Genomic DNA, 57671 nt, shown 5'->3' on the forward strand with positions numbered 1-57671 from the left:
TGGTCTTGCCCGAGCCGGTTTCCCCGGCGATGATCACCACCTGGTGTTCACTGATCGCCTTTGCGATCTCCGCCTGCTTCTGGCTGACCGGCAGGTTGTCCGGGTAAGTGACCCTGGGCACGCCCGCCAGACGGGATTGATAGCGCGATTCGGCCACCGCCAGATCGGCTGCTATGGTCTCCAGCATGGCGGTCTGTTTGCCTTCCGGCAGCTTCTTGACCCCGTGCAGACGGCTGGAGAGGCGACGGGCATCGAGATTCATGCAGGCAGAGAGACGGCGGCGCAGCGCCTCGATAGAGAGAGACAAGGTAGGAATTCCTTAAATAAGTGCCCAGAGGGGCCATATCGATAAGCTGGGAGCGATCCTAAAGAGCGAGCGGGGGCGGTGCAAGCCTTAAAGCGGCACCGGCAAGGTTCAATGGCCCGGCGGGCAATAAAAAGAGCAGGCCCCCGGCCTGCTCCCGATGATCCGGCAAAACCGGATCAGACCCTGGCCTGATGCACGAAGCAGGTACCAAGCTGGGCGTGAATGGCCTGCATCACGTTGTGGCGGCTGATCACCCCGAGCAGGCGACCCTCCTCCACCACGGGATAGATCTTCGGCTTTTGGCCCATCATCATCTCCGCCAGATCCAGGATGCTGGTGTCTGGCCCCACCGCCAGCACCTCCTTGCGCATCACATCCTTGACCTGGGCCACCTGCTCGCAGTGATAGGCCTCTTTCAACATGACGGCAATGCAATCCTGCTCGGACACCCAGCCAATCAGGTGCCCCAGGTTGTCCACCACGGGGCCGCCGAGCTGATGACTGTTGAGAAACTTGGTGACCGCATTTTGCACCATCATGTCCGCGCTGAACGTGATGGGCTTGGTCTGCATATAATCCCTTGCCTTGAGTGATTCCATGACGCTTCCCCCGACAGGCCTCCCGACGGGAGGCGCGAGCCAGGCACTATGCCCGGCTCACTCCAAGCATAGCTGGTGCCTATCAGGAGATGGATTGCAGCAGCAGCAGCAGCTCGTTCTGGCTGTGGCAGTCGGTCTTCTTGAACACCCCCTTGAGGGTGGAGCGCACTGTTTCCACTTTGACACCGCGCAGTTCGGCGATGTCGTTGCTGCTGTAGCCCTTGCTCATCAGCACCAGCAGCTCCTTCTCGCCAATGGTGAGGGGATAGAGGCTGGCCAGCGCCTCTATGTCCGGGTTGAAGGAGTGCTCGGGATCGCGCAATACCACTTCCACATAGCGCTCGAAGCGGCTGAGGCCGCTCATCAGGGTGCACTGGATCAGCAGGGGCCTGAGATTGGACTGACGGGGAATGGACATATAGGCGCTGGCGCCTGGCAGCAAATAGGCAAAGCCATTCAAGGTCTCCTTGAGCTGGCGTTGCTGCTCCTTATTTTGCAAAGAGAAAATACCATTGACCGCCCGCAGCTCGACGTTTTCATCGGCGATGCGGTTGAACGCCACATTGGAATAATGAATATGTCCCTTGTCATCTATGATGGCGCTGGGCTTATTATGGTTTTTCACCAGTTGCTGCAGCTGATAGTTCTGGGTTTCCAGGGCCAGCAGGTTCCAATAATGCTGGCTCCAGGCGGCCAGACCAGAATAGATCTCTGTCAAGGAGCTGAGATCCTGGCTGTTGAAGTCATCCTGAGCGGCGCCGCGATAACTGCACAGGGTGCTGAGACCTCGCCCCTTTACCCGACAGACACCGCCCGCCGCAAACTGGGCACCGAAGCTGGCCAGCAGGCCCACCGAGCTGGAGATGGTATTGGCGCTGACGATCCCCTGGCAGCCCTTGTCCAGATAATGGTTGAACCACACATCCTGGCGATGGTGTTGCACATAAAATTGCTGCTGGGCCTCGGTCAAGCCGCTGGAAAAGAGCTTTATTCCGTCGCTCTTGTCATCATCCCGCAATAAAAACAGGGATGAACTGCCGGACAGGTCGGCGCGAAATTGGTCCACCACCAACTTAATGTCAGAATCATTAATACCGCACTCGTATAACTGGCTGATATAGGGCGATATCCTTTCTTTCTCTAATGCCTTCACACCCGAACTCCTAATTCTTATTTTTATTGAAGGGGCATCTTACTCCGCAATGAGATACTCGAAAAGTAGTCAAATGAACAAAGGCTTTATGAGCATTTCATAAATAGTTATAAGAAAGCCTCCCTCGATGAGGGCAGTGAAAATGTTTAAATCCGGGCTCAGGTTTTCCGCTTTTTTGGTCGTTTTGGAAAAGCTTTATTTGCCCGGCTCCTGTCTGCCCTTCCTGCCTCCTTGCCTCTCTTGCCATGACGTCCCTTGCGCGGCCGCTCTGTCACGATCAGACGGCGGCCCACAGTGCCGCGATCGCACTCCTCCATAGAAAAGCGTCATACGGATTCCATTTTCATCGAATGTTGCTTTTTGGTGTATTTGTTGTTTCCATTTTGGGCTTGCGCCGATATTGTATATACAAATTAGGTCATCAAGGGAGTTGAACCATGTGGATCACAAGGAGAGGAAATGGAACCTGAACACGCACTTACCGCCCCTACCCGCTCAGGGGCTGGCATCAAACTGCTGCTGACCAGTGTGCTCGGCATCGCCATCTTTTTCGTGCCCTTCGAGCTCGCGGGCCGCAGCACCATACTGGTGGATCACCTGGCGGGCTTCCTGATGGCGCAGCGCCCGCTCGCCCTGGGGCTGATCCTGCTGCTGATCGCCTATGGTGCCATCAGCCCGCTGCTGGATGGTCGCTGGCGCGCCCGCCCCATCGACAGACTGCTGAGCCTGTTCAAGCTGCTCGGGCTGGGGCTGGCCATCATGTATGTGGCCGACTGGGGCCCCGCCTGGCTGATGACGCCGGATCGCCTGCCCTTCCTCTTTGACAAGCTGGCCATGTCGGTGGGCCTCATAGTGCCCATAGGCGCCATGGCCCTCACCTTCCTGCTCGGCTTCGGCCTGCTGGAGCTCATCGGCGTGCTGATGCAGCCGGTGATGCGCCCACTCTGGCGCACCCCTGGCCACTCTGCCATCGATGCGGTCGCCTCCTTCGTCGGCAGCTACTCGGTGGGCCTGCTCATCACCAACCGGGTCTTCCTCGCGGGCAAGTACACGGTACGGGAAGCCGTCATCATCGCCACCGGCTTCTCCACCGTCTCCGCCGCCTTCATGATCATAGTGGCCAAGACCCTCAATCTGATGGGGCACTGGAACTTCTACTTCTGGTCCACCCTGGTCATCACCTTCGTCATCACCGCCATCCTGGCGCGGGTTCCCCCCATCAGCACCATGGCGCACCAGGGCGAGACCGACGAGCCGCTGCCGGCCGGCATGAGTCGCTGGCAAGCGGCGCTGGCCTCCGGGCTCACCCAGTCCAGCCAGGCGGATCCCGTGCTGCGACAGTTGCAGGACAACCTCAAGGATGGCCTCTACATGGCCGCCGCCGTGGTCCCTACCATCTTGTCCGTCGGCCTGCTGGGGCTGCTGCTGGCCCAGCACACGCCGCTGTTTGATCTGCTGGGCTGGCTGCTGTGGCCCCTCACCTGGCTGCTGGATTTGGGAGAGCCGCTGGAGACCGCAAGAGCACTCTCGGCTGGCTTGGCGGAGATGTTCCTGCCCGCCATTCTGCTCAAGGATGCGGACCTGCTGGAGCGCTATGTGACCGCCGTGGTCTCGGTGAGTTCTGTGCTCTTCTTCTCCGCCTCCATCCCCTGCATCCTGGCCACCAAGATCCCGGTGAGCCTGGGGCAGCTGGTGGTGATCTGGCTGCTGCGCACCCTGCTTGGCATCCTGCTGGCGGCCCTGTGCGGCCGGTTGGCCATGGCGATGGGCTGGCTCAGCTAGGTTGACGTGATATCAAATAAACAAAGCGCCATCAGGCGCTTTGTTTATTTATGGGGCTGGCCGCCATTACCACCTCGGCGACCCGTTATTCGAGCCATTGACGCAGGGTCAGCGTGGCAAGATCCACGAAGGCGCGCAGCCTGGGGGCCATGAAGCGCTGCCTGGGATAGACGATATGAATGGGATCCGCCTTGCCATGCCATTCGGGCAGGACAGGCACCAGTCTCCCCTCTTCGCAGGCCTGGCGACACAGGTAGGAGGGCAACAGTGCCACCCCACCGCCCGCCTGCACCATGGCCATGATCAGGCCGACATCGTTGATCAGTGTCTGCCGGGCCAAAGAGACGGTCACACTGTTGGCGGCCCCGTCGTGGAGTACCCAGGCTTCCTTGCCCAGGGGCGTGAACTGCAGGCAGGCATGCTGCCGCAGCGCCTGAGGTGCATCTGGCACCCCGGCGCTGGCGAGGTAATCCGGGCTCGCAAACAGGGCCCAGCGCGCAATCCCCACCTGCTTGGCGATCAGCGTCGAATCCTTGAGAGGGCCGGTACGAATCGCGACATCGACCCCCTCGGCGACCAGATCCACGTAGCGGTTCATCAACACCAGCTCCACATCGACCTTGGGCCACTGGCTGCGCATCTGCCCCAGGATGGATGACAGGATCTGGTTGCCGATATCCACGGGAGCCGTGATGCGCAGCAGCCCGCAGGGCTCTTCCCGCGCCTCGGTCACAGCCGCCTCGGCGTCAAGCACATGCACCAGGCCGGCCGAGGCGTGGTCGTAATAGATCTGTCCGGCATCGGTCAGGTGCAACCTGCGGGTGGTCCGCTGCAATAGGGTGACGCCCAGACGCTTCTCCAGCATGGCCACCCGATGGCTGACGGTGGAGGTCGGCAAGCCCAGCAGACGCGCCGCCGCGCTGAAACTGCCCGCTTGCACGACCTTGACGAATACGACAACCTGATTGAAGTCCATCTTCCAACTCATTAGAAAGTGTTTTCTTATTTAACCATCTAGTCCGGTAAATGACTACTTTCTACACTGTCTCCATTGATTCAACGGAGGCATTGAGATGAAAGAACTGGCATTTATCAAGCGCAGCAACGAGAGGCATTGGGTCGGCGATGGCTTCCCTGTCAGGAGCATCTTCTCCTACAACGACATCGCCGAAGAGATGTCCCCCTTCCTGCTGATGGACCATGCAGGTCCGGCCAATTTCCCGGCCACCTCCCATCAACTCGGCGTCGGCCAGCACCCTCACCGCGGGTTCGAAACCGTGACTATCGTCTATGAGGGCGGCGTCTCCCACAGAGACTCCTCGGGGGGCGGCGGCACCATAGGCCCGGGTGACGTGCAGTGGATGACGGCCGCATCCGGCCTTATCCACGAGGAGTACCACAGCCCGGCATTTGCCAGGACGGGCGGCGCCTTCGAGATGGTGCAGCTGTGGGTAAACTTGCCCGCCAAAGAGAAGATGACGGCCCCTGGCTACCAGGGCATCACCGCCGACGAGATCCCTCGGGTGGCACTGCCAGAGGGCGCAGGGGAGGCTCGCATCATCGCCGGGCAGCTCGGCGATACCTGCGGCCCTGCCCGCACCTTCACCCCGATGAACGTCTGGGACATGCGTCTGAAGGCCCATCACCGGGTGACGCTCGAACTGCCAGAAGGACACACCACGGCGCTGTTTGTGCTCAAAGGCGCCATTCGCCTCGGCAACCGCCACCCTGTCCGCACCGCCGAGCTGGCAGTCATGGAGCGCCGTGGCAGCCAGCTGGTGATCGATGTCGAGGAAGAGACGACGCTGCTGCTGCTCAATGGCGCCCCCCTCGATGAACCCATAGTCGGTCACGGCCCCTTCGTGATGAACACCCAGGAAGAGATAGTGCAGGCTATCAATGACTACAACAGTGGCCGTTTTGGCCAGATAGGACGCTGACCTCGGGCCGGCAACAGGAACGCATGCTGCACAAGCAGACAATGCGCCCAGGTGCTGACCCGCTGAAAACCATAGACCGACAGCCGTTGATCGAGCGCTACGGCAAGGCACAAGCCGTGGCGAAAAACAACGAAGTGCTGGATTCCCAGCGCTGATACCCGCAACAACCAAGGAGAGTCATCATGGCTAAACCCTACGTCAAACTCGACAAGAACAACGCTGCCGTACTGCTGGTGGATCACCAGGCAGGGCTGTCCTCGCTGGTCCGTGACATAGAGCCGGACAAGTTTCGCAACAACGTGCTGGCGCTGGCCGCGCTGGCCAAGTACTTCGAGCTGCCGACCATACTGACCACCAGTTTCGAAAACGGGCCCAACGGCCCGCTGATGACAGAGCTCAAGGAGACCTTCCCGGATGCCCCTTACATTGCCCGCCCCGGGCAGATCAACGCCTGGGATAACGAGGAGTTCGTCAAGGCGGTCAAGGCCACCGGCAAGAAGCAGCTGATCATCGCCGGTATAGTCACCGAGGTGTGCGTGGCATTCCCGGCCCTGTCCGCCCTCGAGGAAGGGTACGAGGTGTTTGTCATCACAGATGCCTCCGGGACCTTCAATGAGATCACCCGTCACTCGGCCTGGGATCGGATGTCATCCGCCGGGGCGCAGCTGATGACCTGGTTTGGGGCCGCCTGTGAACTGCACCGCGACTGGCGCAATGACGTGGAGGGCCTGGGTACCCTGTTCGCCAACCACATCCCCGACTATCGCAATCTGATCAACAGCTACACCACAGTCCAGAGCAGCAAGTAATACACGTCTGCCCCGGGAAACCGGGGAACGGAAAAAACAAAACGCAGCTGACAGGGTGGGAACCCGGTCAGCTGCGTCATCGCCATGGATCATGGCTTTTAGATTTGAAAGGCGTTCAGCCCTTAGAAGGGCATCTTGAAGCCAGGGGGCAGTTGCATGCCACCGGTCAGTTCGCCCATCTTGCTCTTGTTCTGCTCTTCCACCCGGCGCACGGCGTCGTTGACGGCGGCGGCAACCAGATCTTCCAGCATCTCCTTGTCATCTTCCATCAGGCTGGGATCTATCTCGATACGGCGCACGCTGTGGCTGCCGGCCATGGTGACCTTGACCATGCCAGCGCCGGCTTCGCCGACGACTTCCATCTGAGCCAGCTGCTCTTGCATCTTCTGCATGCGCTCTTGCATCTGTTGGGCCTGTTTCATCAGGTTACCCATTCCACCTTTACCAAACATAGGTCGTCTCTCGTCTTGAAATCCGGCATCCAGCGCCGGGCTGTGGGCTTGTTCTACCCCGGATATGGGGGCAGCCAAAAGATTTTTCAACCGGAACTCGAGTCCCGGCATGGGATTTAACTCATAGCGCTCAGCGGCTCAGGGGCTCGATGCTCTCAGGATGGAGCACGGCGCCGAATCGCTGCTGCAGGAACTGAACATTGGGATCGTCCGCCAGATCCCGGCTCACCTGCTCACGCACTCCCAGATAGAGGCGATGCTCGATCTCGAGCGGCGTCTCCCGCGCCGGATCCGTGCCCAGGGTCACCTCGACACGCACCGGCTGTCCAAACTCCGGGCCTATGATCTCGGCCAGATCGGCAAGGGCTCTATCGCTGACCAGGTGGCGCTGCTCGGGCTTGAGCACCAGGGACACCAACTCCCCCTGCCGGGTCATCACAGAGTTGATGGCGAGCTGACGCAACCGGCCACCGACCCCGGTACGGGCGATGAGCTCGGCCCAGGGATCGCCGCAATTGACCAGCAGAGAAGAGGGGATCAGGCGGGTGACCTCCTCCCCCTCATCCGGCTGGGCGTCGCTCTCCAGCTCATCCCAGTCGATGGTCTCCATCACCTGGGCGGCCGTTGGCTGCACGTTTTCGGGCACGGCAAGGGGCGTCGTAACTGGGGTTGCGGCGACGGGGGCCTCGGCGGCCCTGGCGGGTGCGCCGTCCAGATCCCAGGGGGGCAAGTCGTCCGAGGCGGGACTGGCCTTTTGCGGAGCACTCGGCCTTGACGCTGGCGCCGCCGCTTGCGCTGCGGGAGCGCTGACCGGCCCGTCGCCGAAGCCCTGATTCAGATATTCCTCATAATCGCTACCGCTGTCGTCATAGGCCTCGAGGGGCGGCAGATCCTCATAGCCTGTCATGGGCCCGGAATAGGCGGGCGCCGCAGCGGCCTGCCTGGCAGGTACAGAGGGCGCTGGCGCCACAGGTTGCACGGCGGGAATGGCCAGGGGCGCAGCCGGTTTGCTCGGCGTCGCCCTGGGGGGCACAGAGCTGGTCGCCGCCCCGGCGTCGCCCCGCAGCCGGCTGCGCAGCAGATTGCGCTTGCCCAGCAGGCTCTGCATGCTGGAGGCCGCCGAGGGGGCTGCCTCGGGTTCAGGGGTTATGGCAGGAGCCGCCGTCGGCAGGACCTCCTCATGGAAGGATGCCGGCTGCTCGGATTCAAGGGGCTGTGCTTCCACTGCCTGGGGCGCGCCACCAGTCTGAGGCTCTGGCTGCATCGGCTGCGCCTCGTACCCCATCCGCTGCGCCTCTTCTAGCAGCTCATGCTGCTCGGCAAAGAGAGTCGCGTTCGATTCATCGTCGCCGGAAGCCGGCTCATCGGCCTGCACCACCAAGAGCGGCGCTGTCGGCGTCAGGGCTGCGGGCACGGCCGTGCTGGCCGCCGTCGCGGCCTGATGCGGGGCTGGCTCAGCCCCTGACGGCTTTCCCGGCAGGGTCGATACGGCCTCCCTCCCCGCCCCGGGCAGCGCGCCCATGGAGACGGGCAAGGCGCTCAGATTGGCGGGATGCACCGCCTCGCGGCGCGGCGAGAAGGCCAGCATCCGCAGGCAGGTCATCTCCAGCGCGGTGCGGCCATCGGGCGCCCAGGGCAAGTCTTTGCGCCCCCCCAGCACTATCTGGTAGCAGAGCTGCACCTCTTCCGGGCTCATGGCCCCCGCCAACTGCAGCAAGGCATCCGCATCCGCCCCCTGCTCCTGCACGCTGGCAGGGAGCAGCTGGGCCATGGCGACGCGATGGAGCAAGGCTTCCAGCTCGGCGTGGAGCTGATCGAAGTCCGGCCCCAGGGTGGCGATTTCGGTGATCTTGGCCATGGTGGACGGGGCATCCTGGCGCAGTATGGCTTCAAGCAACTGGTGCAGGTGGTGGTGGTCGAGGGTGCCCAGCATGGTCAGCACGCTCTCCAGACGCACGCTGCCGTTGCCGTGGGCCAGCGCCTGATCGGTGAGGCTCAGGGCATCGCGCATGCTGCCGTCGGCCGCCTTGGCCAGGGCCAGCAGGGCGCGGGGCTCGAACGGCTGACCTTCCTGATCCAGCACCCACTCCAGCTGCTTGGCGATCTGGCTCTGATCCAGGCTTTTGAGGTGGAACTGCAGGCAGCGGGACAAGATGGTGATGGGGAGCTTCTGCGGATCCGTGGTGGCCAGCAGGAACTTCACATAGGGAGGCGGCTCTTCCAGGGTTTTGAGCAGCGCATTGAAGCTGTGGCGCGACAGCATGTGCACCTCATCGATGAGGTAGACCTTGAAGCGGCCGCGGGCCGGGCGGTACTGCACGTTGTCGAGCAGCTCGCGGGTGTCTTCCACCTTGGTGCGCGAGGCCGCATCGATCTCCAGCAGATCGACGAAGTTGCCCTGATCGATCTCGCGGCAGGTATCGCATACGCCGCACGGGTGGCTGCTGATCCCCTGCTCGCAGTTGAGGCTCTTGGCCAGGATGCGGGCTATGGTGGTCTTGCCGACCCCGCGGGTGCCGCTCAGCAGGTAGGCGTGATGCAGCCGTCCCTGATCCAGGGCATTGGTCAAGGCGGTCAGCACATGTTGCTGGCCAACCACTTGTTCAAACGTATGGGGGCGCCATTTACGCGCCAGAACCTGATAGCTCATAGATCTCGATGCTGGAAAACGAGGCATTGAGGCAGGATGCTAACACAAATGGAGGGCGGGCTGTATGGGCTATCGGCCGCCGCGGGAGGGATCGCTTGATTTTCAAACCGGTGCCCATTCAGGCACCGGTTCGGGGCATTGGCGGGTTGACGAGGCCCGCCAGCCAAAGCGGTCTTACTCGCCCGCGAGTTCCACCAGCGAGACCACCTTGACGCCAGCGGCGGTCAGGCGGGCATCACCGCCCAGCGACGGCAGGGAGATGATGAAGGCCGCATCGGCCACTTCACCGCCGGCGCGGCGAATGAGCTTGACGGTGGCATCGACGGTGCCGCCGGTGGCCAGCAGATCGTCCACCACCAGCACCTTGTCACCGGGCACTATGGCGTCGGTGTGCAGTTGCAGGGTATCGGTGCCGTACTCGAGTGCATAGGACTCTTCGATGATGGCGCGGGGCAGCTTGCCCGGCTTGCGAACCGGCACGAAGCCCAGTCCCATGGCAAAGGCCACGGGGGCGCCGAAGATGAAACCGCGGGCCTCGGTGCCGACGATCTTGGTGATCCCTTGATCACGATAATGCTCGGCCAGCAGATCTATGGTGGCCTTGAAGGCCTCGGCATTCTCGATCAGGCTGGTGATGTCGCGAAACAGTATGCCCGGCTTCGGATAGTCGGGAATGGTCTTGATGCTCGCTTCGATAAACTTCAGGGTATCCGGATTCATTATTTGACCGCTTATTTTTGAGCCCAGGCGTGGCGTCTCTTGCGCTGCCCGCCAGCGGGCAATAAAAAGGCCCGTCATGCAAAAAATGACAGGCCGACTCCATAGCATTATTGCCGCAATAGCTTAGGGATTTCACTTCTCCATTGCAACTGGCTCCAGCACCGGCAGACGCATTAACCAGGTGAGCAGGATCACCATTATGACAACCAGCAGCAGCCTCACCCAGGGCAGCGGCACCACCAGCAGGGACACCGAGAAGGAGAGCAGGATGAAGACGATGGCACGGCGCCGGGCATGGCGCCGAATGCCGCGATATTGCTGCCAGTCATGGATGGGGGGCCCGAACCAGGGGTGTGCCAGCAGCCAACGGTGAAAACGGGGTGACGAGCGGGCAAAGAGGGCCGCCGCCAGCAACATGAAGGGGGTGGTCGGCAGCAGGGGCAGGACTATCCCGACTATCCCGGTGGCGAAGGCAAGCCAGCCCAGGGCCATCAGACACCAGCGTTTCATGGGTACTCCTCTGAATGCATCTCTGCCTTTAGCCTAACAGAGTTGGCCCGGAAGCTGACAGCCTGGCCCATGCGGCGGCAGTCGATTAGGCCCATCGAGTGGGCAGACGGCTGACAACGCCAGCCATTGCCACTACAATCTGCGCTCTTTTTTCTCCCCTTGTCTTCGGAAGCAGCTATGCGCGTTATTTTGGCCCCCATGCAGGGGGTGCTGGATCACCTGATGCGGGAGGTTCTCACCTCCGTCAACGATTACGACCTCTGTGTCAGCGAGTTCATCCGGGTCGTCGATCAGCTGCTGCCCGCCAAGGTGTTCTATCGCCTCTGCCCCGAACTCAAGCAGGATGGCAAGACCCGTGCCGGCACCCCGGTGCGGGTGCAACTGCTGGGCCAGCACCCCGAATGGCTTGCCGAAAACGCAGTGCGCGCCATCGAGCTCGGCTCCCCCGGGGTCGATCTCAACTTCGGCTGCCCCGCCCCCACGGTCAACAAGAGCAAGGGGGGCGCCGTGCTGCTCAAGGAGCCAGAGACCGTCTATCGCATCGTCAAGGCGGTGCGCGAAGCCGTCCCTGCCCACCTGCCGGTGAGCGCCAAGATCCGCCTGGGTTACGACGACAAGGAGCTCTATATGGACAACGCCCAGGCGGTCTTCCAGGGGGGCGCCAACGAGCTCGCTGTCCATGCCCGCACCAAGCGTGAAGGCTACAAGGCGCCGGCGCACTGGGAATACGTGGATCTCATCCGCCGCGCCCTGCCCATTCCGGTGACCGCCAATGGCGAGATCTGGGATCATAAAGATGCCCTCGCCTGCGCCAGCGTCTCCGGCTGCGACGCCCTCATGGTGGGCCGTGGCGCCATCTCCCTGCCCAATCTGGCCAACGTGATGAAAACCGGCTGTGCCCACATGAGCTGGGCCGAGGTGTTGCAACTGATGGTGAGCTACACAGAGCAGGATCTGGCGAGCGACAAGGCCGACTACTACCCCAGCCGCATCAAGCAGTGGTTCTCCTACATAGTGCGGGAATACCCCCAGGCCGATGAGCTGTTTCGCCGCATCCGCACCATCAAAACCGCAGACGAGATCCGTACAGCCCTCGAGCGCGAGTGCGCCGCACGGGCCTAGTCTTGGCCGCCGCAGCGCGGCGCCCTATGATGAAGGCTCAATGACAGGAGGTCAGGATGCAGGGAGTACCGGTCACATTTACCCATCAGCACGACAGGGCCGATTTTCGCGCCCTGCCGGGGCAGCCTGCGACCGAGCTCTATCGCGCCCACATCCAGCACCACATCTTCGATCCCCATAGCCACGAGGGGTTTGGCCTCGGTGTCATCGAGTGCGGTGCCGAGCGTTTCCGCTATCGTGGCAGCCAGCTCCTGGCAGGCCCCGGCAGCCTGGTGCTGATGAACCCCGATGAGCTGCACACGGGCGAGGCGGCCTGCGAGCAGGGGTGGCGCTATCGCATGCTCTACCTGCCCGCCGATCGGCTCGAGGCCATCAGCGGCGAGCGCGGCTGGTATTTCGCCGAAGCCGTGCGAAGCGACCCGCGCACCGCCCCCGTCCTGCAGGCGGCCCTGGACGCCCTCTGGCACTGTGACAGCGAGCTCGCCGCCGACGGCCTGTTGCTGAGCGTGTGCGAGACCCTGCGCCCCCATGCCCGGGCCCTGGCGGCCCCGCGCGAAGCAGCCCACCCTCTGGGCCGCGCCATCGACTATATGCAGGCCTACTTCGCCCGCCCCATTACCCTGACCGAGCTGGCGGGGGCGGTGAACCTCAGTCCCTACCACTTTCAGCGCAGCTTCAAGGCCCGCTTTCATGTCACCCCCCAGCAGATGTTGATGGCCATCCGCCTGCAGCGGGCCAAGGGGTGGCTGGCCGCCGGCCTGCCCGCCGCCGAGGTGGCCGCCGCCTGTGGTCTGGCCGATCAGTCGCACCTCAACCGCGCCTTCCTGCGCCGCTATGGCACCACCCCGGTGCGCTACCAGAAACAGGTACAGGCTGGCCGCTAAAGCGCAATCTGGTTCAATACGCCGCCCTTACCCCCCTGCTAGGCTGGCCTCCTTCTTCTTTACCGGATATGGAAAATGTTGATCGGAGTCTTGTTTGCCCTGCTGGCCGGCCTGATGTGGGGGCTCATCTTCGTCGCCCCCCTGCTGGTGGACGGCTATCCCCCCGCCCTGCTCGCCAGCGGCCGATACCTCGCCTTCGGCCTCATCGTGCTGCCGCTCGCCTGGCAGGCCCGCAAACGCCTGGCGGCCCTCTCGGCCAGCGACTGGCGCGAGGCACTCACCCTCACCCTGGTGGGGAATCTCATCTACTACTTCTGCCTGTCGGGGGCCATCTTGCGCATCGGCTCACCGCTGGCGGCCATGATCATCGGCACCCTGCCGGTGGTGACGGCCCTGGCCGCCAACCGCCTCTATGGGGCACGGGACGGCCGCCTCTCCCGCGCCCGTCTCTACCCGGCCCTGCTGCTGATGGGGGTCGGCCTCTATCTCGTCAACCGTGCCGAGCTGACCTGGCACACCGAGGCGCGCACCGAGCAGCTGTTCGGGTTCGTCCTGGCGCTGGTCGCCGTGCTGTGCTGGACCTGGTATCCCCTGCGCAATGCCCGCTGGCTGCGCGAGCACCCGGACCGCAGCCCGGCCGTCTGGGCCACCGCTCAAGGGCTGGTGACCCTGCCGGTGGCACTCATTGCCTACCTCGGCAGTCTCGGTCATCTCGCCCTGAGCGCACCGGACTTTCCCCTGCCCTTAGGGCCGACGCCCCTGCGCTTCGTGCTGCTGATGGGGGTGGTGGGGCTCTTTTGCTCCTGGCTCGGCACCCTGTGCTGGAACGAGGCGAGCCAGCGCCTGCCGACCGTGCTGGTGGGACCGCTCATCGTGTTCGAGACGCTGGCGGGGCTGCTCTACGCCTTCATGCTACGCGGCACCATGCCTCCCATGAGTACCCTGGTCGGCGTCGTCTGCCTGGTGGTCGGGGTGCTCCATGTGATCACCGGCAAGCCGCGACACCAGCCGGAAAAACGCGTCAAAGCACGGTTAACTTGACTCATGTCATCTTGATAAGCCGCGGGTTTCCCTATACTGGTCGAGTTTTATCACTCGTCTTTGGGGGCTGTTGTGTGTGAAGTGACGCAAGCCCGGTTGGCCGAATGGCGTGAGCGCCTGCTGACCGATTGGGCGCAAACAAGAGAAGAGCTGATTGCTCAGCTCAAGGCCTGTCGTCGTGACGACTGGGCCCAAAAAGTGGGAAGCTGCGAGCGGGATCAACTGGTGGATCTGACCAGTCGCCTCGACTTGCCCAAGGTGGAGCTGAGCGTGGCACGGCTGAAACGCCTCGACGCCGCGCTCTGCCAGATGGAACTGGGTCTCTATGGCCTCTGCTCCGATTGCGAGGAGCCGCTTGCCATCGATCAGCTGGATCAGGATCCCAGCCTGCAACGCTGCCCGCGCTGCGAAACCCGTTATCGCAAGGGATTCCACGCCCACGAACTCTGATGGGGGCACCCTCAGTGCCCGCCATTTATCTGTGACTCCTCTCCCCGCTTCCTTTACCCGCCATAGGTGATCCCCGGCGCCAGGGGCGCTCATGCCTGTTCGCCCGGCTGGCCGGACTGCAACGGACACAAAAAAGGGAAGTCATTGACTCCCCTTCTTCAGGTACTGCGTTCCGACCCACGAGGTCGGGATGGTCCGGTTACTGGGCCAGCAGATGCCCCACCAGCTCATGACGCCAGCCTTGCAGCAGCATGGGCTTGTCGGCGCGTGCGCGCTCCTCGGCGCTCATCCGCCAGCTCCAGGTGAAGTACTGGTGGATGATCTTCTTGCTGGCAACCAGCTCAGGCGGGATGTTGCTGGCCTTGGCCTTCTCTTCCACCATGGCCTTGATGCGTTTGAGCTCGGCCTTGTACTGGGGGTAATCCACCAGTCGACGAATGGGCTCGGGCCAGCCTTCGGGGTCGCTCTGCTGGGCCGCCGCGACTATGTCCAGCATCCGCTTGCCGTGGATCTTGATCTCGATGGGGGCCAGCCCCAGCTCGTTGAGATCCCGCAATGAAGTGGGCCGACGCTCCGCCACCTTGAACAGGTGCAGCTCCTTGACCACGAAGTTCAGAGCCAGATCCCGGCGCACCGCCTCTTGCTGGCGCCAGGCGGCAAGCTCGCGCAGAATAGCCAGTTCGCGCCGACCCAGCTGCCAGGCGTTGATGATCTCGAGGTAGGCCTGACGGGGATCGCTGCCCTGGGTCTTGCGGGCGGAGTGGTTCTGGCACTCCTGCTCGAACCAGGCAAACTTGCCGCTCTCATGCAGCCTGGCCATCACCTTCTCGTAGAGGGGCATCAGGTAGAAGACATCCGCCGCCGCGTACTCGAGCTGGCGCGCAGTCAGGGGACGGGCCAGCCAGTCGGTGCGGGCCTGATCCTTTTCCAGCTCCACGCCGAGGAACTCCTTGACCAGGGCGCCGAAGCCGACCGAGACGCCGTAACCCAGAAATGCCGTCGCGAGCTGGGTGTCGTGCATCTGGTTGGGCAGGTGGCCCGCCTGATGCTGGATGAGCTCCAGATCTTCACCCGAGGCGTGCAGTATGGCGATCTGCCCTGCCCGGCCGAGCCGCTGCCACAGCCCCGAGAGGTCCAGGGTCAGGGGATCCAGCAGGGCGAGGCGTTCGCCGTCATAGATCTGGAACAGACCGAGCTGGGGATAGTAGGTACGGGTGCGAACGAATTCGGTATCTATGGCCAGGGGAACGTCGGCCAGGGAAGCGAGATACTGCTCCAGTTCGGCTTGCTGTGAAATGAGTTGATATTGCATCTTTGCCTGCACGTTGGTCGGGACCCAGAAAGAAAAAACCGTGGCATGACCCACGGTTTTGCATAACGACAGCGCTTGACTGCAGAGCAGTGCATGCCGGTTACTGCTTGGCAATCTCCTCGTCGCGCAGCACGCGCCTAAGGATCTTGCCCACATTGGTCTTGGGAAGTTCGTCGCGAAATTCTACCAGTTTCGGCACCTTATAGGCAGTCAGATGTTTGCGGCAGTGGGCAATTATCTCGTCCTCCGCCAGCTTTGCATCTTTCTTGACCACGAAGATTTTCACCAGTTCGCCGGAAACCGGGTTGGGCACGCCGACGGCGGCCACTTCCAGCACCTTGGGATGGAGCGCCACCACGTCTTCAATCTCGTTCGGATAGACGTTGAAGCCGGAGACCAGGATCATGTCCTTCTTGCGATCGACGATCTTGAAGAAGCCCTGCTCGTCGCACACGGCGATGTCACCGGTACAGAGCCAGCCATCCTGCATCACCTCGGCGGTGGCCTCGGGACGCTGCCAGTAGCCCGTCATCACCTGGGGGCCGCGCACCTGCATCTCGCCGGGAGCACCCAGCTCGGTGATAACCTGCCCCTTGTCATCCACCAGCCGGATCTCGGTGGAGCAGACCGGCAGACCGATGGAGCCGTTGTAATCCACCAGATCGTAGGGGCAGACGCTCACCAGGGGTGAACACTCGGTCAGGCCATAGCCTTCCAGCAGCGGGGTATGGGTCAGCGCCTTCCACTGCTCGGCCACCGCACGCTGCACCGCCATGCCGCCGCCTATGGTGAGCTTCAGACGGGAGAAGTCCATGCTCTGGAACTCGCCGTTGTTGACCAGGGCATTGAACAGGGTGTTGACCCCTGTGATGCAGGTGAAGGGGTACTTCTTGATCTCTTTGACAAAGCCCGGGATGTCGCGGGGGTTGCTGATGAGCAGGTTGTAGCCACCCAGGCGCATGAACAACAGGCAGTTCACCGTCAGGGCGAAGACGTGGTAGAGCGGCAGCGCCGTGACCACAAACTCCTTGCCCCGCTCCAGCACGGGGCCATAGACGCCGAGGCACTGCTCCACGTTCGCAATCATGTTGCGGTGAGTCAGCATGGCCCCCTTGGAGAGGCCCGTGGTGCCGCCTGTGTATTGCAGGAAGGCGATGTCCTGGTTGCTGATTTCGGGCTTGATGTACTGCAGGTAACGGCCCTTGGCCAGTGCCTGGCGCATGGTGCTGGCGTGCGGGAGGTTGTATTTGGGCACCAGCTTCTTGACGTACTTGACCACGAAGTTGACCAGGGAGCCCTTGGCCAGGCCGAGGTTGTCCCCCATGCGGGTCAAGATCACGTGCTTGACCGGGGTGTCGTGCACCACTTTTTCCAGGGTATGGGCGAAGTTGGAGACGATGACGATGGCCTTGGCGCCGGAGTCTTTGAGCTGGTGCTCCAGCTCACGCGGGGTATAGAGGGGGTTGACGTTGACCACCGTCATGCCGGCCCGCAGTATGCCGAACACGGCGATGGGGTATTGCAGCAGGTTTGGCATCATCACCGCCACCCTGTCGCCCTTGCCGAGCTTGAGCTCGTTTTGCAGGTAGGCGGCAAAGGCACGGGACTGCTCTTCCAGCCGGCGATAGGTAATGGTCTGCCCCATGTTGACGAAGGCGGGCTGGTCGGCAAACTGGGTCACCGACTCTTCAAACATCTCGACCAGGGAGCCGTATTGGTCTGGATTGATCTCGGCGGGCACCCCTTCTGGATAACGCTTCAGCCAGACTCTTTCCACGAACTTCTCCTGCATAACTAGCACCTGTGCGCTCACTGTGTTGCCTCCGTCCCTGTCACATCCATTTCAATCAGTTGTTTTAAGCTCATGCTCTAATGCCGCACATAGTTACATAAGGCAACATCGATTAACAGCAAATTAACAACGAGAAGTGTGAGGGAGAAAGCAAACCTGACATGATTCAAAGCCGGCGATCCTACCGGATTTGACAGAAGTTTTCGATATAAACGGCGGTTTTGGCCGAATTTTCCATATGGAAGTGATGATTTCCCGCCACCTGTACCATTTCAATCTGGCCAAAGGCCGGCCCCCGCCACTGCCACTGCGTCAGCAGACTCGGGAACCCCTGCTCGCCACGGATGAAGAGCACAGGGCAGGCGATGGCTCGGATCAGCGCCAGGGCCTGACCTTCGCTCATGCGCATGGGCGAGAGATCCCGCAGACGGGGATCGCTGCGCCAATGCAGCCGCCCATCCCGCGCCTCCAGCTGGCGCTCGCAGATAAGGCGCGCCGCCGCCGGGGAGATATCCGCCACCTTGCAGCGGGCCGCCACCGCCTCGTCGAGGGAGGCAAAGCCACTGGACGCTCGCTCGCGAGTACGGCTGCGATTGAGAATGGCCCGCCGCAGCTGGGCGGGCACCTCCTCATCGGATTGGCTGAGCGGCCCCAGCCCCTCCAGCAGGACGAGCCGCACTATCTGCTCGGGGAAGACACCGGCATAGGCGCTGGCGATCAGGGCCCCGAGAGAGTGGCCGAGCAGGACGAAGCGCTGCCAGCCCGCAGCCTGGGCAATCTGATGGAGATCGTCGAGCCAGTCGACGAAGACATAGGGGGTGGCTTTGTGATCCGAATGACCGTGTCCCGGCAGATCGACGCAGACCAGGTGGCACTCATCGAGATGGGGGGCAAGGGGCAGGAAGCTGGCGCCGTTGTCGAGCCAGCCGTGCAGGGCAATGACCAGAGGCTTGCCCTGCCGGCCGTTATCCAGCAGGGCGATGCGTCGTCCGTCGGCCAGGGTGAGGAAGCGCTCTTCCATCGTCACCAGCGGGAGTAGTGGCGTCTTGGCCAGAAGGGATCATAGAAGGGGTCGTAGAAGTAGGGGTCCATGTAGCGGATCTCCACCTCCTTCACCGGCGGCCACAGCTTGCTGGCGGTGACCTTGAGCACAGAGAAGCGATACTTGTGATCCCCTATCTGGCTGTCCACCGGCTTGTCCAGGGTGCCGAGCACCGTCAGGCTGCGTCCCTTGGCATAGAGCGTCGGATCCACAAAACCCTTCATGACGGCCAGAAAACGCCCCGGGCTCTGCTCCGTCTGGGTCGGCACGCCATTGGCTTTGAGCGGCAGGTAGACCACCTCGATGATGCTCTGATCCTGCTCGTTGTGCACCGCCGAGATGACGCCGCTCCAGCGCGCGGGCTTGCCCTCCATCCCCTGCAGGGCAGGTTGATAGGCCACCAGCTGGCTTTCCGGCTCATAGGCCAGCTCCTTGGGCACCGAGCTGCAGCCGACTAGCAGCAGCCCCGTCAGGCCCAGCATGATCACGCGTTTCATCATTTGCCTCTCCTTGTCCGCGCCGTCCGCCTTCACTCGCTGGCGTCGAGTCGCGGCTCGCCGTTGGATGTCACTCGCGACCGGGCAGTTTTTTCCAGGTCACCTTGTCGCGCAGATAGACAGGGGTAGCCTGCTCCACAGCGACCGCCTCCCCCGCCAGCCAGGCGGCCCGAGCCAGTGGCAGCATGTCGACCGCCGCCGGGAAGCGAACCTGGCTCACCGCCAGCTCGTCGGCCAGGGCGTTGAGCGTCTCGCCATAGGTTTCAAAGCCGGTCCCGACGCAGCTCAGGCTGCCCGCCAGCTTGCCGCGCGCTTCAATCAGGGCGGCGGGATCGCTCACCACTTCCTCCCCCATCAGTTGCATACGGCCATCACACAACTCGTAGTGGCCAAAATAGACCTCGTTCATCCGCGCATCTATCGCGGTCAGCACCCGCTCGGCCCCCTCCAGACGATGAGCCCCCTGGGCCATGGCAGCCAGGGTCGAGATACCGATGAGCGGCACGCCGGCGCCAAAGGCGAGCCCCTGGGCCACGCTGATCCCGATGCGCACGCCGGTAAAGGAGCCCGGTCCACGCCCGAAGGCGATGGCGTCGAGCTCAGTCAACGATAGACCGGCCTCGTCTAACACAGCCTGAACCATGGGCAGGATTTTTTGGGTGTGATCCCGCGGCGCCTCTTCCCAACGGGAGAACAGCTTGTCGCCCACCAGCAGGGCGGCGGAGCAGGCTTCGGTGGCGGTATCAACGGCCAGGATCTTCAACTCGGTCATGGGTTCCAATCTCTATAAATCAGTCAATGACATAACGTGCAAGCGGGATCTGCTCACCCGTTTTCTTAACATGGCAAATCGGTCAATCGCTAGCCACCCGCCAGCATCGCAGGCCGAATGCAGAGCGCGCCGGGTACGCGGCCTGTCTGGCTCAAGCGCCCCGGTCAAAGAAACTCCCCAACAACTCTAACTCCCGGGTGCGAGGGATGGCGGGCAGACTCTTGATAAAGGTGGCGCCATAGGGCTTGTTGACCATGCGCGGATCACAGATAACCAGCACACCGTGATCACTGCGATCACGAATGAGCCGCCCCACCCCCTGTTTCAAGGCAATCACCGCCTTGGGCAGCTGGAGCTCGGCGAAGGGATCTCCCCCCTTGAGCTTGCAGTCATCCACCCGCGCCTTGAGCAGCGGGTCGTCCGGGCTCGCAAAGGGCAGCTTGTCGATGATAACACAGGACAATGCCGCCCCTCGCACGTCTATCCCCTCCCAGAAACTGCTGGTAGCCACCAGCACGGCGCGCCCGTTCTCCACGAAGGTCTTGAGCAGCCGCTGCTTGTTGTCCTCCCCCTGCAAGAGCACGGTGCGGCCTATCTCCCGGCGCAGCACTTCGGCCACCTGGCGCATCACCTGATGGCTGGTGCAAAGGAAAAAACACCCCCCCGGCGTCTTGTTGATGAGGGGGATCATCAGATTGGCCAGCTGTTCCCCCCGCCCGAAGGCATTGGGCTCGGGCAGGAAGCGCGGCACACAGAGGCGCGCCTGTTCGGCGTAGTCAAAGGGGCTGTCTAGGATAAGCTCGGCGCTGCCGGCGAGCCCCAGCTCCGCCTTGAAGTGATCGAAACGCATATCCACCGTCAGGGTGGCTGAGGTAAAGATCCAGGCCACCTCGGGCTTTTGCACCTCGGCGCCGAACCGCTCGGCCACCGACAGCGGGGTGAGATTGAGGGAGAAATGCAGCCGGGAGCAGTCATACCAGTAGGAGAAACCTGTCTGATTGACCGCCAGCACCTCCCCGAGGCGGGTGCGCAGCTCGCAGACTCGCTCGAAGGCGTGATCCAGCTGCTCGCCGCGCCCGAGCGCCAGTTTCAGCACCTCGTAACAGAGCCCGATGGCGTCGTTGAGACGAGCCAGGGCCTGGCCCCAGAGCGGCTGGCGCAGGATATCGCGGGTATTGCCGCGCCCCCCGTCTATCCCGAAGGCGAGGCGCAAGTCCTGGCTGGCGATGGAGAGCCTGTCCGCCGCCTTGCCAAGTTGTCCCATGTCGTGGGCCTCGGCTCTATAGGCGAGCTGGATGTCCTGCGCCAGATCCAGGATGGTGCGGCTGCCCACCGACTTGCCGAAATAGTTGGTGGCGATCTCCGGCAACTGGTGCGCCTCGTCGAACACATAGACTTGCGCTTCGGGCACCAACTCGCCAAATCCGGTGTCTTTCACCGCCATATCGGCGAAGAAGAGGTGATGATTGATCACCACCACCTGGGCATCCATGGCCCGGCGCCGGGCCACCACCAGATGGCAGTCGTCGTAATAGGGGCAGTCGCGGCCGAGGCAGTTGTCGTTGGTGCTGGTGACGTGGGCGAGGATCTCGGCGTTCTCCTGCAGCCCAGGAATGTCCCCCACATCGCCGTTGTCGGTGGCGGTGGACCAAGACTTCACCTTGACCAGATCGCTGAGAATTTCGGGCTTTTGCAGGTGGGATTCGCTCAAGAGGCGGTTCATCCGCTCGATGCAGAGATAGTTGCTGCGCCCCTTGAGCAGGGCCACCGGCGGGGTGTAGGAGAGCGCGCCTGTGATGGTGGGGAGGTCCCGGTAGAAGAGCTGCTCCTGCAGGTTCTTTGAGCCAGTGCTTATCACCACCCGCTTGCCGGATTCCAGCGCCGGCACCAGATAGGCGTAAGTCTTGCCGGTGCCGGTGCCCGCCTCCACCAGCAGGCGGCTGCCGCCCTTGATGGCGCGCGCCACCGCTTCGGCCATCTCCAGTTGCGGCGCGCGGGCCTTGAAGCCCTCGATGTGGCTGGCCAGAGGGCCATCTGGCTTGAACAGGGTCTGGATGGTCAAAGGAGGGTCCCGCGCAAAAGCGGCCATTATGCCAAAAGCGTGGCGAAAGCGGGACTGATAATGCGTTCAGACGAAGAGATCGATCTGATGGTCCGGATCCGGCTTGTGATCATCTTCCTGCGCCTTTGGCTGATCACGCTTGGCCGGGTGATGCCCCTGCTGGTACTGCTGGGCGCCGCCGCCGTTGTCAGTGCCAATCTTGCGCAACTGATGCTTCTGGCTGATCTGGGTCACCTCCCGCTTGATGTCGTCGGGGCTCGGGGTCGACGGCGCGCGCGGCAAGATGGGGAATAACAGGTCCTGGCTGGGCATGGTGATCACTCCTCAGGCTATCTTGATTAGTTATCGACCAGAAAACCGTTTTCTCCACTTTAATCGGGCAAATCACAATTTCAGGTTGCATTTTCTGTCAAGGCAGGTAGTTTAAATCAGGCGTCAACTACGACATCTTATTTGTAAAGGATTGATTACATGAAGTTCACCCTGCTGAAGACTCATCATCACCATCATCATCCCGACTAGTCTTTCAGGAGGTTGACTGCTGGAAGACACTTAACTGGTGACTTCCAAAAGGACCGCAAGATTCATGAACCCTCGGAAGCACACACTTCCGAGGGTTTTTTCGTTTTTGACTAGAAGGAAATCGAGCAATGGAAACACAACGTCTGCGCATCGCCATGCAAAAATCCGGTCGCCTGAGCCAGGACTCCCAAGCCCTGTTCAAGAGCTGCGGCCTCAAAATTAACTTACGGGAACAGCGCCTTATCGCCCACGTGGAGAACATGCCCATCGACATATTGCGGGTGCGTGATGACGACATCCCGGGGCTGGTGATGGAAGGGGTGGTCGACCTTGGCATCATAGGCGAGAACGTGCTGGAAGAGGTGCAGCTCATTCGCGCCTCCCAGGATCTGCCCTATCAGGTCAAGACCCTCAAGCAGCTCGACTTCGGTGGCTGCCGCCTCTCCCTGGCGGTGCCGGAAGACGTCACCTACACAGGGCCGCAGAGTCTGGCGGGCAAACGCATCGCCACCTCCTACCCCGGGCTGCTCAAGCGCTTCTTCGACGAGAAAGGTCTTAATTTCAAGAGTGTGATGCTGGGCGGCTCGGTGGAAGTGGCGCCCCGCGCAGGCCTGGCCGATGCCATCTGCGATCTGGTCTCCACCGGCGCTACCCTGGAGGCCAACGGCCTCAAAGAGGTGGAGGTGATCTACCGCTCCAAGGCGGTGCTGGTGCAGGCTCCCAACCCCTTGAGTGAGGCCAAGCAGAAGCTCATCGACAAGCTGCTGCCCCGCATCCAGGGGATGCAGCAGGCCCGCGAGAGCAAGTACATCATGCTGCACGCCCCCAAAGACAAGCTCGATGCCATTACGGATCTGCTGCCGGGCGCCGAGCGCCCCACCATAATGCAGCTGGCCGGTGACACCAATCAGGTGGCGCTGCACGTCGTCTCCAGCGAGACCCTGTTCTGGGAGACCATGGAGCAGCTCAAGGCCCTCGGCGCCAGCTCCATCCTGGTGCTACCCATCGAAAAGATGATGGAATAAGGAAGGGACACCATGCAGACCCTGATCTGGAAGACCCTCTCCCCCGCACAACAGGCCGACGTGCTGACCCGGCCGGCGCTCAATGACGAGGCGGACATAGGTGCCGTGGTCAAGGAGATCATCGGCGCCGTGCGCAGCCGGGGCGACGACGCCCTGCGGGAACTCGGCCTGCGCTTCGAGCGCGCCCCCCGCGAACAGCTGCGCGTCAGCGAGGACGAAATCGAGGCCGCCTGCGCGCGGTTGGATGACGGTATCAAGGGTGCCATTGAAGCGGCCATCGCCAACATTCGCACCTTCCACGCCGCGCAAGCGCAGCCCGTGGTGCGGGTGGAGACCCAGCCCGGGGTGGTGTGCGAGCTGCGCACCCAGCCCATCAGCCGGGTCGGCCTCTATGTGCCCGGGGGCAGCGCGCCGCTCCCCTCCACCGTGATGATGCTGGCCATTCCGGCAAGCCTGGCCGGCTGCCGCGAGGTGGTGCTCTGCACCCCCTCTCCGGCCAGCGACGAGATACTGTTTGCCGCCCGCGCCTGTGGCGTCGAAAAGGTGTTCGCCATCGGCGGCGCCCAGGCCATCGCCGCCATGGCTTACGGCACCCAGAGCATTCCCAAGGTGGACAAGATTTTCGGCCCGGGCAACGCCTACGTGACCGAAGCCAAGGGCCAGGTCTCCCGCGACTGGCGCGGCGCCGCCATCGACATGCCCGCCGGCCCCTCCGAGGTGCTGGTGATTGCCGACGAGAGCGCCAATCCTGCCTTCGTGGCCGCGGATCTGCTCTCCCAGGCCGAGCACGGCCCCGATAGCCAGGTGGTGCTGGTGACCACCTCGCCGCTCCTGGCCGACGCCATCGCAGGCGAGATCAAGGGCCAGCTGGCCCAGCTCAGCCGCCGCGACATCGCCGCCCAGGCGCTCGGCAGCAGCCTGGTGATCCTCTGCGACAATCTGGACGAGGCCTGCGCCATCTCCAACGCCTATGCGCCGGAGCACCTGATAGTGCAGACCCAAGCGCCCCGCGATCTGCTGGACAGACTCGAGAACGCCGGCTCCATCTTCTTGGGATCCTGGACGCCGGAGTCGGTCGGCGATTACGCCAGCGGCACCAACCACACCCTGCCCACCTACGGCTATGCCCGCACCTGCTCCAGCCTCGGGCTCGCGGATTACCAGCGCCGCTACACGGTGCAGGAGCTGAGTATCGAGGGGATCCAGGGCCTTGGCCCCATAGTCCAGCGCATCGCCGATGCGGAAGGGCTGGATGCCCATAAAAACGCCGTCACCCTCAGATTGAACGCACTTTCAAGCCAGCAGCAGAAGGATTTGTCATGAGCATCGCCAATCTGGCTCGCCGCGTGGTGCGGGCCCTCACCCCCTATCAATCCGCCCGTCGCATCGGTGGTCAGGGTCATGTCTGGCTCAACGCCAACGAGGCGCCGCTGGCCTACCCCTTCACCATCGAGGGCAACCGCCTCAATCGCTACCCCGAGTGCCAGCCGGCCGAGGTGGTCAACGGCTACGCCGCCTACGCCGGGGTCAATCCGAGCCAGGTGCTGGTGAGCCGCGGCGCCGACGAGGCCATAGAACTGCTGATCCGCACCTTCTGCGAGGCGGGGGAAGATCAGATCCTCATCTGCCCCCCCACCTACGGCATGTACGCCATCAGCGCCGAGACCTGCGGCGTCGGCATCGTCGAGCAGCCGCTCACCGCCAGCCGTCAGCCGGACTGGTCCGCCATCGCGGATCGCCTCTCCGATGTGAAGCTGGTGTTCCTCTGCTCCCCCAACAACCCCACCGGGGATCTGGTGGGCCGCAAGGGGCTCATCGCCTTGCTGGAGAAGGCCCGGGAGCGCGCCATCGTGGTGGTGGACGAGGCCTACATCGAGTTCTGCCCGGAAGGCTCAGTGGTGGATCTGCTGGACCAATACCCCAATCTGGTGGTGACTCGCACCCTCTCCAAGGCCTTTGCCCTGGCGGGCATCCGCTGCGGCTTTACCTTGGGCAATCCCGAGGTGATCACCATGCTGGCCAAGGTGATAGCCCCCTACCCCATCCCCGAACCCATCGCCCAGATAGCGGCCCAGGCCCTCTCCCCCATGGGGCTGGCGCTGATGCAGGAGCGGGTGCAGGAGCTCAACAAGCAGAAGGCCCTCATCAAGGCCGAGCTGCTTCGGCTTGGCTGCGTGAAAGAGGTGTTCGAGGACAAGGGCAACTTCGTGCTGGTGCGCTTCACCGATGGCGCCGCCGTCTTTGCCGCCATGAAGGCCGCCGGCATCATCTTGCGTGATTTTTCCAGCAAGCCGGGCCTGGACAACAGCATCCGCATCACCATCGGCTATCAGGGGGAGATGGACGCCGTCCTCACCGTGCTGCGCGATCTATCGAACAGCACCCCCTCAGCCAGCAACCCGTCTGCCGCCAGCGTATAAGGAAGTAGCCAGATGAAGACCCCGTTTTTGTTTATCGACCGTGACGGCACCTTGATAGAAGAGCCGGTGACCGACAAGCAGGTGGACAGCCTCGCCAAGCTGCGCTTCGAGCCCATGGTGATCCCGGTGCTGCGCGAGCTGCAGGCCGCCGGATACGTGCTGGTGATGGTGACCAACCAGGATGGGCTGGGCACCGCCAGCCTGCCACTGGAAAACTTCCAGCCCCCTCAGGATCTGATGATGCACCTCTTTGAATCCCAAGGGGTGAACTGGGAGCAGGTGCTGATCTGCCCCCACTTCCCCACCGACGGTTGCAGCTGCCGCAAGCCGAACCTCGGGTTGGTGAAGGAGTACCTCGCCTCGGGTCGTATCGACTTTGCCAACTCCTTCGTGATTGGCGACAGACAGACAGATCTGCAACTTGCCGAGAACATGGGCATCCGCGGCATTCGCTACCAGCCGCAGGATCACGACTGGCTCGCCATCCGTGATCAGCTGCTCTCCAAGGGGCGGGTGGCCGAGGTGGAGCGCTACACCAAGGAGACCCGCATCCAGGTGGCGGTGGACTTGGACAAGAGCGGCGGCAACCAGATTGCCACCGGCATCGGCTTCTTCGATCACATGCTGGATCAGATAGCTACTCACGCCGGGTTCCGCCTCAAGCTGAAGGTCAGCGGCGATCTGCACATCGACGATCACCACACGGTGGAAGATGTGGGGCTGGCCCTGGGTCAGGCCCTGCGCCAGGCCCTTGGCAACAAGCGCGGCATAGGTCGCTTCGGTTTCGTGCTGGCGATGGACGAGGTACAGGCGGTGATCGATGGCCGCCCGCGCCATACCACCGATACCCCCTCCCTCACCGAGCTGGACGTGGCCACGGCGCTGGACTTGAGCGGCCGCCCCTACTTCGTGTTCGACTGCCCGAGCGGCTTTGGCCGCGACAGCGTGGGGGAGATGGCCACCGAGATGGTGCCCCACTTCTTCCGCTCCCTCTCGGACGCCATGGCCATCACCCTGCAGATGAAGGTGGGCAGCGGCAACACCCACCACCAGGTGGAGGCGCTGTTCAAGGGCTTTGGCCGCGCCCTGCGCCAGGCCATCCGGGTGGAAGGGAGCGAACTCCCCTCCAGCAAGGGGGTGCTGTGATGGGTTTGAGTAAGCAAAACCTCGTCATCATCGACACCGGCTGTGCCAATTTGGCCTCGGTGCGGATGGCGTTCGAGCGCCTCGGCGTGCAACCGCAGGTCTCCTGCCAGGCCGCCGACATCGAGCAGGCAGACAAGCTGATCCTGCCCGGGGTGGGCACTGCGGTGGCCGCCATGAAAAACCTCAACGAACGGGGACTGGTGCCCCTTATTCGCGCCGCCAAGCAGCCCCTGCTGGGCTTTTGTCTCGGCATGCAGATGCTGGCACAGGCCTCCGAGGAGACCATGAGTGGCAGTGACGGATCGGATGAGGGCTTGATCGAGGGCCTCGGCATAGTGCCTGGCAGGATCCGGCTGATGGAGGTGGGCAATCTGCGCCTGCCCCACATGGGCTGGAACCAGATTGAGCACGACGAGACCCACCCGTTGCTGAGAGGGATCCGAAGCGGCAGCTACTTCTACTTCGTCCACTCCTACGCCCTGGAGGTGACAGAGGCGACCCTCGCCAGCTGCGACTATGGCCATCCCTTCACCGCCATCGTCGGCCGTGACAACTTCTTCGGCGCCCAATTCCACCCGGAGCGCTCAGGCAGTGCCGGTGCCCGTTTACTGCAAAACTTTCTGGAGCTGTAACAAGGATGATCATTCCCGCAATTGACCTCATCAATGGCCAGGTAGTCCGACTCTATCAGGGGGACTACGGCCAGAAGACCGCATACAGCAGCAGCCCCCAGGCCCGCTTCGACGACTATGTTGCCCAGGGGGCGGAGCAACTGCACCTGGTGGATCTGGACGGCGCCAAGGATGCAAAAGCGCGCCAGCTTGCCCTCATCACCGAGCTGCTCGCCGTAACCCAGGCGCCGGTGCAGGTGGGCGGCGGGGTGCGCAGCGAGCAGGACGTGGCAGACCTCTTGGCCGCCGGCGCCAACCGGGTGGTGGTCGGCTCCACCGCCGTCAAGTCCCCGGATCTGGTGGCAAGCTGGATGGAAAAATACGGCCCCGAGCGCATAGTGCTGGCGCTGGACGTCAATATCGATGCCCAGGGTAATCGCCAGATTGCGGTGGCAGGTTGGCAGGAGAACAGCGGCGTGAGCCTCGAGGTGCTGATCGAGCGCTTCCTTCCCGCCGGGCTCAAGCACGTGCTCTGCACCGACATCAGCCGGGACGGGACCCTCTCGGGCAGCAACGTCGAGCTCTACCGGGATCTCTGCTCCCGCTACCCCAGCGTGGCGTTTCAGGCCTCAGGCGGTATCGGCGGCCTGGCCGACATAGAGGCGCTCAAGGACACAGGCGTCAGGGGGGTCATCCTCGGCCGCGCGCTGCTGGAGGGCAAGTTCGACGTGAAGCAGGCCATCGCCTGCTGGGATGAATGACCACGGGATCACCCGGTGATCCCTAAGGTGCCTGTCCGGCCATCAGCGCCGGAACAGGCACCTCTTCTTCTGGGGGCGCAGCGGCAAGCCCTTATAATCTGGAAGCAATTGACTCTATACTCGGACTCATCGAGATAACGTCACGGAAGGCTTATGTTCACATCTCACTGTGCCACCATCCTCATCGTCGATGACTCTCCCGAGAACCTGATGGTGCTGACCGAATTGCTCTCGCCCACCTATAGGGTGCTCGCCGCCCAGAGCGGGGAGAAGTGCCTGCGCATTGCCAGTGGCAAGACGAGACCGGATCTCATCCTGCTGGACGTGATGATGCCCGGCATGGACGGCTATGAGGTACTCAGACAACTGCGCACCAACCCCGAGACCCACCGCATTCCCGTGGTACTGCTTACCGCCCTCGCCGATCCCCAAAGCGAGGAGTTCGGCCTGTCGCTCGGGGCCGTCGACTACATCACCAAACCCATCAAGCCTGTCATCGTCCAGGCGCGGGTGCGCACCCAGCTGGAAGCCAAGCAGGCCCGGGATGGTCTGCACGATCAGAATGCGGCCCTGGAGGCCGAGGTGGCGCGCCGGATGACCGAAAACGATCTGATCCAGCAGGTCTCCATCCGGGCGCTGGCCCATCTGGCGGAGATCCGCGATCCCGAGACCGGCAATCACATCCTGCGCACCCAGGCCTATGTACGGCTGCTGGCGAGCGCCCTTGCCGGTCACCCCCGCTTTGCCGAGACACTGTCGCCGGATTACATCGATCTGCTGAGCCGCTCCGCTCCTCTGCACGACATCGGCAAGGTCGGCATTCCCGACCATATTCTGCTCAAGCCGGGCAAGCTGACCCCCGAGGAGTGGCAGATCATGCGTACCCACGCCAAGCTCGGCAGCGATGCCATCGAGGAGGCCGAGCGGGATATGGAGCAGCCATTGGCCTTCCTCACCCTGGCCAAGGAGATAGCTCACTGGCACCACGAGAAGTGGGACGGCAGCGGCTACCCGGATGGCCTCTGTGGCGACGCCATTCCTCTCTCGGCCAGGTTGATGGCGCTGGCGGATGTGTTTGACGCCCTCATCAGCGTCCGGGTCTACAAGCCAGCCATGTCCTATGAGGAGGCGCGCACCCTGATCCTCTCTGGCAGCGGTCGACATTTTGACCCGGACGTTGCGGCAGTCTTCGACAGCCATTTCGAACAGTTCGTCACCATAGCCGAGCGTTATCAGGATGACGCCGAGGTCGCCCATGGCTGAACAGCCTCCCCTGACCCGAGCCCATGTGCTCAACGTGGTGCTCACCTATGCCGCCGTGGCAAGCCTGTGGATCCTGCTCTCGGACAAGGCGGTGGAGTGGCTCTTCAGCACCCCGGCCCAGTTCGCCCTGGCCAGCACCATCAAGGGCTGGCTGTTTATCCTCATCACAGCGCTCATGCTCTATACCATGCTGCGCCGCCGCATCAATCAATCCACGGCAAGCCCCCGGCTCTCCGGGCGTCAGTGGCTGCCCATACTGCTGCTCAACAGCCTCATTCTGGCCCTGACTGCCATGGCCATCGCCCAGAACATAGGGCTGACCCGTGACAAGGAGGTCGCCCGGCTCGAAACCATCGCGGACCTAAAGAGCCGACGCATCACAGAGTGGCTGGGCAATCGGGAGCAGGATCTGCGCCAGATCATCGACAACCCGCGCTATGGGGATCTCTCACCCTCCGCTCAGAGGACCAAGCCGTCTGATGAACAGGCACAGCGGCTGACGCGGCTGGTGGAGTTCATCTCGGCAGAAGGATTCGATGGTGCGGCCCTCTTCGATCCGGCTGGCCAGCCCCTGTGGCAGACCCCGGGGGCGGGCATCATGAATGCCACATTGCGCGATGCCCTGGCCCGGGTGACCGCGGGCAAGGTACTCAGGGTCGGACCCTATCTGGATGAGCTGGGCCAGCCCAGGATCGACTTCGTGGCGCCTCTGACCACGGCGGCGGGGCCGGCGCCCGTCATAGTGCTGCAGATAAGCGGCAGCCACTGGATAAACCAGATCATCAAACCCTGGCCCATCCCCGACAGCAGTGGTGAAGCCACGCTGTTTCGCCAGCGCGCAGATCAGGTGCAGTATCTGAGCGACCTACGTTACCGCCCCGACTCGGCCCTTCGCCTGCACCTTCCGCTCCATCACGACACCTTGCTGGCGGCCCAGTATCTGCGTCTGGATGCCGGGCAACGAGGGCCCAGGGTGCTCTCTGGCAAGGATTATCGCGACATGGCGGCCTTTGGCGTCGTCTACCCGGTCGAGGGCACGGACTGGTATCTGCTGGCCAAGATAGACAAGGCCGAGCTCAACCAGGCCAGCTTCAAGGAGAGCATCTGGATTGGTCTCATCAGCCTGCTGGTGCTCTTCGTCACCAACGCCGGCATCATATTGCTGCGCCAGCACACCCGACTGCTGATGACCGAACAGGTCCGCCACTCCCAGGCACAACGGCTGCAGGCGTTGCAACTGCTCTCCGCCATCGCCGACAGCTCGGAGGATGCCATCTTCGCCAAGGACAGAGAGGGCAAATACATACTGTTCAATCGCGCCGCCAGCCAGTTCGTGGGCAAACCGGCCGCCGAGATGCTGGGCCAGGATGACCTGGCCATCTTTCCCCCCGATCAGGCCCGGATGCTGATGGCCGCCGGCCGTCGGGTGATAGAAAACAACCGGGTGCAAACCGAGGAGGAGTATCTCACCCTGCCCTGCGGCGATCGGGTATTCCTCGCCACCAAGGGGCCGCTGCAGGATAACGACGGTCAGGTGATCGGCATCTTCGGTATCTCCCGCGACATCACGGGCTTCAAGCGTGCCGAGGCAGATTTGCGAGAGCGGGAGGGACTGTTTCGTGCCCTGGTGGAGCAATCCCTTGCCGGCATCTATATCATCCAGCAGGGCAGACTCTGCTACATCAACCCCTGTTTTGCCCACCTGTTTGGCTATGACTCCCCCGGCGCCCTGCTCGGCGTCGGCCCACTGCACGCCTTGGCAAGCCCAGAGGACAGCGAACGGGTGGCCGAGCTGGTGCTGCGCTGCGAGCAGGAGGGTGGCGACATCCATGCCCGCTTCAGCGCCCTGCACCACGGCAGCCAGGCCCTGGAGGTGGAGCTGTACGGGCGGCGTGTCGACTATCGCGGCCAGCCCGCCGTGCTCGGGCTCTTGCTCGATGTCACCGAGCGGGAGCAGGTCGAGCAGGCTCTGACCCGCCAGGCCATGGAGCTGCGCCAGCAAAACGAGGAGCTGGAGCGTTTCAACAAGGTGATGGTGGACAGGGAGCTCGCCATGCTGACCCTCAAGCACCAGATCAATGAGCTCTCGCGCCAGCTCGGGCTACCGCCGCCCTACCCCCAGGCCCCCATGCCGCCGGAGGAGCACCCATGATGAACCGACCGCAACTGTGGCACGTCCGCCCAGCCACCCAGCGCTGGGGCGTCTGCCTGCTGGCCCTGCTGCTGCCCGTCCTGATGTTGCAGATCCGGGTCCAGCTGCCCATCGCCTTTGGCGAGCGGCCGTTGCTGGTGCTCTTCATGCTGCCCATCATCATCTGCGCCCTGCTGGGGGGCTTGCTGCCAGGCCTGCTCTGCACCCTGATCACTGCCCTGGTCACCACCTATTTCCTGCTGCCCCCAATCCATGAGCTGACAGTGGCGGCCGGTCAGGATCTGGTGCAGTGGGGACTCCTGATCGCCAACGGCGTGCTCGTCAGTCTGCTCAGCGCCGCCATCCACCACTCCCGCGCCCGGGAGATCCAGCGCTGGCAGGAACTGATCAGCACCCAATCCCGCCTGCAACAGAGCGAAAACCGCTTCCAGGTCACCTTCGAGCAGGCGGCAGTCGGCATCGCCCTGGTCGCCCCCGATGGTGGTTGGCTGAGGGTCAATCAGCGCCTGTGCGACATGCTGGGCTACAGTGCCGATGAGCTCATGGGCATGAGCTTCCAGCAGATCACCCACCCGGACGATCTCTTCATCGATCAGCACCACGTCACCAGGATGACGGCAGGCGAGCTGCCCCACTACACCCTGGAGAAGCGCTATCTGCGCAAGGGGGGCGAGATCATCTGGACGACACTGACGGTGGCCCTGGTCAGGGATCTCGAGGGAGAGCCCGATTACTTCATCTCCATCATCGAGGACAATCAGCAGAACAAGGAGACCGAAGAGGCCCTGCGCCGCAACGAGGGGATACTGCGAGAATCCCAGCGGCTGGCCAAGATCGGCAACTGGCGCTGGCGTGTCAGCGACGACAGCCACTTCTGGTCGCCGGAGATCTACCGCATCTATGGCCGTGATCCCGCCCTCCCCCCCGCCGTCTATCCCGAGGTGAAAAAGTACTTCACCCAGGAGGGCTGGCACACCATTGCCAAGGCCGTCGAGCGCTGCCTGCACAACGGGCAACCCTATGAATGCGATGCCGGCGTCATCAACGAGCAGGGGAACCCCGTCTGGGTCACCGCCCGTGGGGCCGCCTTGCGGGACGGGGACGGCAATGTCGTCGAGCTCTATGGCACTGTGCAGGACATCACGGAGCGCAAGCTGGCCGAGCAGCAGTTGCTGCACAATCAGCAGGTGGCGCTCGATACCCAGCGGCGCGCCCGCCTGGCGGCACTGAACCTGATGGACGATGCCATCAGTGCCCGGGTCCGAGCCGAGTCCATCAGCAGCGCCCTGCGCGAGAGCGAGCAACGGCTGCTGATGGCCCAGGAGGGCGCCCACGTCGGGATCTGGGAGTGGGACATGGTCAATGATCACCTCTTCTTTTCCCCGGAATGCGCCCGCCTCTATGGCCGCCACGCCGAACAACTCACGACCTTTCACGCCTGGCAGGCTTGCCTGCACCCGGAGGACAAGCCCCGTATCGACGCCTTGCTGTCCGAACTGTCGGTCAGCGACAAGCCCTTCGAAATCGAGTTCCGGATCCTGCTGCCAAACGGTGACCTATGCTGGCTGGTGAGCAAGGGCAGCGTCTATCGGGATGCCTGGCAGCGCCCCCTGCGTCTGCTCGGCATCCATCTTGATATCACAGAGCGCAAGCAGGCCGAGCAACAGCTGAGGCAGCTCTCCCTGGCTCTGGAGCAGAGCCCGGACGGCGTCTTCATCACGGATACCCGGGCCCGCATCGAATATGTCAACGCGGCCTTCCTGGCCATCAGCGGCTACCGGCAGGACGAGGTCATCGGTCAGACTCCCTCACTGCTGCGCTCCGGCCTCACCCCCAGAGCCACCTATGTTGCCCTGTGGGATGCCATCAAGCGCGGCCAGCGCTGGCACGGCGAGTTCGTCAACCGGCGCAAGGACGGCTCACACTATCAGGTGCTGGCAGCCATCTCCCCCATTCGCCAGGAGAACGGGGGAGTGACCCACTATGTGGCGGTACAGGCCGACATCACAGAGAAGAAACAGCTCGGCGAGGAGCTGGATCAGTACCGTTACCACCTGGAGGAGATGGTCAACGAGCGCACCCTGCAACTGGCCCAGGCCCATCAGCGCGCCGAGAGCGCCAACCGTGCCAAGAGCGCCTTCCTGGCCAACATGAGCCACGAGATCCGCACGCCCATGAACGCCATCCTGGGGCTGACTTATCTGCTCAAGCGCGACACCCCGGACAGCACCCAGCACGAGCGGCTGGAGAAGATCGACAATGCCGCCCAGCACCTGCTCACCATCATCAATGACATCCTGGATCTCTCCAAGATAGATGCGGGCAAGATGGCGCTGGAGCAAGGTGACTTCTCCCTCACCGCCATGCTGGACAACGTCAGCGCCCTGATGAGCGAGCAGGCCCGTGCCAAGGGCCTCAGCCTCATGGTCGACATGGGAGACTCGCCCATCTGGGTTCATGGCGACATCACCCGCCTGCGCCAGGCACTGCTCAACTACGCCGCCAATGCCATCAAGTTTACCGAGCAGGGCGCTGTCACCCTGCGGGTACGGATGGCCCGTCCGCTTGCCAGCGGCTACCTGCTGCGCTTCGAGGTAGAAGATACCGGCATCGGCATCAGCCAAGAGCAGTGCGAGAAGCTGTTCCAGGCCTTCGAGCAGGCCGACGTCTCCACCACCCGCAAATACGGCGGCACAGGCCTCGGGCTCGCGATCACCAGTCGGCTTGCCGCCCTGATGGGAGGAGAGGCTGGCGTCAACAGCACCCTTGGCCAGGGCAGCTGTTTCTGGTTCACCGCCGCCCTCTCGGCGGGTCAGGGGGAGGCGCCGCAACCGCTCCCGCCTGCGCAGAGCCTGGCGCAGACCTTCTTCCCCCACAGGGCCCGGGTGCTGCTGGTGGAGGACAACGCCATCAACCGCGAGGTGGTGCTGGAGCTGCTTTGCCACAGCGGCCTGGTCATCGAGACCGCCGTCAATGGTCAGGAGGCGCTGGAGCGCGTCCGCCAGCATCCCTACGATCTCATCCTGATGGACATACAGATGCCGCTGATGGATGGCTACAGCGCCACCCGCGCCATCCGCGCCCTGCCCGGCCGGGAGCGGATCCCCATACTGGCCCTGACGGCAAGCGCCTTCGAGGAAGACAGGCAGGCGAGCGAATCGGCCGGCATGAACGACTTCATCGCCAAGCCTGTCACCCCCGCCAAGCTGTTTGAGGCGCTGCAGCGCTGGCTGCCCAGCAACGGGATGGTGGAGCCCGATGAGCAGGACCTGCCCCGCGACATGCAGGCAGGCCCCCTCGCCCCCCTGCATGGCTTCCCCGGGCTGGATCTGCAACAGGGGTTGGCGGCACTGCAGGGCAATCAGGAAAAATACCTTGCCTTGCTGCGCCACTTCGCCAGCGAGCATCACCAGGACATGGCCCTGCTCGGCCACCATCTGCAAACGGGTGACAGTGTGACCGCCACCCGACTGGTTCACACCTTGCGCGGGGTCGCGAGCACCCTTGGGATGACGGACCTCGCGCAGCAGTGCCTGCAGCTGGAACAGAGGCTCGCGGAGGATGGCCTTGAACAGCCCGCCCTGATGACGGCCATCGCCGGGGCCTTGGTTGCCCTGCGCGAACGATTGGGGGAGGAAGCGCCCGTCCCTGCGGCGGAGCTCATCCCCCTTGGCAGCCAGTGGCAACGGGATCTGCGCCACCAGATGGAGACGCTGCTGGCGCAAAGCGATACCGCCGTGATCCCGCTGTTCGAGCAGTATGCCGCCCCCTTGCGGCTCATGCTGGGGCCACGCAGCGAGACCCTGGCCAGGCAGTTGAAGGCATTCAACTTCGACGGTGCCCTGCTCACCCTTCGCCAATGCGTGGAAGCAGATGAGCCCCCAACAGAAGTGATCTCCCCCCTGCCCGATGGCCCTTCGCTGCCCCCGGGCCAGGCGAAAGGAGACAAAGGGTTGAATCACTGAATAAAGTCATGCATATAGTGTTGGTTCCCCCTGGGCCGCGCCGCCCGAAGAGCGCGCCGTTTCCCGCTCAGGATCCAGCAGAGAAAGCATGCCAACCGCTTTTCCGTCCGCCGCCTGATCCTGCGTCACCGGCAGAACGAAGTTTTTTTAACTGTGCTTTACATGGAGCAATGAGCATGTTGTCAAAGCGTATTATCCCCTGCCTTGACGTCAAAGATGGCGTTGTGGTCAAGGGCGTGCAGTTTCGCAACCACGAGGTGATGGGCGGCATAGTCGAGCTGGCCCGCCGCTACGCCGAGGAGGGTGCCGACGAGCTGGTGTTCTATGACATCACCGCCTCGAGCGACGCCCGCGTGGTGGACAAGAGCTGGGTGAGCCGGGTGGCCGAGGTCATCGACATCCCCTTCTGCGTCGCCGGCGGTATCAAGAGCGTCGAAGATGCCCGCCAGATCCTGGAGTTTGGTGCCGACAAGGTCTCCATCAACTCCCCGGCCCTGGCCGATCCCACCCTGATCACCCGACTGGCGGAACGCTTCGGCGTGCAGTGCGTGGTGGTCGGCATCGACTCCTACTTCGATGCGGCGAGCGGCCAGTATCAGGTCAAGCAGTTCACCGGTGACGAGAGCCGCACCCTCACCACCAGCTGGACCACCCTGGAGTGGGTCAAGGAGGTGCAAAAGCGTGGCGCCGGCGAAATCGTGCTGAACGTGATGAACCAGGACGGCATGCGCCAGGGCTATGATCTCGAGCAGCTCAAGCTGGTACGGGCCGTCTGCAAGGTGCCGCTGATTGCCTCCGGCGGCGCCGGCACCATGGTCCATTTCCTCGATGCTTTTACCCAGGCCGACGTGGACGGGGCCCTGGCGGCCTCCGTCTTCCACAAGGGCCTTATCCCCATTCCCGAATTGAAACGCTGGCTGAAAAACGAAGGAGTCGCCATCCGTGAATAATCCCTTGATTGATCCCACCCTCATCGACCGCCTCGATTGGGCAAAATGTGACGGCATGATCCCCGCCATCGTCCAGCATGCCGCCAGCGGCGAGGTGCTGATGCAGGGCTTCATGACCCGCGAAGCCCTGGAAAAGACCCAGGCCACCGGCCAGGTCACCTTCTTCAGTCGCAGCAAGCAGCGCCTCTGGACCAAGGGTGAGAGCTCGGGCCATGTGCTCAAACTCGTGGCCATCAGCACCGACTGCGATCAGGATTCCCTGCTGGTCGCCGCCGATCCGGTCGGCCCCACCTGCCACCTGGGCACCCCTTCCTGCTTCGACGGTCACCCGCTGCCGCCGCTCGGCTTCCTCGCCGAGCTCGAGCAGATACTGGCTTCGCGCAAGGGGGCAGACCCTGCCACCAGCTACACCGCCAGCCTCTATGGCAAGGGCACCAAGCGCATCGCCCAGAAGGTGGGTGAAGAGGGGGTGGAAGTAGCCCTGGCCGCCATGGCGAAAGACAGAGAAGAGCTCATCAACGAATCCGCCGATCTTCTATATCACCTCACCGTGCTGCTGCAAAACGAGGGGCTGGGCCTGAAGGATGTGGTGCAGCGCCTCCATGAGCGCCACAACAAGTAGTCTTTCCACCGATAGACAAAACGGGCCCGCTGGGCCCGTTTTTTGTGCGCCTGCGCCCTCTTCGCGGGAGTAAGCCGCCTCAAGGGGACTCTGCGCCCCTGATCGGGCCGGGATACCAAGGCTGGCCTCCCCCCTGAACAGGGAGTCGCTCATCCCAGGGTCGGCGGCGATAATGGCGCACCACCCTCACCTCCCCAGACGCGATGAACAAATTTCAGGTTTTCTCCACCCCGGAGGCGCCCGCCGCCTTCACCTTGCTCGACATGGCGTCGACCAGCTTCCTGGCAGACAAGGCCGTTTTGCTGGCGCAGGGGTTCGAGGTCATAGGCGAACCCATACTGGCCCCTGATGCCCGCGCGGCGGCCGAATCCCATCAACTCAACATGGCCGATCCCAGCCGCCCCTATGGCGGCCCCAGCACCATAGGCCTCTTCGCTTATACCCTGCTTAATGCCCCCCGGCTGTTTGGCAAGGGCAAATCACCAAGACGCTGACTGAAGCCGACCTGAATAAAGGCCCCTTGGGATGTCGCAAATGGGGCCTGTCCGGCGGGAAAGCCCCCATGGATAATGAAGGGACACAGTTCACCCCCAGAGGCCCTATGAGCAAATACCAGTTCTTCCGTCAGGGACAGGATCCCGCCAGCGTCACCTTCTTGCTGATGTCATCGCCCTCTTTCTTGACTGCCAAGGCGCAACTGCTGGAGCAGGGGTTTGAAGTGGTGGGGGATTATATCGATGCAGCCAACGAGAAAGAGGCGCTCGACAAGTTCAAGAGTGGCATGATAGAGCCGCTCGCGGAGTACACCAAGGCGACCGAGGAGGGAGGGTTCTATTACTTCATCACCGGCCTGTGGGAGGCGCTGAACAAGCGCATCAGGGGCGCCAATCCTCCCCGCTGATAGGCTAGGGTATGACAGACCCGCCATCTCTTCCCCAGCAAACAGTGAGCCTGTTGACCTTGCAACAGGCCTTCGCAGAACGAAAGGCCGGGCCCTGCAAGACGTGGTGCGGCGCCCTCATGAGCGGCATCACAAATGATCGGAGTATTGATATCCGACGGCTCACCCGGCTTGCCTCGACCAGTTAAAGGGGTGAGTCTTTGTGATATTAAAAATAAACAAGAGGGAGGCCTTATGCCTCCCTTTTAAATCCGAAAAAGACCTTACAGTCAAATAATGGTCATGCCCCGACTTATTGCTCAACATGATTAAAAAATATTCACGACACAAGCCATTGACTGGCATTTGGCTTTCAATCAAACAGCTCGAATCCAAAACTATCCAGCAAGTGGATTGCCTCAAGTCGTGTGAATTTAGTCCCTTTCAGGTGATTGTCCCGCACATCGATACGGTAATTTGTCGCCTCCCTGAAATCAGTACCGTTCAGGTTGGTATTGCCGAACATGCTTTCAGTAAAATCCGAGTATGAGAAATCGGATTTGCTGAAGTCGCCACCTCTGAAGTCCGCTGCCCTTACCTTGCACTCCTCCATGATCATCCCAGGCAATTTAAGACCAAATAACGAGGAGTCATTTAAAATAGATTTTTTGAACATGAGCTGACCAGGCACCACAAACCTTGACCACTCGGCTTTAGTCCAGTCAACCCCGATAATTTTACACTCTTCGTAAAGTACGGCTAAAAATCGGCTGCTATCAACGCGGAGGTTGCTCAGATCTGAATTTTTGAAGACGCAGTCAACGAACTTGCAACGTTGAAAATGGGCACCATTGAAGGAGCAATTCACAAAGACACAGTCTTCAAATACTTTTGCGTAGATATGGGTGTCGGCACACTTGAGACCATTGAACTCTTCTTGGTAATACTCGGCGATGCCGTCATCTATTCTATCTTTCATATTGAGCCTTATTGCGATAATTCTGACATTCACGCTCAGTCTTCATTGAGTGCTGTTTGCAGTTTTTCGAGAAACCTGCCGATATGAATGCCATCAACAAAGGAGTGATGCACCTGCACGGAAAAAGGCAGCATGACACGGCTCTCTCTCTCGGAATACTTTCCCCAATTGAAAAGAGGGATGGCGTTCTCTTTGTCTCCGGAGAATGTATGAGACAGTTGCGTATATGAGAACCAAGGTAGCGGTGAAAATTGAAAAACATTGCCTCCCGCTGGCGCTGTAAAATACGCCTGTTGTGCAAGCGCGGCCTGCTGCGCCGCCAACACATAGGCCTGCAGCGTATCCGTCAATGGGGCGTCAACAACCTTGAATAACTCTGTTTCCTTGTCAAGGTAAGTAAACACAGTATTGATTTGATCGTATAGCACCACGCGCCCATCCAAGAATCGGTAGCGAAATGCCTCCATTTCATTTGCACACCTGGCCGTGACGAATATCATGGCAAAGGTGAATGATGTCTCCAGCTTGCGGATTTTGTTTATAAATTTCGTCACATCCAGCTCAACGGTCACGCCATAGAGTGGATTGCTGAAATTCTTGAAAATATTGCAATGGAGTGCACGCCCCCACTTGGTTTCATCAACCAGGAGATAGTTTGACACAGCGAAACCGCCTTTTTTAAATGGGTTTAAAAAAGCTTCAAATCAAAAGCTGGTGATATCAACATTGCTTAAAATAGCAATTCAACCTCAATAAACCGTTATCAGGCTGGCTTGCCATCGATCAAGAGCTGTATCGCCGCGCCATAATGCTCGGCAATAATATCGATTGGCGTTGTCAGCAGTGTTTCGTGCTGGATAACGGCCAATGAATTGATAAGCCCCCCCGTCTGGGCAGAAATAAGGTGTGCTCTCAACTCAGCATCTTTCCCCGGCAAACGTTGAGCCAGTTTCTCAACGAATCGAGTTCTAACGACATCCTGTAAACGGGCTCTTATGGTCTCGCTGTCTGAGGCCTGAACCAAAGACACATAGGAACTCATTTTATTTTTAATGTCGCCGGAGATCAGCTCAAGAACGATACGGTATCCCATGCCATCCAATGAACCTGTGAGTGCTTTTTCACAAAAGTCGCTGATGGCCAGCGCTTCGAGAAAAAGCTCCTCCTTGGAGCCGAAATAGCGGATGAGCAATGCGGGATCGACCCCGACTTCCTTTGCGATAGCCCTGAGCGACGTCGCTCTGTAGCCGGTTGAAGAGAAAAGTTTTCGGGCAACATTCAGGATCAAGGCTTTGGTTGTGTCAGCACCACTCAATTTCACCACCCCCTCGGTAACAGCATCCTTGATCATATTTCCTTCCCTTTCCAAGCAGTCATGATGAGCGATTTTAGGTATGTCCCCCATACAAGTCAACGGCGTTGACATGGATTATTCAACACCGTTGACCTGGACTGTCCCGCGACACATCCACATGACCACAGGAGATGAACTGCCCTCAGATGCCCGTCCGCATCCCCTTCGACGGGATCACTCCAACTGCTTGCGCAACATGAACTTTTGCACCTTGCCGGTGGAGGTCTTGGGCAGGGGGGTGAAGATGATGCGCTTGGGGGCCTTGAAGTGGGCCATCTGCTCGCGGCAGAAGGCGATCAGCTCCGCCTGGCTGAGCACATGCCCCTCCTTGAGCTTGACGAAGGCGCAGGGCACCTCCCCCCACTTCTCGTCCGCCATGGCGATCACCGCGGCCTCGTCCACGTCCGGGTGGCGATAGAGCACGTCCTCCACCTCCAGGCTGGAGATGTTCTCCCCGCCCGAGATGATGATGTCCTTGGATCTGTCCTTGATCTCCACGTAGCCATCCGGGTGCCAGACCGCCAGATCCCCGCTTCGAAACCAGCCCTCCGCCATCGCCTCCTCGCTCGCCGCCGGGTTCTTGAGGTAGCCCTTCATGACGATGTTGCCGCGCAGGAAGATCTCCCCCAGGGTCTTGCCATCCCGGGGCACAGGCTCGCCGCTGACCGGGTTGGCTACCCGCATCTCTCCCTGCAATGGAGAGGCCACCCCCTGGCGCGCCTTGAGCCGGGAGAGCGCAGTGGCATCCTGCCCCTGCCAGCTTTGCTGGGGCTCGCACACCACGCAGGGGCCATAGGTCTCGGTGAGGCCATAGACATGGGTCACGGCTATCCCCATGGCCTCCATGCCGGCGATCACGGTGGCGGGTGGCGCCGCCCCCGCCGTCATCGCCTTGATGGGGTGATCGAGCCCCAGTTTCAGGGCCGGATCGGCGTTGTTCAACATGTTGAGCACTATGGGGGCGGCGCAAAAATGCGTCACCCTGTGTTCCTGCAGCGCCTCATAGATGGCGCCCGCCTGCACATGACGCAGGCAGACGCTCACCCCGGCGGTGGCCGCCAGGGTCCAGGGGAAGCACCAGCCGTTGCAGTGGAACATCGGCAGGGTCCACAGATAGACGGGGTGCTTGGGCAGCTCCCAGGAGAGCACGTTGTTGACCGCATTGAGGTGGGCGCCGCGATGGTGATAGACCACTCCCTTGGGGTTGCCCGTGGTGCCCGAGGTGTAGTTCAGGGAAATCGCCTGCCACTCGTCCGCCGGCAGCCAGCCGGGCTCGTCGCAGTTGCCCCCGGCAATAAAGTCCTCGTAGGTCAGCTCGCCGACCAGCTCTCCGTCCCGATAGAGGGGATCGTCGATGGCGATGACCAGAGGCTGGCTGTCAATGAGAGAGAGAGCCTTGCGCACCAGGGCACCAAACTCCCTGTCCACCAGCACCACCCTGCTCTGGGCATGCTGGAAGATGAAGGCCATGGACTCGGCATCGAGCCGGGTGTTGATGGTGTTGAGCACGGCGCCGCTCATGGGTACCCCGAAGTGGGCCTCGAACATGGCCGGGACATTGGGGGCGACGATGGAAACCGTATCACCCTCGCCAATCCCGTGCAGACGCAGGGCCGAGGCGAGCTGGCGACAGCGTACCTCGGTCTGGGCCCAGCTCTGGCGCAGGGGGCCGTGGATCAGGGCCGGGTAGTCGGGATAGACCCGAGCCGCCCGGGCCAGAAAGCTCAAGGGGGTCAGGGCCTCGAAATTGGCGGGCGTCTTGCCAAGGCCAGTCTCGTAGATGTGCGGCTTTGTCATCGGGTTCCTTCCTCATATGGGCACAAAGCGGGGGGCGTCTCGCGGATCACGGCGCACAAGGTACTTGGCAGGCGGCGGATCCTTATACCCGACGAGGGTACCAAGGGGGCGCACGCCCAGGTATTAGCGAAACGTCTTAAGGGGCTGCTCCCCCTGCCCCAGACTCTCGCGACGCCATCGCCCCACCTTTTGTCGCCAATCACAGACGCTCCCTTGCCGGGGCCGTTTTTGGCGCAGCCAGCCTCTGTCGCACCCGAAGGGCCATTGCCTTGAGCCCGGGGACAAAAATGCCAAGAATGAGCCCAGGCCCCAAGGGCAATCACTGTAAGGAGAGAAGAGATGAACACATCCATGTTGGCAGGTATCGGGATCGGTGTGGCCTCTGCACTGGCCTTGTCGGCGGCAGCCAGCGGATCCCTGTTTTCATCAGAGCCCCAGTTTGCCGAGGTGCTGGCCAGCAAACCGGTGACCGAGACCATCAATACGCCGCGCCAGGAGTGCCGCAACGTCACCGTCACCCACCGCAAGCCGGTGCAGGATGAACACAAGATCCTGGGCACAGTGGTCGGTGCGGCCCTCGGGGGCGTGGTGGGCCACCAGTTCGGTGGCGGCAGCGGCAAGAAGGTCGCCACCGTCGCCGGGGCCGCCGCCGGTGGCTACGCCGGCAACCAGGTGCAGGGCAACATGCAGGCGGGGGACACCTACACCACCACGGAGCAGCGCTGCAAGACGGTGCAGGACAGCAGCACCCGCACCCTGGGCTATGACGTCACCTACCGCCTCGCCGGTCAAGAAGGGGTAGTGCGAATGGAACAAAAACCCGGCACCACCATTCCGGTCAAGGATGGCAAGCTGGTACTGAGCAACGCGCAGGGTTGATACTCCGTTAGGAGCGCCCTGCCATGGAGAAGGCCCACCCGACGCGGTGGGCCTTTTTCATGGGCGAAGCAGGAGGACCCGGGCTGCCGCCCATGGGAAGATCCATGTGGAAAACCCAAGATAATTCAATCAAATAGGCTTCATAAGATCCCCTTTCCCCCGGTTGAGCCGCCCTTTTCCTCCTATACTCAGCCTGCTTGTGTTTTCTCTTGACCACGGCAGTGGGCTGGCTAAGATGTTTCCGATTGCCAGCCTGCGCTATAACGGTTTGAATATGTCAAAGATATCAAGTACATCGCCTCAATTGCATGTCTGCTTTGGCGACTTCGAACTGGATGAACGAAATGCACGGCTGCTGCACCATGGCCACGCCGTTCCCCTCTCCCCCATCCCATTTTGCCTACTGTGTACCCTGATCCGCGAGCATGGCGTGCTGCTGACCAAGGATGAGCTGCTCGATCGGGTGTGGGGCCATCGTTTCGTGAGCGCCTCCGTCCTCAAGGGAGCCATCAGCGATATCCGCACTCTGCTGGGAGACGATCCCCGCCAGCCGAGCTTCATAGAGACCGTCTCCCGCCGCGGCTATCGCTTCATCTGCCCGTTGCTCCCTCAGGAGGCCGCTTGCACCCCCGTCACGCCTGTCATCACTTCGCTTGCGATGCCGCAACAAACGCCCTCTTTGGGGCTGTTTGTCGGGCGGGGGGAGGCGCTGGCGCGTTTGCAAGACACCTGGCAGCGGGCGGCCCAAGGCTTGCGTGCCATCGTCTGGGTCGCGGGTGAACCCGGGATCGGCAAGTCGACCCTGATCGCGCACTTTTGCGCCGGGATCCCTGATGCCCTCTGGGTAAGGGGGCAATGCGTGCAACTGCATGGGGCGGGTGAACCCTATCTGCCGGTGCTGGAGGCCATCGCCGAGCTGTGCCGTCGTGATGAAGAGGCGGTCTCGCTGCTGCGCAGTGTGGCCCCGACCTGGCTGCTGCAGCTGCCCTGGCTCTGCTCGCCGGCGCAGCGCGAGACCCTGCTGCATGAGCTGGTCGGCGCCCATCCCCAGCGCATGTTGCGGGAGATGAGCGAGTTTTTGGATCGCTACACAGAGCAGCGACCGCTGCTGCTGATCACCGAAGATCTGCACTGGGGCGATCCCTCGACCCTCCAGCTCATCGACTACCTCGCCCGCCGACGCAGCCCCAGCCGTCTGATGTGGCTGGGCAGTGTCCGGCCTGATGAGCCCATTGTCCCCGACCATCCACTCCATGGGCTCAGGCAGGCGCTGCGCGGGCAGGGCCTGGGTGAGGAGATAGGCCTGGCCCCCTTCAGCGAGCAGGAGGTGGCGACCTATGTGAGCGAGCGGATGCCGGCCCTGAACGGCGCCCCCGGGCTTGCCCTCGCCCTCCATGAGCGAACCGGCGGCGTCCCGCTGTTCGTCGCCGCCCTCGCCACCGAGGTGATGAGCCGGACGGCCTATGGGGACGACACCGAGCCCGCGCGCCTGGTTCGCCGGGCGCTGCCCGAGAGCCTCAGTGCCCTGATCGATCACCATGTGGCCAGACTCCCCGAGCCGCGGCGCCAGCTGCTCGCCGCCGCCGCCGTGCTGGGCATGAGGGTCCATGTCGACACCCTGGCGCGGGTGCTGGAGTGCAGCCTGATGGAGATGGCGCAGCAGTGCGAGGCGCTGATCCGGGAGCGACTCTGGTTGATGGTGCCAGCCCCGGAGGCATCGACCGAGGGTCCCAACCGCTGCGTCCAGTTTCGCCATCAGCTGTTTCGCCAGCGCCTCTATGATGGCCTCTCCGCGCCCCTGCGTGGGGCGCTGCACGGCAAGACAGGGAGCATCCTGGAGGCGCTGCGGGCCGCAGGCCAGGAGGTGACCGCCGCCGAGCTGGCCATGCATTTTGACCGCGGCCACGCCCCCATGAAGGCCCTTGGCTATTATGCCGAGGCCGCCGAGGCTGCCCTGCTTCATCTCAGTCCCGCCGAATGCATGAGCCTGACCGCCCGGGGGTTGACCCTGATCGAGCAGCTCCCCGAGAGCCCGTCGCGCCACGCCCTGGAGATCACCCTGGCCACCCTGCGCGGCGCGGCCGCCTTCCACACCCTGGGTGCCGGGGAAGAGGCCCGCCATGCCTACCAAAGGGCCGCCGACCGGCTGGCCGAGGTGCCCGCTCACCCCATGGCCGGCCTGGCGCTCCATGGTCTGGGTTTCCTCCATGCCCTGCGGGCCGAATACCCGGAGGCCCTGGCCATCGCCGCGCGCGCGCGGACCCTCGCCACCGCCCAGGCGGATCCCCTGCTGATCCTGGCCGCCTGTACCGTGCAGGGCCAGGCGCTCATGATGCAGGGTCACCATGGCGCGGCCAGGGAGACCCTGGAGCAGGCCCTGCCGCTGCTCGAGCTGGCACAGGCGGGGGCCGAGCACAGCTTCATCGGCTTTATCGCCGATCCCCAGGTGACGGTACTGGCCTTGCTGAGCCTCCCCCTCGCCCAGCTCGGCCTGTTTGCCCAGGCCCGGGGGCGCCTGCAACAGGCCTATGCCCGCGCCCACCAGATCGCCCAGCCGATGGCGCTGATGATCACCCTCTGGTTCGATGCCCTGTGCGGGATCCGGTGCGGCGAGGTGGCGCGGGTGGCGACCCTGGCCGGCGAGATGCGTACCCTGGTCGATGAGTTTGCCCTCGCCCAGGGCCAGGCGCCCTGTCGCTGGTTCCAGGGGTGGGCTGACACCCAGTGGGGCAGGCCCCACGAAGGGGCGCGCCAGATCCGGCAGGCCTACCTGGACAACAGGGCGCTGGGGATGATATCCGGGGGCAGCGAGACCCTGGGCTACCTCGCCGAGGCCCTGGTGCTGCAACAAGAGTGGTACCAGGCGCAGGAACAGCTGGATCTGGCGCTCGCCCTGGTGCAGCGCCATGGTGAGCGCATCGTGCTGCCGCAACTGCTGCTGATCCAGGGGGCCATAGCACAGGCCGCCGGCGATACCCTGGCCGCCGCCACCTCGGCCCGTCAGGCGTTCGAGGAAGCCCAGGCCCAGGGCACCCCCTGGCTGGCCTTGCTGGCGCTGACCACACTGTGCGCATACCAGACCCCGACCCAGGCCGAGTGGGATGCCCTCGCCGCCCTGACAACCCGACTCGCCGAGGCGGGAGAGACTCCCCTCCTCGCCCAGGCAAACCACCTTCTCGCAAGCGGGCCAACCGCCAGATGATCCCGGGGGCCGCCCGTAACGCGCCCCCCCCCAGCTCCACTTTGAGCCCCGGAGCCCGCCATGCTCCATCATCTTACTGCCGGGGTTGCGAGCCACGTTCACCGGGGCAAGAGGCGCCATCAAGCCCAGGGAAGCCCCGGGCACGCCCTCTTCCAGCCAACCTCATAGCGCCTTGTCACTCCCCCCGCCCTGAGGCACCTTCCCCCGGCGGCCTCCCCCGTGTCATGAGCCAGCGCTGGCCCACTCTGCCCGCGAAAAGGGGCCCGACCCATTTCCGACCAAAGTCTGACCGCTTCCTGACCCCAGGCCGGGCGAGCCTTGTTACGCTCAGCATCCTGTTTCGCACCATGGACGACGCGAGTGTGACCCTGTCTCCAGCCCCCTTCTCTTCCGGCGCAGTGCCCGACGAGAACGGCGGTGCGCCGCATCCTTGCTCCGGCCTGGCGGCGTGCGAGCCAGCGCTCACCCGCCTCCCGGCGAAATGGCCCCATCTCTGCCAACCAACGAGGAATTGTCGTGAAACGCTTCGTCACCGCGGCCAGCGCCGCCACGCTCATCACCCTGCTCTGCGCATGCTCAGAGCCGGCCCCCTCCACGAGTGCATTGAGGCCGGTGAACACTATGGCGCTGCACTACGACAGCCTGCGCAACAGCCACCGCTATTTCGCCTCGGTCGCCTCCCGCTATGAGGTCGAACAAGCCTTTCGCATTGGCGGCAAGGTGCAGGAGCGCAAGGTCGATGTCGGCCAGGTCGTGAACGAGGGCGACGTGCTCGCCGTGCTCGATGATACGGATTACCTGCTCGCCGAGGAGGCCGCCCGCCAGCGCCTGGATGCGGCCAAGGCCGCCGCCTGGCAGGCCGAAGCCGACTGGCTGCGCCTCAAGGCGCTCAAGAAGAACGGCTCCGTCAGCGCCTCCCACGAGGAGCAGGCCCACAGCACCCTGCGCACCGCCAGGGCGGCAGCACAGGCCGAGGCTCGCCAATTCGAGCTGGCCCGCAACCAGGTCAATTACACCCTGCTGCGTGCCCCCATCAGTGGCGTGGTGACGGCGCTGCGCATGGAGACTGGCCAGGTGGTGGCGGCGGGTCAAGCCGTCATTACCATCGCCAACGAGGGCAAACCCGAGGTCGTGGCAGACATTCCGGAGAATCGGCTGGCCGAGTTCAAGGCGGCGCGCTACAAGGCGTCGCTGGCCACCGAACCGGACCGCTATTTTGACGTCGAGTTGCGCGAGCTGTCGGCGCAGGCCTCGGCCCAGACCCGCACCTACCGTGCCCGCCTCAAGCCGGTCGAACCGAGGCAGTTGCCCCTGGGGGCGACCGCGACCCTGATCGCCGAGCACACCGATGGGGGCGCCCGGGTCGCCACCCTCCCCGTCACTGCCCTCACCCAGGAGCAGGGTGCGCCGGCGGTATGGACGGTACAGCAGGATGGCGCGGGCAACAGCGGCGTCGTCAAGCTGGTCAAGGTGGCCATCCAGGGCTATCGCAGCGACCAGGTGCTGATCTCCGGCCCCGCCGAGGGTGCTCTCATCGTCACCGCCGGGGTGCAGAAGATGGCCCCGGGCCTGAAAGTCGCCCTGCCCGCCTCTGAGTCCCGGATTGACAGTGAGGAAGTGACCCGATGAACGCCTTCAACCTCACCCAATGGGCGCTGAACCACCGCGCCGTGGTGCTGTTCCTGCTCATCCTCATCACGGTGGCGGGCACCCTCGGCTTTGGCAAGCTGGGCCAGCTGGAGGATCCCAACTTCTCGGTGCCGTCCATGACCGCCATGGTGGCCTGGCCCGGCGCCACGGCGCAGCAGCTCCAGGATGAAGTGCTCAACCGCATGGAGAAGAAGTTCGAGCAGCTCGATCACTTCGAAAAGGTGGTGACCTTCTCCCGTCAGGGTTTTGGCGGCATGACGCTCAGCGTGAAGGGGGGGACCCCCAAGGCGGACCAGCAGGAGGCCTGGTACCAGGCGCGCAAGAAGCTCGCCGATCTCGAGCTCGAGCTGCCTGACGGCGTCGTGGGGCCCATCTTCAACGACGAGTTCGGTGACGTCTACGGCCTGATATACGCCGTCAAGGGCGACGGGGTCAGCCTCGCGGATCTCGCAGATCAGGCGGAGATCATCAAGCGCAATCTGCTCAAGGTGCCCATGGTCAACAAGATCGATCTGCTCGGCAAGCAGGCGGAAAAAATTTACATCGAGTTCTCCCACGAACGCCTGGCGGCGCTGGGCATCCAGCCAGCGCAGATCATGGCGGCCCTGAAGAGTCAGAACGCCATCCTGCCGGCAGGCTCCCTCGATACCGCCTCTGACCGTATCTATGTGCGCGTCAGCGGCCAGTTCCGTAACCTCGACGACATTCGCAACCTGCCCATTGCCGCCGGTGGCCGGGTGATCAAGCTCGGCGACTTCACCACAGTCCATCAGGGCTATGAGGATCCCCAGTCCTACAGCATCCGCCACAACGGCCAGCAGGTGCTGATGCTGGGGGTGGTGATGACCGACGATGGCAACATAGTCCAGCTCGGCGAGGCGCTCGAGGCGAGCGTCGCCAAGATCCAGAATGAACTGCCCTACGGCCTGGATCTTGAGCTGATCGCCGACCAACCCACCACGGTCAAGGAGGCGGTCTGGGACTTCGAGCGCGCACTGATGGAAGCCCTGGTGATCGTGGTGATCGTGAGCCTGCTGAGCCTGGGCTGGCGCCCGGGCCTGGTGGTCGCCCTGTCGGTCCCCCTGGTGCTGGGCATGGTCGCCATCGTCATGCTGGGAATGGGCTGGAATCTGGAGCGGATCTCTCTGGGGTCGCTCATCATCGCCCTGGGCCTGCTGGTGGACGACGCCATCATCGCCCTGGAGATGATGATCGTGAAGATGGAAGCGGGCTGGGACAAGGTCAAGGCCGCCTCCTACTCCTATCAGGCGACCGCCATGCCCCGTCTGTCCGGCGCCCTGATCACCGTCGCCGCCTTCATGCCGGTGGGCTTTGCCCAGTCCACCACGGGCGAATACGCCGGCGGCATCTTCTGGATCGTCGGCGCCGCCGTGGTGCTCTCCTGGATCTGCTCGGGGATGTTCACACCCTATCTTGCCGTCAAGATGCTGCCGGACAATCTGGGCCATCACCACGAAGGGGCCGATCCCTATGACACCAAGGGTTACCGCCGGCTGCGTGGCTGGATAGAGACGGCCATCGCGCGCCGCTGGCTGGTCATCGGCGTCACCTTCGGGGCCCTGGTGCTGGCCGTGCTGGGCATGAAGCTGGTGCCGCAGCAGTTCTTTCCGGACAGCACGCGGCCTGAGCTGATCGTCGAGCTGCGCGTCAAGGAAGGCGCCTCCTTCGCCGCGACCAGCGAACAGGTCCGGCGCATGGAGCAGGTGCTGGCCAAAGACGACGACGTGCGCTTCTTCACCGCCTACACGGGGGCAGGCGCACCGCGCTTCTCGCTCTCACTCACCCCAGAGCTGCCCAATCCGGGTTATGCCCAGTTTGTGGTGATGACCAAGGATCTGGAGGCGCGCGAGCGTCTGCGTTCGCGCCTGATGGCCATGGTCGACGAGCAGTTCCCCCAGACCTGGATACGCGTCACCCGCCTGGAACTCGGCCCGCCGGTCGGCTTCCCGGTACAGTTCCGCATCGTCGGTCCCGACACCCAGGTGGTACGCACCATAGCCCGCCAGGTGGAACAGGTGGTGGCCCGCAATCCGCAAACCCGTGACGTCCAGTTTGACTGGAACGAACCGGTGCGTACCCTGGGCGTGCAGCTCGATCAGGAGAAGGCGCGCGCCCTGGGCCTCTCCCCGGCCGAGGTGGCGATGGCGACCCAGTCCCTGATGCAGGGTGCGACCCTGACCCAGCTGCGCGATGGCGAGGAGTTGATCGACGTGGTCGCCCGAACCATTCCCTCGGAGCGGCTCGACGTCGAGACCCTGAAGGACATCAACCTCTATACGGCCCAGGGAACAGTGGTGTCCCTGTCCCAGATTGCGACCGTGCGCCATGAGCTGGAAGAGCCGGTGCTGTGGCGACGCAACCGCGACATGGCAATCACGGTACGGGCAGATGTGGTCGATGGCGCCCAGGGCGTCTCTGTGACCAAGGCGATCCAGCCCATGCTCAAGGAGATCGAAGGGAACTTGCCGTCCGGTTACCGGATTGACGTGGGCGGCTCGGTGGAGGAGAGCGACAAGGCCAACGATTCGCTGGTTGCCGTAGCCCCTGTGATGCTGATCACCATCTTGCTGATCCTGATGCTGCAGTTGCAGAGCTTCTCCCTGATGACCATGGTGTTGTTGACCGCACCGCTGGGATTGATAGGGGTCGTGGCCGCCTTGCTGCTGTTCCAGGCGCCCCTGGGTTTTGTCGCCATCCTCGGCATCATAGCCCTGTGCGGGATGATCATGCGCAACTCGGTGATCCTGATCGACCAGATCCAGATAGAGACCGCCAGTGGCCGGGATCCCTGGAGCGCCGTGGTCGAGGCGGCCGTGATGCGGGCCCGCCCTGTGATGCTGACGGCGGCGGCCACCGTGCTTGCCATGGTGCCCCTGACCCATAGCGTGTTCTGGGGCCCCATGGCCATCGCCATCATGGGGGGTCTGACCATTGCCACCCTGCTGACCATCTTCTTCGTACCCTCCCTCTATGCAGCCTGGTTCAGGATCGCCCCGGTCAAGGACACAGGGCGCACTGTGGCGCAGGCCGCTAACGCAGAGGAGCGAGCATAGTGAACAAGCGACGCACGGCACTGATGTTGGCGGGGCTGCTGCTGAGCGGCGCCAGCCAGGCTGCGGATGGCACCCTGACCCTCACGGTGGAGAACGACGTCTTTACCGGATCTGACAACAACTACACCAATGGCGTGGGGATCGCCTGGGTATCGGGGGACATAGACCCCGATGACCAAGGCGCACTCGGCCAATGGACCCGGCTCTGGTCGTTCCTGCCATTCGTGGCCGATGACGGCTACACCACTTATGCCTCCTGGGCCCTGGCCCAGGAGATCAACACCCCGGACGACATCGGGGAGCCCCATCCCGATGCCGATGATCAACCCTACTCAGGGGTGCTGGTGGTCGACAGCACCCTCTATGCCCGCAGGTGGGACTGGAGCCACGCCTGGCAGCTCAAACTGGGGGTGGTCGGCCCCGCCTCCCAGGCCGACGACACCCAGCGGGAGTTCCATCGCCTGATCGGGGCCGACAAGCCGCAAGGCTGGGATACCCAGCTGCCGAACGAACCCATCCTCAACCTCAACTACACGGTGGCCCACCTCGCCGCCGCCGGACGCACAGCCGCCGAGCTGGAGTGGCGCCTGGTGCCCCTGGCCACCGCCGGGGTCGGCAACTATTTCACCGGGGCCGGGGTCGGTCTCTATGGCGAGATAGGCTGGGATCTGGTGGATGCCCTGGGGGTCACCGCCTTGCGCTCCGGGCTCAATGCCGCCTCCACGGTCGGGATAGCTCCGCAGAATCGCTGGTCGCTGTCGCTCTTTGGCGGCGGCGGCGCCTACGGGGTCGTCCACTACCTGCCCCTCGATGGCACCCTGTTTCGCACCAGTCACTCCGTCGATTCCGAGCCCGTCATCGGCATGGGATCCTTCGGATTCTGTTTGCGGCGGGGCAAGTTGACTCTGGGGTTCGCCCGGACCTTTTTCAGCGAGACCTTCGACACCCAGCGAGAGCAGACCAACTTTGGCACCCTGAGCCTGTCATGGGTGCTGTGATCGCCACCCCCCTGGGCGAGCTCGTCGGCAGCCATCGCCTGGGCTGAGGCTGGCCTTGCGCCAGATGCAAGAGACAGCGGATCGCTGCATTACCATTCATAAAAAACGGGAGCCACTATGGCTCCCGTTTGTCATTTCATCCCCAGGGTCAGTGGCGGCCGAAGGGCCACCAGGGCTTGTCGTTGTCCTGGATGTCGACCCGGGTCTGCTGCACAGTCCCAGGCTGGGCACCCTGCACCTTCACCAGGCTTGTCTTGAACTGCTCGGTGGACTCCACGAACCAGTCATCCAGGATCAGCACCTTGATGGACTTGCTACCCCCCTCGCCCGCGGCCCAGCTCACCGACTGGCCGAACCAGGGCAGGAAATCCAGCCCCCAGCGCGCCGTGATCCCCTCAAGGCCCAAGGTAGCACGGGCGGGCTTGCTGAGATCGCCGCTGCGCACCACGGCTATCTCGGCAAACCACTGGCCCTCGTTCACCGTCATGCTGGCGCTCGCCAGGGCTATGGTGGAGGGCGCCAGCTTGTCCTTGATGGTCACCAGGGTCTGGTGCTGCTCACCCAGGGCCGCACCACTTGCCTCGAACAGCTCCAGGGTGAAGGTCTCATCCCCCTCGTGCAGGGTGTCGCTCTTCACCGGAATATTGATGGTCTGGCTGTCGCTCTGGCCAGCCGCCCAGTTCAGGGTACCGGTGAGTGGCGCCACGTCCTTGGCATCGGCGCTGCCGTAGGCGACACGGTAACTCACGCTTGCCTCCCCATAAGTGCCGTCACGGCGCGCCACGGACAGCGTGAGAGTGCTGCCCTCCTCCACGCTGGCGGCGGCGCTCTCCAGGCTCAAGACTCCGGCGGGCGGCAGCGGATACTGGATGACCACCAGCACGGGATCATGATCCGAGGCGCTGAAGGGTCCCTCGGATTTCACCAGCTGGCCGCTGTACTTGCTGCCGTACTCGAAGAAGTTGCTCTCGGCGGAGTTGATGTGCCAATCCTCGATACCGATCACCTTGGTCGCGAGGCTCGGGTTTGCCAGGGCGTGATCCAGGTTGCCGAGCTCCCCCTCGTAGCTGTAGGAGTAGGTGTCGGTGCCGTGGAAGCGGGTGTTGAGGTTCACCAGACCATAGCCCTTGCCGAGGGCGCTGCCGCTCTCCTCATAGGGCTGGCCCGCCAACGTGGTGAAGGAGGCGCTCAGGATCTGGCGCGCCTGGGCGGCCGGATCATAGTCGGTCAGCACCCGGATGGGATCCTCCATGCCGTAGGCGTTCAGATCCCCGATGAGCAGCAGATCCCCGCTCACCCCCTTGAGACGCTCCCCCAGCACCCTGGCGGCGGAGACCCGCAGGGCGTTGCAGTGGCCCTGGCCGTCCAGCGGGTCGGCGGTCACGTAGTCGGGGTAATCCTCGAAGCAGGCGGATCCCTTGGACTTGAGGTGGTTGACCACCAGGGTCAGGGGCGCATCCCCCTTGGGGGAGCTGAAGCGCTGTAGCAGCGACTCGCGCATGCCCTGATTGATGGCTACCGGTTTGCCGCTGGCGTCCTGGGCCTCGGCCTGCTGCACCGGCAGCACTATGAGGCTGGCGGCCCCTTGCGGCGTCACGCTGGCGGGTCTGTAGATGAGGCCCACGGTGATGGCGTCGGTGCCGATGGGCTGGCCATCGGGGGAAGCCACCCAGGCGTAGTGATCCGCCTCGTCCGGCTGGGCGGCGTTGAGGGCCGCCACCAGATTGGCGATGGCAGAGTTGTCGCCATAGCCGTTGTTCTCTATCTCCATCAGCCCCACCACGTCCGCATTGAGGCGGGTGATGGCGCTGACGATCTTGGTGCGCTGCAGCTCGAACTCAGGCACCGTCAGGGCGCCTCTGTTGCTGCCGGTGGGGTTGGCATCGCCGCCCACCACTGTGGTGAAGAAGTTGAGCACGTTGAAGCTCGCGACCCGCAGATCCCCCGCCTCGGCGAGCTCCGGCGTCTCTACCCGATCCCAGCCGCTGTGATCGATGTCGCTGCTGTCGATGCGGTTGCTGGCCACCAGCCGGAACAGGTTGTAGGAGTAGCCGAGCGCCCCCTCCAGCCCGTTGAGCTTGTCGCCGATACGCAGGTAGCCATCCTCTGCGTTGAAACCGGGATACCAGGGCAGCACGCCGTCCGGCGCCTTGGCGTCGGTCTCTACCACCAGCTGGTTTTGCTGGTTGCGCAGGGCCCAGTCGCTCGCCTCCTGGCTCATGGCGGCAAACTTCTGGGTCGACTTGATGAGGGGCGCGCCATAGGCCAGCACCAGGTTGTTGCGCTTGCCGTCGTAGTCGAAGCTGAAGTTGCGGGTCACCACCAGGCTGGATTCCGGTACCAGCCGCACCTGCATCCCCTCGTGGCGCTCCAGCAGCTGGCTCAGGCTCTCCCCTCCCACCGGTACCAGATCCACCGCCGGCAGCAAGGCCCCCACCGGCTGGGTCACCACCAGCTGATCGGCACTGAGCTGGGTCTGGTTGAAATACTCTTTGACCTTGCCCGAGACGCATACCTCGGCCCCCGGCACCAGGGCGCCTTTGACCTGGGTGCTGTGGATGAAGAGGCCGTCCGAAGTGGCCGGATCCCCGTCCCCCTGCGCGTCCTGAATGAAGAAGCCCTTGTAGAGGCCGCTCACCACCTGGGTCACCACGCCGCGAGTGGCATAGGCCTGCTCGGATTCAAACTTGCCGGCTGGCACCAGGGGGCTGCTGCTGCCGGGACCCTGAATGGCGGGCACGGGTATCAGCTGATCAACCGGGCAGACGAAGGCGGGCGGCTGGGTGCCATCGCAGGGAGCATCGCCGCTGCAGCCGAGGCCGCTGGCGTCATCCTTGGGGGCGGCTACATACTCCTGCGCCGGATCGAAGGGGCCGGTCGCATCAGTGCGGCCCGTGGTGACGGTGGCCTTGCGGCGCAGGGTCATGTCCAGGGTCGAGATGCTGCCGGACACCCAAGCCGTGCCCGGATCCACCCCCACCTGGCCTAAGCTGTCTGCAATCTCGCTGCCGCGATAGAGCACCAAGGCATCGTCGCCGTTGAACACCAGGTTGCCGCTGGTCTGATTGGCCTTGGCCAGGATCTCGCCGCTGGCGGAGGGATTGGCCAGCACCAGACTGGCCCCCGGGGCCAGGGTGCCTTGCAGCGCCAGGCTGTTGGTTGGGGCATCGGTGAGGGGTTTGCCGTTGGCGTAGAGCGCCAGCCGGTACTGGGCGAGATCGACGGAGTCCGAGCCGAGGTTGCTTAGCTCCACCGCCTTGTTGTTGCCAGAGCCTTCCAGGTATTCGCTGATCAGCAGTTGCGCCTGTGCCTGTCCTGAGAGCGCCAGCCCGACCGCGAGCGCCACCAGAGAGTGTCTTCCTGACATGGTCAGTTTCCTTTTTTTATGGGCAGATTATGTTATTGGCGCCCCGCGCAAGGCGGGCCGCAGCACCTTGTTACTGTCGAACTCGGCCAGCGGCCAAGATCGCGCCTACTCTGCCCCCTTAGCGGCGGAGTCGCTGGGAGCTGGCTAACAATGCCAACAAATTGTTGCGTGCAGGTGACGAGCAATACCCGTATGGGCAGGTTATTTCTCTCCCGAAGGCGGGGCGACGGGTCTGCCGATATGTTCTGCCGCCTCTGTGTCGTCCCGGCGCACAAGGGGATGACAGACTCTGACACAGGGATACCAATCCGCATCTTGGCAGGGTGCGGCCGAGGGCGGCCATGGGGGGCACGGCGGCCTTGGCAAGCCGGTCGGTACAAGGATGGGGAAATAACGGCAACCAGGGAGAAGCGCCGGGAGAAATCGCCGCAAGGTTGGCGAGCCAATATTCCCCCCTCATCGGCAGGCAAACCCCATGGCCACAGTGAAAACGATGCCAAATGAAACAGGATTTTATCCTGACTGACTGGGGCTAGACGGTCAGGCCCTAAAAAAGAGGGGGGAGTATGCAGACGGCCATTGCTTTTCGGCTCATGAATAGCAATAGTTCTCACTTCTTTTTTTAGGCCCTATCCCCCCGAGGTTTCACAAGATGTTTCGTCACCCCCTGGCAAAGTTGCTGCTGCTTGGTCAGCTCGCTCTGATGAGCTGGATGGCACAGGCCGCCGCCCCCGTTGAAGTGGAAGATGTGATGGGCCGCAAGGTCTCACTGAGCCTGCCTGCGAGCCGCATAGTGCTCGGTTTCTATCCCGAGGATTATCTGGCCGTGGCCGGTGAAGGGGGCGCCGATCGCCTGGTGGGCATGTCCCGTGGCTGGTTCGTCAAGTCCCGCCCCGCCATCTGGTCCCTCTATGTGGCCAGCCTGCCGCAACTGGCCAAGGTGCCCGACCTTGGCAACGTGCAGGATCAGAGCTTCTCCATCGAGAAGACCCTGGCGGTCAAACCCGATCTGGTGATCCTGGCCCAGTGGCAATACGAGGCCCTGGCCCCGGATCTGCCGCGCCTCGAGCAGGCTGGCATTCCGGTGGTGGTGGTGGATTACAACGCCCAGACCCTGGCCCGCCACATGGCGAGCACCCTGCTGCTTGGCAAGGTGACCGGTCAGGAGGCACGTGCCCAGAAGATGGCCGACGAATACAAGGCCAGGATTGACACCATCACTTCCCGGGTTGCCCAGGCGAAGCGCCAGCCGCCCCGCGTCTACATCGAGCTGGGGGACAAGGGCCCGGCCGAGTACAGCTACACCTATGGCAAGGACATGTGGGGCGCCATGGCCCTGCTGGCCGGCGGTGACAACGTCGCGGCCCCCTTCGTCGAACGCTGGGGCCCCATACACCCGGAGCAACTGCTGGCGAGCAAACCCGAGGTGATCCTGATGGCGGGCTACGAGAGCGTGAGCAGCGCAGAGGCGATGCAGGTCGGTCAGGATATTTCGGCCGAGACGGTGCGCCAGCGCCTGCAGGGCTTTGCTGCCCGTCCGGGCTGGAGCGAGTTGCCCGCCGTGCAGCAGGGTCGTCTCTACGCCGTCTACCACGGCGCCACCCGCAGCATCATGGATGCCGCCCTCATCGAGTTCATGGCCAAGGCGCTCTACCCGGACTTGTTCGAGGATCTCGATCCCCTGGCCACCTATCAGGGCTTCTACCGCAGCTATCTGCCCATTCGTCCCCAGGGCACCTTTATGCTGGGTATCAAGTAATGGCAGGTTGAACCTGACGGGCCGGACTTTTCCGACCCGAGTCAGGAAAGTCCCTCTTCGTCATCCCTCTTCAACCCTTGCGGGCGCCCCTTGAGAGCGCCCGTTTCAGGATGGTTATCATGAATGATTTGGCTGCCCTGCAGCAGACCCTCACCCGCCAGCGACAACGGGAGCGCCGCCGCTGGCACTGGCTGGCGCTGCTCACCCTGGTGCTGTGCATTACCCTGGTGCTCGACATCGCCACAGGCCCCTCCCTGCTGCCCCTTGGGGAAGTGATCGATGCCCTGCTCTCCCCCGCCCAGGCGGACTCCATGACTCGCACCATCGTCTTTGATATGCGCCTGCCCATCGCCCTGATGGCCCTGGTGGTCGGCGCCTCCCTCGGCCTTGGCGGCGTGC

The 57671-nt window shown here is 63.0% G+C and carries 48 protein-coding genes and 1 other annotated feature (2 of these 49 running past the window's edge); of the genes, 28 read left to right on the forward strand and 20 right to left on the reverse strand.

Annotated features, from left to right (window positions below):
- From hrpA to ACFWHB_RS11040, 3 genes are all read right to left on the reverse strand, one after another.
- A protein-coding gene (gene hrpA / locus ACFWHB_RS11030; protein WP_395948377.1) for an ATP-dependent RNA helicase HrpA crosses the window boundary here: on the reverse strand, positions 1–307 show its start. Its footprint begins 3608 nt before the window's first position; the window shows 307 of its 3915 coding nt (coding positions 1–307); the start codon lies at positions 305–307; its stop codon lies off the left edge, out of view.
- Between the two features lie 176 nt (positions 308–483).
- Positions 484–906 carry a CBS domain-containing protein gene (locus tag ACFWHB_RS11035; protein ID WP_395948378.1) on the reverse strand — a complete coding sequence of 141 codons (423 nt, stop codon included), beginning with the start codon at positions 904–906 and terminating at the stop codon, positions 484–486.
- Between the two features lie 82 nt (positions 907–988).
- Positions 989–2059, reverse strand: coding sequence for a helix-turn-helix transcriptional regulator (locus ACFWHB_RS11040; RefSeq protein ID WP_163154853.1), 1071 nt, complete (start codon positions 2057–2059; stop codon positions 989–991).
- Positions 2060–2518: 459 nt separating this feature from the next.
- On the opposite strand from ACFWHB_RS11040, the gene ACFWHB_RS11045 reads away from it, so the two are divergent.
- Entirely contained in the window at positions 2519–3841 is a 1323-nt protein-coding gene (locus ACFWHB_RS11045; protein WP_395948379.1) for a YjiH family protein, read from the forward strand.
- Positions 3842–3926: 85 nt separating this feature from the next.
- Here the strand turns inward: ACFWHB_RS11045 and ACFWHB_RS11050 are convergent, their stop codons facing one another.
- The gene (locus ACFWHB_RS11050; protein ID WP_395948380.1) at positions 3927–4817 is read right to left on the reverse strand and encodes a LysR family transcriptional regulator; all 891 of its coding nucleotides are present in this window, start codon (positions 4815–4817) and stop codon (positions 3927–3929) included.
- A 97-nt stretch (positions 4818–4914) separates the two neighbouring features.
- Here ACFWHB_RS11050 and ACFWHB_RS11055 point away from each other — a divergent pair, with 97 nt between their 5' ends.
- Genes ACFWHB_RS11055 through ycaC form a run of 3 tightly spaced genes read left to right on the forward strand, consistent with a single transcriptional unit; the run spans position 4915 to position 6590 of the window.
- Positions 4915–5781: a pirin family protein gene (locus ACFWHB_RS11055; protein ID WP_395948381.1), complete on the forward strand. Its 867-nt coding sequence runs from the start codon at positions 4915–4917 to the stop codon at positions 5779–5781.
- Between the two features lie 23 nt (positions 5782–5804).
- Complete coding sequence (locus ACFWHB_RS11060) at positions 5805–5936, forward strand: hypothetical protein (RefSeq protein WP_395948382.1); 132 nt, start codon at positions 5805–5807, stop codon at positions 5934–5936.
- Positions 5937–5963: 27 nt separating this feature from the next.
- Positions 5964–6590, forward strand: a complete 627-nt coding sequence (gene ycaC, locus ACFWHB_RS11065) for an isochorismate family cysteine hydrolase YcaC (RefSeq protein WP_106886811.1) — start codon at positions 5964–5966, stop codon at positions 6588–6590.
- A gap of 122 nt (positions 6591–6712) precedes the next feature.
- Here ycaC and ACFWHB_RS11070 read toward each other — a convergent pair whose 3' ends face one another.
- The 4 genes from ACFWHB_RS11070 to ACFWHB_RS11085 form a co-directional block, all read right to left on the reverse strand.
- A complete protein-coding gene (locus ACFWHB_RS11070; protein ID WP_011706069.1) occupies positions 6713–7042 on the reverse strand; it encodes a YbaB/EbfC family nucleoid-associated protein in 330 nt (109 codons plus the stop codon).
- Positions 7043–7172: 130 nt separating this feature from the next.
- Complete coding sequence (dnaX, locus tag ACFWHB_RS11075) at positions 7173–9692, reverse strand: DNA polymerase III subunit gamma/tau (protein WP_395948383.1); 2520 nt, start codon at positions 9690–9692, stop codon at positions 7173–7175.
- 174 nt (positions 9693–9866) lie between these two features.
- Entirely contained in the window at positions 9867–10412 is a 546-nt protein-coding gene (gene apt / locus ACFWHB_RS11080) for an adenine phosphoribosyltransferase (protein WP_042650168.1), read from the reverse strand.
- A 132-nt stretch (positions 10413–10544) separates the two neighbouring features.
- Positions 10545–10922: a YbaN family protein gene (locus tag ACFWHB_RS11085; RefSeq protein WP_106886813.1), complete on the reverse strand. Its 378-nt coding sequence runs from the start codon at positions 10920–10922 to the stop codon at positions 10545–10547.
- Between the two features lie 177 nt (positions 10923–11099).
- Between ACFWHB_RS11085 and dusC the strand changes: the two genes are divergently transcribed.
- From dusC to ACFWHB_RS11105, 4 genes are all read left to right on the forward strand, one after another.
- Positions 11100–12044, forward strand: a complete 945-nt coding sequence (dusC, locus tag ACFWHB_RS11090) for a tRNA dihydrouridine(16) synthase DusC (protein ID WP_106886814.1) — start codon at positions 11100–11102, stop codon at positions 12042–12044.
- 56 nt (positions 12045–12100) lie between these two features.
- Positions 12101–12928: an AraC family transcriptional regulator gene (locus tag ACFWHB_RS11095; protein ID WP_395948384.1), complete on the forward strand. Its 828-nt coding sequence runs from the start codon at positions 12101–12103 to the stop codon at positions 12926–12928.
- A 75-nt stretch (positions 12929–13003) separates the two neighbouring features.
- Positions 13004–13969: a DMT family transporter gene (locus ACFWHB_RS11100; protein WP_395948385.1), complete on the forward strand. Its 966-nt coding sequence runs from the start codon at positions 13004–13006 to the stop codon at positions 13967–13969.
- Positions 13970–14050: 81 nt separating this feature from the next.
- Positions 14051–14419, forward strand: coding sequence for a TraR/DksA family transcriptional regulator (locus tag ACFWHB_RS11105; RefSeq protein WP_111910584.1), 369 nt, complete (start codon positions 14051–14053; stop codon positions 14417–14419).
- Positions 14420–14618: 199 nt separating this feature from the next.
- Here ACFWHB_RS11105 and rnd read toward each other — a convergent pair whose 3' ends face one another.
- From rnd to ACFWHB_RS11140, 7 genes are all read right to left on the reverse strand, one after another.
- Entirely contained in the window at positions 14619–15731 is a 1113-nt protein-coding gene (gene rnd, locus ACFWHB_RS11110) for a ribonuclease D (RefSeq protein ID WP_025326940.1), read from the reverse strand.
- Between the two features lie 100 nt (positions 15732–15831).
- Positions 15832–17508, reverse strand: coding sequence for a long-chain-fatty-acid--CoA ligase FadD (gene fadD / locus ACFWHB_RS11115; RefSeq protein WP_111910673.1), 1677 nt, complete (start codon positions 17506–17508; stop codon positions 15832–15834).
- 196 nt (positions 17509–17704) lie between these two features.
- Positions 17705–18544: an alpha/beta fold hydrolase gene (locus ACFWHB_RS11120; protein WP_395948386.1), complete on the reverse strand. Its 840-nt coding sequence runs from the start codon at positions 18542–18544 to the stop codon at positions 17705–17707.
- Between the two features lie 2 nt (positions 18545–18546).
- Positions 18547–19065, reverse strand: coding sequence for a Slp family lipoprotein (locus ACFWHB_RS11125; RefSeq protein WP_139745484.1), 519 nt, complete (start codon positions 19063–19065; stop codon positions 18547–18549).
- A 67-nt stretch (positions 19066–19132) separates the two neighbouring features.
- Positions 19133–19834 carry a tRNA (adenosine(37)-N6)-threonylcarbamoyltransferase complex dimerization subunit type 1 TsaB gene (gene tsaB / locus ACFWHB_RS11130; RefSeq protein WP_395948387.1) on the reverse strand — a complete coding sequence of 234 codons (702 nt, stop codon included), beginning with the start codon at positions 19832–19834 and terminating at the stop codon, positions 19133–19135.
- A 151-nt stretch (positions 19835–19985) separates the two neighbouring features.
- Positions 19986–21896, reverse strand: a complete 1911-nt coding sequence (locus ACFWHB_RS11135; RefSeq protein ID WP_395948388.1) for an ATP-dependent DNA helicase — start codon at positions 21894–21896, stop codon at positions 19986–19988.
- 66 nt (positions 21897–21962) lie between these two features.
- A complete protein-coding gene (locus ACFWHB_RS11140) occupies positions 21963–22208 on the reverse strand; it encodes a hypothetical protein (protein WP_106886821.1) in 246 nt (81 codons plus the stop codon).
- A gap of 185 nt (positions 22209–22393) precedes the next feature.
- Positions 22394–22518, forward strand: a sequence feature (His leader region).
- 28 nt (positions 22519–22546) lie between these two features.
- Here ACFWHB_RS11140 and hisG point away from each other — a divergent pair.
- The 13 genes from hisG to ACFWHB_RS11205 all read left to right on the forward strand — a co-directional run bounded on the left by hisG (position 22547) and on the right by ACFWHB_RS11205 (position 38234).
- Entirely contained in the window at positions 22547–23443 is an 897-nt protein-coding gene (gene hisG / locus ACFWHB_RS11145; RefSeq protein WP_106886822.1) for an ATP phosphoribosyltransferase, read from the forward strand.
- A gap of 12 nt (positions 23444–23455) precedes the next feature.
- Positions 23456–24766 (forward strand): histidinol dehydrogenase, encoded by a 1311-nt coding sequence (hisD, locus tag ACFWHB_RS11150; RefSeq protein WP_395948389.1) that lies wholly within the window; start codon positions 23456–23458, stop codon positions 24764–24766.
- Positions 24763–25863 carry a histidinol-phosphate transaminase gene (hisC, locus tag ACFWHB_RS11155; RefSeq protein ID WP_395948390.1) on the forward strand — a complete coding sequence of 367 codons (1101 nt, stop codon included), beginning with the start codon at positions 24763–24765 and terminating at the stop codon, positions 25861–25863. The genes hisD and hisC overlap by 4 nt, the downstream gene beginning before the upstream one ends.
- A 12-nt stretch (positions 25864–25875) precedes the next feature.
- Complete coding sequence (gene hisB / locus ACFWHB_RS11160; protein WP_234690043.1) at positions 25876–27009, forward strand: bifunctional histidinol-phosphatase/imidazoleglycerol-phosphate dehydratase HisB; 1134 nt, start codon at positions 25876–25878, stop codon at positions 27007–27009.
- Complete coding sequence (gene hisH / locus ACFWHB_RS11165) at positions 27009–27641, forward strand: imidazole glycerol phosphate synthase subunit HisH (protein ID WP_234690044.1); 633 nt, start codon at positions 27009–27011, stop codon at positions 27639–27641. Before hisB ends, hisH begins: the two co-directional genes overlap by 1 nt.
- Before the next feature lie 5 nt (positions 27642–27646).
- Entirely contained in the window at positions 27647–28381 is a 735-nt protein-coding gene (gene hisA / locus ACFWHB_RS11170; RefSeq protein WP_395948391.1) for a 1-(5-phosphoribosyl)-5-[(5-phosphoribosylamino)methylideneamino]imidazole-4-carboxamide isomerase, read from the forward strand.
- Between the two features lie 153 nt (positions 28382–28534).
- A complete protein-coding gene (locus tag ACFWHB_RS11175) occupies positions 28535–29644 on the forward strand; it encodes a response regulator (protein WP_168235072.1) in 1110 nt (369 codons plus the stop codon).
- A complete protein-coding gene (locus tag ACFWHB_RS11180; RefSeq protein WP_395948392.1) occupies positions 29637–31796 on the forward strand; it encodes a PAS domain-containing protein in 2160 nt (719 codons plus the stop codon). The genes ACFWHB_RS11175 and ACFWHB_RS11180 overlap by 8 nt, the downstream gene beginning before the upstream one ends.
- Positions 31793–35761, forward strand: a complete 3969-nt coding sequence (locus ACFWHB_RS11185; RefSeq protein WP_395948393.1) for a PAS domain S-box protein — start codon at positions 31793–31795, stop codon at positions 35759–35761. The genes ACFWHB_RS11180 and ACFWHB_RS11185 overlap by 4 nt, the downstream gene beginning before the upstream one ends.
- A 176-nt stretch (positions 35762–35937) precedes the next feature.
- On the forward strand, positions 35938–36711 hold the full coding sequence (hisF, locus tag ACFWHB_RS11190; protein WP_163154900.1) for an imidazole glycerol phosphate synthase subunit HisF: 774 nt from the start codon (positions 35938–35940) through the stop codon (positions 36709–36711).
- The gene (gene hisIE / locus ACFWHB_RS11195; RefSeq protein WP_111910570.1) at positions 36704–37333 is read left to right on the forward strand and encodes a bifunctional phosphoribosyl-AMP cyclohydrolase/phosphoribosyl-ATP diphosphatase HisIE; all 630 of its coding nucleotides are present in this window, start codon (positions 36704–36706) and stop codon (positions 37331–37333) included. Before hisF ends, hisIE begins: the two co-directional genes overlap by 8 nt.
- 203 nt (positions 37334–37536) lie before the next feature.
- Positions 37537–37827, forward strand: a complete 291-nt coding sequence (locus ACFWHB_RS11200) for a hypothetical protein (RefSeq protein WP_395948394.1) — start codon at positions 37537–37539, stop codon at positions 37825–37827.
- 107 nt (positions 37828–37934) lie between these two features.
- Positions 37935–38234: a hypothetical protein gene (locus tag ACFWHB_RS11205; protein ID WP_395948395.1), complete on the forward strand. Its 300-nt coding sequence runs from the start codon at positions 37935–37937 to the stop codon at positions 38232–38234.
- Positions 38235–38586: 352 nt separating this feature from the next.
- Here the strand turns inward: ACFWHB_RS11205 and ACFWHB_RS11210 are convergent, their stop codons facing one another.
- The 4 genes from ACFWHB_RS11210 to ACFWHB_RS11225 form a co-directional block, all read right to left on the reverse strand.
- Positions 38587–39225 (reverse strand): pentapeptide repeat-containing protein, encoded by a 639-nt coding sequence (locus ACFWHB_RS11210; RefSeq protein ID WP_395948396.1) that lies wholly within the window; start codon positions 39223–39225, stop codon positions 38587–38589.
- Between the two features lie 2 nt (positions 39226–39227).
- Positions 39228–39854, reverse strand: coding sequence for a CatA-like O-acetyltransferase (locus tag ACFWHB_RS11215; protein WP_395948397.1), 627 nt, complete (start codon positions 39852–39854; stop codon positions 39228–39230).
- Between the two features lie 101 nt (positions 39855–39955).
- A complete protein-coding gene (locus ACFWHB_RS11220; protein WP_395948398.1) occupies positions 39956–40543 on the reverse strand; it encodes a TetR/AcrR family transcriptional regulator in 588 nt (195 codons plus the stop codon).
- A 177-nt stretch (positions 40544–40720) separates the two neighbouring features.
- The gene (locus ACFWHB_RS11225; protein WP_395948399.1) at positions 40721–42343 is read right to left on the reverse strand and encodes an acyl-CoA synthetase; all 1623 of its coding nucleotides are present in this window, start codon (positions 42341–42343) and stop codon (positions 40721–40723) included.
- A 351-nt stretch (positions 42344–42694) separates the two neighbouring features.
- Here ACFWHB_RS11225 and ACFWHB_RS11230 point away from each other — a divergent pair, with 351 nt between their 5' ends.
- From ACFWHB_RS11230 to ACFWHB_RS11250, 5 genes are all read left to right on the forward strand, one after another.
- Complete coding sequence (locus ACFWHB_RS11230; protein WP_395950196.1) at positions 42695–43222, forward strand: glycine zipper 2TM domain-containing protein; 528 nt, start codon at positions 42695–42697, stop codon at positions 43220–43222.
- A gap of 274 nt (positions 43223–43496) precedes the next feature.
- Complete coding sequence (locus ACFWHB_RS11235) at positions 43497–46424, forward strand: AAA family ATPase (protein ID WP_395948400.1); 2928 nt, start codon at positions 43497–43499, stop codon at positions 46422–46424.
- Positions 46425–46940: 516 nt separating this feature from the next.
- The gene (locus ACFWHB_RS11240) at positions 46941–48053 is read left to right on the forward strand and encodes an efflux RND transporter periplasmic adaptor subunit (RefSeq protein WP_395948401.1); all 1113 of its coding nucleotides are present in this window, start codon (positions 46941–46943) and stop codon (positions 48051–48053) included.
- Positions 48050–51148: an efflux RND transporter permease subunit gene (locus tag ACFWHB_RS11245; RefSeq protein ID WP_395948402.1), complete on the forward strand. Its 3099-nt coding sequence runs from the start codon at positions 48050–48052 to the stop codon at positions 51146–51148. Before ACFWHB_RS11240 ends, ACFWHB_RS11245 begins: the two co-directional genes overlap by 4 nt.
- On the forward strand, positions 51148–52146 hold the full coding sequence (locus ACFWHB_RS11250) for a lipid A deacylase LpxR family protein (RefSeq protein ID WP_395948403.1): 999 nt from the start codon (positions 51148–51150) through the stop codon (positions 52144–52146). The genes ACFWHB_RS11245 and ACFWHB_RS11250 overlap by 1 nt, the downstream gene beginning before the upstream one ends.
- Positions 52147–52294: 148 nt before the next feature.
- Here the strand turns inward: ACFWHB_RS11250 and ACFWHB_RS11255 are convergent, their stop codons facing one another.
- Positions 52295–55513 carry an ExeM/NucH family extracellular endonuclease gene (locus ACFWHB_RS11255; RefSeq protein ID WP_395948404.1) on the reverse strand — a complete coding sequence of 1073 codons (3219 nt, stop codon included), beginning with the start codon at positions 55511–55513 and terminating at the stop codon, positions 52295–52297.
- Between the two features lie 652 nt (positions 55514–56165).
- On the opposite strand from ACFWHB_RS11255, the gene ACFWHB_RS11260 reads away from it, so the two are divergent.
- Positions 56166–57272: an ABC transporter substrate-binding protein gene (locus tag ACFWHB_RS11260; RefSeq protein WP_368169649.1), complete on the forward strand. Its 1107-nt coding sequence runs from the start codon at positions 56166–56168 to the stop codon at positions 57270–57272.
- Positions 57273–57391: 119 nt separating this feature from the next.
- Positions 57392–57671, forward strand: partial view of a FecCD family ABC transporter permease gene (locus tag ACFWHB_RS11265; protein WP_139746157.1) — the start only. The gene runs 773 nt beyond the window's last position; only the first 280 of its 1053 coding nucleotides appear in the window; the start codon lies at positions 57392–57394; its stop codon lies beyond the right edge, outside the window.

The organism is Aeromonas mytilicola subsp. aquatica, from assembly GCF_044336385.1.
Classification (GTDB): domain Bacteria; phylum Pseudomonadota; class Gammaproteobacteria; order Enterobacterales; family Aeromonadaceae; genus Aeromonas; species Aeromonas rivipollensis.

Excerpts from the sequence above, each read along its gene's own strand:
- ACFWHB_RS11235 (WP_395948400.1), top strand. The coding sequence starts at position 43,497 with ATGTCAAAGATATCAAGTACATCGCCTCAATTGCATGTCTGCTTTGGC.
- ACFWHB_RS11175 (WP_168235072.1), top strand. The coding sequence starts at position 28,535 with ATGTTCACATCTCACTGTGCCACCATCCTCATCGTCGATGACTCTCCC.
- ACFWHB_RS11225 (WP_395948399.1), bottom strand. The coding sequence starts at position 42,343 with ATGACAAAGCCGCACATCTACGAGACTGGCCTTGGCAAGACGCCCGCC.
- hisB (WP_234690043.1), top strand. The coding sequence starts at position 25,876 with ATGAAGACCCCGTTTTTGTTTATCGACCGTGACGGCACCTTGATAGAA.
- ACFWHB_RS11100 (WP_395948385.1), top strand. The coding sequence starts at position 13,004 with ATGTTGATCGGAGTCTTGTTTGCCCTGCTGGCCGGCCTGATGTGGGGG.
- ACFWHB_RS11200 (WP_395948394.1), top strand. The coding sequence starts at position 37,537 with ATGAACAAATTTCAGGTTTTCTCCACCCCGGAGGCGCCCGCCGCCTTC.
- hisC (WP_395948390.1), top strand. The coding sequence starts at position 24,763 with ATGAGCATCGCCAATCTGGCTCGCCGCGTGGTGCGGGCCCTCACCCCC.
- ACFWHB_RS11060 (WP_395948382.1), top strand. The coding sequence starts at position 5,805 with ATGCTGCACAAGCAGACAATGCGCCCAGGTGCTGACCCGCTGAAAACC.
- dusC (WP_106886814.1), top strand. The coding sequence starts at position 11,100 with ATGCGCGTTATTTTGGCCCCCATGCAGGGGGTGCTGGATCACCTGATG.
- ACFWHB_RS11180 (WP_395948392.1), top strand. The coding sequence starts at position 29,637 with ATGGCTGAACAGCCTCCCCTGACCCGAGCCCATGTGCTCAACGTGGTG.
- ACFWHB_RS11070 (WP_011706069.1), bottom strand. The coding sequence starts at position 7,042 with ATGTTTGGTAAAGGTGGAATGGGTAACCTGATGAAACAGGCCCAACAG.
- ACFWHB_RS11045 (WP_395948379.1), top strand. The coding sequence starts at position 2,519 with ATGGAACCTGAACACGCACTTACCGCCCCTACCCGCTCAGGGGCTGGC.
- hisF (WP_163154900.1), top strand. The coding sequence starts at position 35,938 with ATGTTGTCAAAGCGTATTATCCCCTGCCTTGACGTCAAAGATGGCGTT.
- ACFWHB_RS11050 (WP_395948380.1), bottom strand. The coding sequence starts at position 4,817 with ATGGACTTCAATCAGGTTGTCGTATTCGTCAAGGTCGTGCAAGCGGGC.
- hisA (WP_395948391.1), top strand. The coding sequence starts at position 27,647 with ATGATCATTCCCGCAATTGACCTCATCAATGGCCAGGTAGTCCGACTC.
- tsaB (WP_395948387.1), bottom strand. The coding sequence starts at position 19,834 with ATGACCGAGTTGAAGATCCTGGCCGTTGATACCGCCACCGAAGCCTGC.
- ACFWHB_RS11035 (WP_395948378.1), bottom strand. The coding sequence starts at position 906 with ATGGAATCACTCAAGGCAAGGGATTATATGCAGACCAAGCCCATCACG.
- ACFWHB_RS11085 (WP_106886813.1), bottom strand. The coding sequence starts at position 10,922 with ATGAAACGCTGGTGTCTGATGGCCCTGGGCTGGCTTGCCTTCGCCACC.
- hisD (WP_395948389.1), top strand. The coding sequence starts at position 23,456 with ATGCAGACCCTGATCTGGAAGACCCTCTCCCCCGCACAACAGGCCGAC.
- ACFWHB_RS11245 (WP_395948402.1), top strand. The coding sequence starts at position 48,050 with ATGAACGCCTTCAACCTCACCCAATGGGCGCTGAACCACCGCGCCGTG.
- ACFWHB_RS11220 (WP_395948398.1), bottom strand. The coding sequence starts at position 40,543 with ATGATCAAGGATGCTGTTACCGAGGGGGTGGTGAAATTGAGTGGTGCT.
- rnd (WP_025326940.1), bottom strand. The coding sequence starts at position 15,731 with ATGCAATATCAACTCATTTCACAGCAAGCCGAACTGGAGCAGTATCTC.
- hisG (WP_106886822.1), top strand. The coding sequence starts at position 22,547 with ATGGAAACACAACGTCTGCGCATCGCCATGCAAAAATCCGGTCGCCTG.
- dnaX (WP_395948383.1), bottom strand. The coding sequence starts at position 9,692 with ATGAGCTATCAGGTTCTGGCGCGTAAATGGCGCCCCCATACGTTTGAA.
- ACFWHB_RS11125 (WP_139745484.1), bottom strand. The coding sequence starts at position 19,065 with ATGATGAAACGCGTGATCATGCTGGGCCTGACGGGGCTGCTGCTAGTC.
- ACFWHB_RS11095 (WP_395948384.1), top strand. The coding sequence starts at position 12,101 with ATGCAGGGAGTACCGGTCACATTTACCCATCAGCACGACAGGGCCGAT.
- ACFWHB_RS11260 (WP_368169649.1), top strand. The coding sequence starts at position 56,166 with ATGTTTCGTCACCCCCTGGCAAAGTTGCTGCTGCTTGGTCAGCTCGCT.
- hisH (WP_234690044.1), top strand. The coding sequence starts at position 27,009 with ATGGGTTTGAGTAAGCAAAACCTCGTCATCATCGACACCGGCTGTGCC.
- ACFWHB_RS11185 (WP_395948393.1), top strand. The coding sequence starts at position 31,793 with ATGATGAACCGACCGCAACTGTGGCACGTCCGCCCAGCCACCCAGCGC.
- ACFWHB_RS11230 (WP_395950196.1), top strand. The coding sequence starts at position 42,695 with ATGTTGGCAGGTATCGGGATCGGTGTGGCCTCTGCACTGGCCTTGTCG.
- apt (WP_042650168.1), bottom strand. The coding sequence starts at position 10,412 with ATGAATCCGGATACCCTGAAGTTTATCGAAGCGAGCATCAAGACCATT.
- ACFWHB_RS11205 (WP_395948395.1), top strand. The coding sequence starts at position 37,935 with ATGAGCAAATACCAGTTCTTCCGTCAGGGACAGGATCCCGCCAGCGTC.
- ACFWHB_RS11120 (WP_395948386.1), bottom strand. The coding sequence starts at position 18,544 with ATGGAAGAGCGCTTCCTCACCCTGGCCGACGGACGACGCATCGCCCTG.
- ACFWHB_RS11255 (WP_395948404.1), bottom strand. The coding sequence starts at position 55,513 with ATGTCAGGAAGACACTCTCTGGTGGCGCTCGCGGTCGGGCTGGCGCTC.
- ycaC (WP_106886811.1), top strand. The coding sequence starts at position 5,964 with ATGGCTAAACCCTACGTCAAACTCGACAAGAACAACGCTGCCGTACTG.
- ACFWHB_RS11140 (WP_106886821.1), bottom strand. The coding sequence starts at position 22,208 with ATGCCCAGCCAGGACCTGTTATTCCCCATCTTGCCGCGCGCGCCGTCG.
- ACFWHB_RS11055 (WP_395948381.1), top strand. The coding sequence starts at position 4,915 with ATGAAAGAACTGGCATTTATCAAGCGCAGCAACGAGAGGCATTGGGTC.